This window comes from Cyclobacterium sp. L-R, from assembly GCF_056859355.1.
The window spans coordinates 1-44713 of the sequence record NZ_JBSXOH010000087.1 but is presented as its reverse complement, the minus strand read 5'-3'; the positions used below and the strand labels follow the sequence as shown (position 1 = coordinate 44713).

Sequence of the window (44713 nt, the reverse complement as noted above, 5' to 3'; positions counted from 1 at the left end):
TCGTGTTTTGGTTGGTATTTTGTACCTTCATAGCTATATGTTTAAGACAACATAATTTAACTAAAGTAGGCCGGTTTTCATAAGGAAAATCGGCTTATTTTGTCTCAAGAGGCCATTTTTTCCTTAACTTAATAGCATTGGGCTCTCACTCCGTAAAGACAATAGGACCTCAATAAAGATTTTCAGAAAATTACTTCATAATAATTTTCAACTAATGGAGGTTAACCTGTGCTTATCAATTTTATACAACTTCAAAAAACTCGACACTTATGTTAATCATCATGTAGCGGTTACAATTGCCCTTGCTACAAATAAAACATTAGAAAAAACTAAGGAATTGATGAATTCAGAAGAGTCGATTAATCTGAAAAAAGGGTCAATTATTCGTCAATTAATAAAAAAATGGAATATATCTATAGAGAGAAAAATGGAAAATAATGATATTGAAAAAATAAAACCTAGACGATTTATACTTTTCGAATACATTGGAGCAACAATATTATTAACCTATAAGAACCTTTTTTCTCCTGAACAATATGAAAAAATGCTTAAAAACCTTATTGACAATACCCACAAAATAGACGTTAAATCAGAATATTCGAAAGTATTTGCTAGCATATACTTCGAAATGGGTATTATTGAGGAAAAAAAGCTAAATAACAATACAAATATTGGACCTGAAGATGTTTATGATCTTTATTATATTGCAGTTTTACATTCAGATGAAAAACGCATTCACAATACTTGTAAAATATTTTTTCAAAAACATAAATTATATAGTGGAATAAAAAAAGAAATAAATAAAAGAAGCAAGCATTCTGCTGAAATCCTATCTCTTTACAAATAAAATTGTTAAATATTATAATGCTTAGCCAAGTAATTGGTAATTAAAATGGTAAAAAAAATAAGCAAAAAGATCTGTTAAAAGTTTTCGATCTACCTTAAAAGTATAACAAAGACAATAAGAATATTAGACCTATTCAAATCGTAACAAACCCTATTATCTTTGCTATCAGCATTTATTTTTTTCTACAACCCAAACTCCATTTTTAATGCCACAGCTCCAGCTTTATAATTGGTCTGATTGATGGTTAGGATCATTTGGGTGTCCGTAAGGCTGTTGATCAGGAATTTATCAGGCCCTCCGTTGAGCAACACTTCCGTTTCTGCAGTATTAAAAGCCCATGTGCCGGACTCTTGTACGGAAAGTAAAGCACCTCTTGCTGTATAGCTGTTGGAAGCCGTAAACCTAATCGTGTAGCCATCAGTGGGCTGGTCAGAACCATTGGCAGTAAGTTTAATTAATTTCCAATTTTGGGTTAGTTGTTCTGTCTTGGTTTTTTCCTTTGGAGGTTCTGGCTTTGGCTCTTCATCATCCTTACAGGAAAAAAGGCTAACCAATAATAGTAAACAAGTAAAATACAATAGCTTATTAATCAATTTCATGGCGAAGTAAATTTAATGTTAAAAGGAGATATGGGAGAGCGATAAATAAGTCGCCCTCCGTATTGTTTTAATCTTTGATTATTAGTTTCCGGACTGCAAATAGTCTATAGCCTTGGACCTCTATAAGGTAGACACCTGCATTGAAGTCAGAAATATCTATAAAGCTATTCTGCGTATGCACATAGTCTACAACCACTCTACTCCTTCCATTGAGATCATTGATAGTGAGCTCATAAGTCTCTCCTAACGTAAGCCCTTCGATGGAGAAGCTATTTTTGGCCGGGTTAGGGAACAGTTTCACCAACCCCTTAGCACCTGGTCTTTCTTCTAAATCTGTCAAGGTTTGGGGCTCAGAAATACTACTACAATCATCTACTGTTACCATTACCGAATAAGCTCCGCTGGCTGAAAGGTTGATTTCATCTTGATCAGCTCCTGAAATATCCGATCCGTCCAGCTTCCATTGGAAAGTACTCCCTGTAGGTGCATTTTTTACTTTAAGCACCAATTCAGGAGAAAATTCAGAACCGATGATTTCTATTTCAGGAACAGGTGGAGCAACACAAAAACTATTGGTTTTCTTTTCGGCTGCAGCATAATTGTCATTCCCGCTTTGACTGGCTTCAATAACTACTTTCCCTGCGCCCGTTAGACTAACCGACTTACCACTTATAGTTGCCGGCCCACTGAGCACGGTAAAGCTAGGCTCCAGATTAGCGCTACTGCTTGCAATTAGCTCAAAGGAGGCTGCGCCAAAGGCTTTGTCTTCAATCGCAGTAAAGTCCAAAGTTTGGGATTTTTTCTTTACTGTCTGTGTGCGATTTACATCGGCTGCTGCCTTAAAATTGTCATTCCCCGGCTGACTGGCCGTAATGACTATAGCTCCCGCTCCCTCAATAGTCAGCTTTGTTCCGGAGATTTTTCCGGGACCACTTTTCACTTTTAGGGTTACCGGTAAACCGGAACTTGAAGAGGCAGAAACATTAACCGGAGCATCTCCATATATTTTATCCGGCAAGGTTGCAAAAGTAATGGTCTGCCCTGCCTTTTCTACGGTAATCTCCTTCTCTTCAGAAGTAGCATTGTAATTGTCATTTCCTGCCTGAGTAGCTTTCAAGGTAATTGTTCCGGCACCTGTAATGGTAACTTTACTTCCGCTAATGGTTCCGGGACCACCTACTAACGAAATGGTAACCGGTAGCTTAGAGTCAGACGTGGCGGTTACAGTAAAGGGTGCATCACCATAAGTTTTCTTGGATATGGAGCCAAAAGTGATTTCCTGATTGGCTTTCTCGACTTCAAAAGAATGCTTAATGGCCTCTGCTGCTTCATATTCATTGTCACCGGGCTGTTCAGCTTTTACTGTTACAGTCCCTGCGCCTGTAATGGTCAGCTGCTTTCCTGTAATTGTAGCAGGACCACTAACTACAGTAAATTGAACCGGAAGCTCAGAATCCGCCGATGCCATTAATTCCAATGGAGCATCTCCAAATTGCATATCAGGCAAAGGTGGGAAAGTTAAGCTTTGACTGGCCTTGCCTTTGGTGGTAACCTGAATATCATCGAGGAAGATGCCGTCTTGTGGAGTAAAACCATAGATAGAAAATGATCGTCTCCCATATTGCTGAAATCGAATAACTGTTTTCTCAGAGAGTGTGAGATTCTTATCTTCTGCCAAGGCAGAAATATTTAATTCATTTTCTGACCATTTATTCTCAATAAGAACATACTCATGGATTTTTTCAAATTTCCCTCCTCCATCAGTGCTTAAATACACTCCATCGGCAGATTCCAATTCTTCATCGTTGCTATAAGCCCAAAAAGATAGAACCACATTTTGAGCTTGGTGGAGGTTTAGCTTGAGGTCTGCTGCCTGGGTAGAAAAATTTCCCGAGGAATATTTACCAAGATAGAGTCCATAATCACCTGACATTTTCACTGTCTTTCCTTGAATTTTATCCGCTACACCTATAGCTCCTTCTAACTGAATATTTGATTTATTACCGGAAGGGTCTTCAACAATAATGTCGGTAGAAAGATCAGGGTCTGGGTCAATATATGGGAAACTGGGGTTACTAATGTTCCAACCCAAAGGTAACCTAGAACCAGCCTCAAAACCTTCCTGATAGGGGAAATCTGCAATATAATTTTGATCAGGGACTTTAATTTCCAAGTCGTCAATAAACAACCCGTCACGCTTACTGGTAGAAGAGTTATAAGTAGAATAAACACCATTTTGTTGAAATCTAATCACAAAAGTGGAAGTCAATGACAAACCATAATGCTTGGCCAATCGGTCTATATCTACTGGTGGTAACTTCCCCCAGATATTATTGGCCCAATTGCTCCCGTCAAAATCCATAACTTTAGTAAATTTCTTACCACCATCGTCACTAAAGTATATCCCGTCATTAGGACTAAACTCATCATAATTATTTTTCATCCAAAATGTCAATTCTACATCTGGCGTATTACTAAGGTTCAAGAATAAATCTGCAGCAACGGCTCCCTCTTCACCCCTTACACTTTTACTCAACACTAATCCATTCTCACCTGAATAAAAGGCTTCTATAGCATTGACTTTAGATGTCACTTCAACAATCCCTTCTACCTTCATAGCTGATTTACTATTAATGATGGCAGTTGAAAATTCAGGATCGGGATCAATATAGGGAAATGAAATTTCTCCTTGTCTCCAACCCTGTGGCAAATCAAGACTGCCTTCAAAACTAGTACTATATGGAAAGGTGGATATATATGTTTTTTCAGGAACTTTTACCTCCACTTCGTCGATAAAAAAGCCATCTTTATTACTTGCTAAGCTTTCTGTTGTAAAAAAATTATCATCAGATTGTTGAAAACGAATTACAAATGTGGAAGAAAGCGTGAGACCATATTTGGCTGCCAACCTATCAATATCAATGGGGGGTAATTTTCCCCAAGTATTATCGGACCAATCAGTACCTTCAAAATTCATTACTTTGGTAAAAGTAATACCTGCGTCATCACTAAAAAAAATCCCATCATCAGGATGATTCTCATCATAATAATCCTTTATCCAGAAAGACAATTCCACATCCGGAGTATTACTTAAATCTAAATGTAGATCCGCAGCGGCAACCCCAATTCTTCCTCCTTTGGTCTTACCTAGAGCAAGTCCATTTTCACCAGTAAAAAAAGCCTGCACATCATTAATAGAAGAGGTAACTCTCACTGTATTTTCTAACCGAACCGCAGATTTCCCCTCATCTAGAGCCGTTGAATTATTGGGTTCTGGATTTATATACGGAAAAGCAGGATTGCCTTGCAACCAACCTTCAGGTAACTCAGTACTCCCTTCAAAACCGGTTTTATAAGGAAACTTAGAAATAAAAGTCTTATCGGGAACCCTCACTATAACATCATCAATCAGAAGACCATCTCTACTTTGATAATATTTTGATGCTAAATTTTGATCCCCATATTGCTGAAAACGTATTACAAATGAAGAAGTTAAAGACAAACCATAATGTTTAGCCAAACGATCAATATCTAATGGAGGTAGTTGTCCCCACTCTAAACCAGCCCAATTATCTCCATTAAATTCAAAAACCTTTTCAAAGGTTTCTCCTCCATCATCACTAAAAAAAATCCCATCATAGTTAGAGTTATTATTATAGATTGATTTCATCCAAAAAACCAATTCAACCTCAGTTAGACTACTTAAGTCCAAATGCAAATCAACTGCATTGACACTTTTTTCCCCAGTATAATTTCTACCCATTACCAGACCGTTTTGTCCAGTTCTAAATAGATCTAAATCTTGGACATTGGTCCCTACTTGAACCAATCCTGAAAGCCGTACCAATGACTCCTTTGGACCTAAGCCTGTGGATGTGGACAAATCTGCATTAATATAAGGAAAGGTAGGGTTTACATGTTTCCACCCAACTGGAAGATCAAAGCTACCTTCAAAGCTTGTTTCATAGGGGAAAGTTGAGATATACGTTTGATCTGGTACTTTCACTGTTACATTATCTAAAAAGTACCCATCTCGATTTGTGGAATATTTTGACCCGATTATACCGGAACCGTACTGTTGAAATTTAATAACAAATTCAGCTGACATTTTTAATCCATGCAGCTTTGCTAACCTATCAATATCTATTGGTGGTAATTTACCATATACTCCACTATTCCAATTGCTAAAGTCAAAATCCATAACCTTTTTGTAATTGGCACCACCATTATCACTGATGTATAAACCATCTTGAGGATGGGTTGCGTCATTATTATTGAACAGGTAAAATGAAAGCTCCACCTCATCATGCCCACTTAAATCAAGTTTTAACTCCAGCGTATTGGTTAACAATCCTCCGGATGAAGAATTTTTACCAATGGCAACACCATATGTGCCGTCATAATATATGTTTCTTGCACCATTGGTACTGGCAACCTCCACTACTCCATAATCTGCAGCAGGGGTCGCTACCCATTCATCTTTGAATTTCCCATCTTCAAAATCATCTTCAAATATCACTTGGGAAAAAACACTCGGTATGCCTCCCAGGATATATAGCATCAAACAAATACAGTAAAACTTATTTTCCATAGTGATATAATTTAGGTTCTACTTAAAAATAATTGAGTTATTGTATAACTGTAAATAATTATCGTGAACCTATGGAATAGTTTCGTGAGAGTACCAAAATTCAGCGTGAAGATTGAATTACATTATTTTCAAACACAATTGATCTCCACTTATACACTTAAAATTGTATTTGAAAAAACAACCTAAATTTAAAAAATTAACATTATCTAAAAATTAATCAATTAAAATTTTATATTAACATAAAACCGTGTACGTTAACAGAGGCATTGAAATACTATACTATTGTTTAAAAACCTAAAAACTTAAACCACACATATAAAAAACATATAAACACTTATTTTATTAAAAAAAATTTGATTACATTAAATTGTTAAATATGGATTTTGAATACAAAATACTACTTCTTAGTTACCTTAAATTGTCTTTCAAATAAATATATTTACTACACCATCCATAAGTGTGCGGTTATTTACAATGAATCATAAGTATAAGAATAGATAAAAAAAGCCTAAAAAATACTGGACAATAGATTAATCCCCCATACGACCAAAGCCATATGAAAGTACTAATTGTAGAAGATGATCCATTTATTGCAGAAGACCTTCGGTTTGAAATAAGTACCAGATTCCCTTCTGAGATAACCGATATTATTGGCCCTGCGCTTAATTATGCAGATGCAGTTTCTTTGATTCACTCCTCATCTCCAGATTTAATTATGTTAGATATTTCTTTAGGAGATGATAAAGATGCAGGAATAAGACTAGCCCATTTTATCAATCAACACATTTGTATTCCAATAATTTTTCTATCAGGATTACCCAAACAATTGGGATTTGATCAGGCTAAGTTTTTATGTCCTTTTGACTTTATACACAAACCATTTGATCCTGATATACTGGCAGAAAAAATCGAATTGGCAATTATCTATCAATCGCAAAGAAAAAATCTCAGTAATACAGATTTAAATCCGATACCAGGGGCCCAAAACAAATTAATGGTTACCACTGGATTCAATGAAATTACAGCTATTCCTGTTAGTGATCTAATTCTATTAGAGGCCGATGATAAAATCATAAGAGCCTTTACTACCAAAAACAAACAAAGTATTGATTTTACTTCTCCAGGTCTGAAGAACTTTTATCAAAAAAACCTTTTTATGCTAAAGGATTTTCACCGCCTTAATAGAAAGCATGTTTTCAACTTAAATATGGTGCACAAGATAAAAAACAACCACATCCTACTTCCCAAAATCCCGAATAGTATGGAGAACACCAAGGAAAGTTTTTTTCAATTGCCCATTCCTAAGAATGGTGACAGCAAAAAACTGCTTTATGCAAGATTAGGCTACAAAAATTAGCCATTATCGAATTCTTATTTTCGATACTGAAAACTCCATAAAATAAAACTCCGGGTAACAACTATTTCCCTATTGAAAAAAGCTGTTACCCGGAATTAATTACATCGCTCAAGAGATATTAGTCTTCTTCTGCGTTCATTGCAGCTCCTGCGATAGCGCCGGTTAACTTTCCACCACCACTTGTGACAGCAGAAACATTAAAGAATCCCTGGACCTTAGTAGAAGATTCTTCAGATACCGGATAAATATTGCTGATAACATTTGACAATGGAGTCGCAAATAATTCGGAAAAACCACCCGGTCTATTGGTCTGTAAGATTACGCCTGCCAAAAACTCAAATGCTATAGGATCAATGGAATGAATCTCAAGGTATAAGGAATCGCCCACCACGTAAGGGGGCAATAAAGAATTTTCATTACCCGGATTTTCATCCCATGGATTCACGAAATCCTTACGAATGATCTGATTAAAAAGCACACCATCCATAGTTTGATTGGAAGAAAAACCTGCATCATAGGCGATATTGATTTCAGAAGGCTTGCTTAAGTAAACACCATTTTTCCAGGCCTTGATCCAGTAGGCATCTCCCTGCCCGGGGATATCATTGGCCAAAAACTCTGCAGTAAAATAAGGTTCCTTGAAATTAATGTCTTTCGGATTATAGGTAAACTGCACGGAATCAACCTCAGGTACTTCACCCAAGCCTGCATTGGCAGTATAAGCCTTCCCATCCACTTCTAGAAGTAGTTGATACTGATGACCGACTACCAAAAATTCTTCATCTCCCGGCTCCCAGCCATAATAGGCATCTGTTTCAATAAATGTAATTGTTTCTCCTGAAGAAAGATCTTTGACACTTACACTTGCGCCTTCCACCATCTCAGGTGAGGATTGATCAAAATAAGGCTGCGATATGGTCAGAAAAATTTTCTGAGTTTCATTTTTATCATTTAACCAAGCATCCACAACCATCACCTCTGCCGCAGGATTAAGCGTAGGGTTGATTTCAGTATCACATGCGAAATTAAGACAGGCCAAAAAGAAAACGATTGATTTTTTCATGATATAGGTATTGATTTGTCAGGATTAAAATTTGAAATTATAGGTTACAGAAGGTATTAAAGTACCAATGAGAGACATTTGATGAGCAGAAGTAGCTAATGGTTCGCCCACCTGTGGTCTGGAGGATGACCCTTGAGAAAAATATATACTGAAAGGATTTTTTCTACCATAAAGATTATAAACCGATACTACAAGGTTATCCGTGCCTTTCCTCTGTTTCTTGCCTCTCCATACATTGTCAATGGTTAATGCAATATCTAATCGATGAAAATTAGGAATCCTATAGTTATTTCTATCACTTCCATCGATATAAGGGATTACTTTATCTTGTACAATAATTCGATCTGTTGGAAAAGTGGTTGGCGTACCGGACAAGTAGCTGAAATTTGCCGACAAGGTCACTCGCTTGTTTAGTTCATAAAATCCTGCCAGTTTTAAATTATGGCGTTGGTCATACCTTGTAGGATACCAATTCCCCTCCCTTGTCGATTCATTATCCCCATAATTTATCCCATCTACTTTCAATTCAGTTTTACCCATAGTATAACTGATCCAACCGGTAAACCTGCCTTGATTTTTCTTGGCATATAACTCTAAGCCATACGCCCTTCCCTGACCTGAAAGTAATTGAGAAGCCATAAATTCATTGATAAATAACTCGGCCCCATCGATGTAATCCATTTGGTTTTGGTTCCATTTATAATAGACCTCAGCACTGGTTTCAAACCGGTTGCCAAAAAAGTTTTTGAAAAAACCTAAAGCTCCCTGATTCCCTGTTTGAGGCAATATATTGTTATCGGAAGGTTGCCAAATATCAATAGGTAAGGAAGCAGTAGTATTTGAAATTTGGTGCAAGTATTGACTCATTCGGTTATAACTGGCTTTCAAGGAACTGGATTCATTCAGTGAATACTTGATTGAAAGCCTGGGTTCCAGATTATTGTATTGGGCCACCGAATTCCAGGATCCATTTTCTGTAACCCCTATCAAAGGCCGTTCTATGCCCGGCAAGGTATCTCCATACATATAAGTCTTATCTCCAAAATGATTGAAATAACTGAATCGAAGGCCGTATTGGGCCACTAACTTATCTCCAAATTTTTGCTCACTACTGACATACAAAGCTCCCTCAACTGCTTTCCGATGATCCAAACTGATATTGGACAGCTCTCCATTATTTATAATCGTAGCATCTGCGGGTCGAAATCGATAAGCAATTAACTCTCCTCCAAAGGTAAGTTCATGAGAAGGGTTGGCAAACCAAGTAAATTCAGGCTTGAAATTCCAAGTAGAAATAGCCGCCTGCCAGTCAAACTTGTCGCTTTCATTGGTTCCAAAGCTAAAACCATAATTATAGTCGCTGTAAAAAGCTGAGAAGTTGGAAAACAATTTGCTCCCATAAAGATGATTCCATCGAATTGTAGCCGTTTTATTTCCCCAGTTAAAGCCTTGAGATTCATCAAAATTAAATACATCTCTACCCAAATAGCCGGAGACAAATAGTTTGTTCTTTTTATTTAGTTCAAAATTGGTCTTCGCTGTAAGATCATAAAAGTACATGCCTGCTCCATTGTCCAAAGCGTCTGTAAAGGGTCTTGCCAATACATCTGCATAAGAGCGGCGTCCGGCAAGAATAAATGAGGATTTACCTTTTTTGATTGGCCCCTCTACGGACAGCCTGCTAAATACTGTTCCTATTCCACCGGCTACATCATAATTCTGGTTATTACCCTCTTTCATCCTTATGTCAAGAACTGAGGCTAACCTTCCTCCAAAACGGGTTGGAATCCCTCCTTTATAAAGTTTGACATCCTTGACCGCATCCGGATTAAAAACAGAGAAAAAACCAAACAGATGAGAGGACTGGTAAACGGGGGCTTCATCCAATAAAACTAGATTTTGTCCTACTGTACCTCCACGTACATTGAAACCTGAAGTACCCTCTCCTACGGAACTCACACCCGGCAAGAGCTGTATACTTTTCAAAACATCCACCTCTCCTACAAAGGCCGGCATCTTCTCAATTGTTTTAATATCCATTTTCGCTGTACTCATTTCCACGGATGATACATTTTCGTCCATCCTATCACTTTGAATGACCACTGTTTCCAATTCGGTATCCGACAGCATCAATGATATATCCAATCTAAGGTCCTTGTCTAGCTTTACTTGTTTCTGAGCCTCTCTATAACCCACATAGCTAAAATGCAGGTCATAAACCCCTTCTTCCAAAGTGATAGAGTAAAATCCATATACATTGGATACCGTTCCGCTTTTGATTTGTTCTACCCTTACAGTAGAACCTATAAGCACTTCCCCATTGGTCTTGTCTGTGAGATAACCGCTTATGGTAAAGGAGTTGCTTTGAGCAAATCCGGGGAGTAAGGAAAGGAAGAATAAACCTCCTAATACAAATGATTTCATTTTAAATGAGTTAAAGGTTGATACGAAAACTACTATTGAATAAAATTGATGATTCAAAAGTAGCAGGCAGGGGGCTAGAGATCGTTCCGGTTTATAATTGTGAACCTCTTTGGTAAGAAAAAAAATACTTCGAATAAGTGGGAACCTTCTTATTTGCGGCTGTTAAGCCCGAAATATGCAATAGACCTTCTATTCCGTGCTGTAATCGACTCAAAATCGGCCACTTCGTTGCTTTTATCAATTTTACCATAGCGGTGCTCTGCTAGAACCTCCAAACAGTCTGATTTTCTAGCGATTGCAACACTCTTTGAGAAAGTTAAGGACAGGCATAACAAATCCTATTGCATAATCCGGGATTATTGAAAGCACTTCTATACCGCACAAAAAAAGCTTCAAGTTTTTACCTGAAGCTTAAAGTGCAAAGTAGTCAATTAGCCGAATGCTTATAAATCATTAAACTAAACCTGTTTTAGGAATGCTTCTATATTGTCACCTGTTAAAAGGTGGGCATGGTCAGTGATTTTTTGAATGGGCCAATTCCACCATTTTATATCAAGTAGGCTGTTTATATTGCTGTCCGAAAACCTTTTCCGAATTAATTTGGCAGGATTTCCTCCAACAATAGCATAGGGGGAAACGTCAGCCGTTACCACCGAATGACTAGCAATAATGGCTCCATCACCGATTTTTACCCCAGGCATAACCGTTACGTTATGACCTAACCAAACGTCGTTACCAACAATGGTATCTCCTTTATATGGGTAGCTTTTTCCTTTCATTGCTTTTTCCCAGCCATGACCAAAAATTGCAAAGGGATAGGCTGAAATAGAAGTACTGAGGTGATTCCCTCCATTCATGATAAATGAAACCCCGGATGCGATCATACAAAATTTACCGATTATTAATTTGTCCCCAATAAAATCGAAATGATACTTGACATTTTTTTCAAAATTGTAAACATCCTCTAAATCATCATAATAGGTGTAATCCCCTACCTCTATATTAGGGTTGGTGATGATATTCTTTAAGAAACACAGTTTGTTATGATTCAATAAAGGAAAGGATTCATTTTTATCCGGACCTGGTAATGGATTCGTTCTCATAATTTTATAGTTAGATAAATTTTTATGAACAAATGTGAGCCATTACATCTACTGTTGCGTTCCGAATTATAATGTAATACCTATTGCTTCCCAGCTTGTTATTATTCCGCTTTGGCTTTTTTTAACCATACACTTGGAGTAACTCCTTCTTTTGTTTTGAAGAAAGAATTAAAAACTGTCTTGGAATTAAAACCACTATCATAGGCCAGTGCCAGTAGGGTTAGGTGGTTAAATCGAGGATTAACCGCAATCTTTTTGAAATAATTTAATCGGTAATTGTTCACATATTCATTGAAATTGGCTTGAAGTTTATCATTAATTAAATAGGACAATTTGTTGGGATGAAGTTCCAGTTTACTACCAAGAGCGTTTAAGTTTAGTTGGGGGTCTAAGAAAGGTTTCTCCTTGTCAAAATACCTAATTAACTTTTCCTTCATCAAATCCGCTTCTTTTTCATCCAATATTTGGGATGGCTTCTCCTTGGCAAACCACTCTTCATTTCCAGTCAAGCTAAAGTTGGCCTGATGCAAGCTCTCAAATCCTTCAATTTCTTTCAAGCTTTGCAAAAAGGGTTCGTATCTATAATTCATTAATTGGGCTCTACGCAACTCAATTCCACTTTTTAACAACTTAAAGGCTGCTTCCGGGCAATTGCCGTTGGCCAGAATAAATAATTTATAGGGCATTATTTCCCCTTTCTCATTTTCCAAGCTTTCCCATTGATCCAAAAATTCTTTAGGAATCTGTGCTATTTTCTTATTGACAATTGCAAAAAGCAGGTTGATCGATTCTTTTTCCTCAAATTTTTCAGCCAATTCTTTAACCTCTTCCTCTTTGCCCAGTAGAACAAGTACATTCACCTTTAACCTTAAGGCATGGTCAAATTGAGGGTTGATCCGCAAGGCTTTTTCAATATAATGCAAAGCAATATCATAAGCTTGCTTTAAATAAAAAACATTGGCCATGGTAAAGTGATGATTCGGAGACAATGGATCCACTTCTAAGGCTTTCTTCACAAATAATTCGGCTTGATCAAAATAGCCCAAGGCAATAAGCAGTTCTGCCATGGCCTCTAATGCATCCGTATGTTTGGGATTCATGGCCAGGGTTTGATTAATGTACTCATACCCCCCCTTATAATCCCATTCCTTCCACAAGGTTCGTCCTACAAATGACATGGGGTATTCGGGGAGTTCAGTATCCAATTCCTTGGCAATAATAAAATTGTCTATGGCTTTGCCCATTGCTTCTTCGACAGGCATAAAGCCCCAAATGGCCAATAAACCATAACATTGCAAATTCCCATAATAAGCCTTGGCAAATTCAGGGTCTTTTGCAATGGCTGCATCGTATTGCTCGATGGCTTGTTTAAAAGAGTCGGGGGTCCATTGAAGTTGGTGATAACGCCCTTTTAAATAGTGTTCATAGGCAGAAACACTACGTGTTGAAGCTTGAATCAAATGATCCTTGATCACCAAATGCCCAAAATTCTCTCGTATTTGGTCCGCAATTAGCAGGCTGATTTCATCCTGCAAAGCAAAAATATCCTGCATTTGCCGGTCAAAATTTTTGGACCAATAATGGACTCCATTTTTAGCATTGATCAACTGTGCGGTAATACGAACGCGATCTGATACCTTTCTGACACTTCCTTCTAGAATATTGGCTACACCAAGTTGTTGGCCAATTTCTCTTACATCCAGATTCTTTCCTTTAAATGCAAAAGAAGATGTTCTGGCGATCACTTTAAGTCCTTCTACCTTTGTTAGTGCATTGATTATTTCTTCTGTAATACCATCACTAAAATACTCATTTTCTTGATCGTTGCTCATGTTAACAAATGGCAACACTACAATAGATTTGTCTTCTATGATTGTTCTTTCAGGAATTTCAGCCATAGCTTAATAGCTTTACAAAAAGATTATTTTACAAACAATATTTTTTCTAAAGCTAAATATGCATAATAAATTTTTATAATAAAAAATGTTTTTCAATGCTTTACCATAAAAATTTGGCACTAAAAAATTCATTTAAAGGCTCATTACAGCATTTTTACACGTGGATAAAGAAATGAACGGTGATAGCAAAGCTAATCAACTAGTATAAAAGTTTTGGCAAACCGATCCTATTGAAATTAAAGGTTGTATGCTCTTTAAACTTTAATACCTCTGAGGATTGGCTTTTGTTCTCTGGATCCCAATTGGCCTGAGTAATTAGCAAATCTGACAGGAAAAGGATGGCTATAAAAATGCCGACAAGAATTATCTTAAACTTTTTCATTGGACTATTGGATTAATAATTAATACCCCAAAAATGAAAAAGTAAAATAGTCCTTTCGTTCGGTGCTATAATTCCGAACCTTATTTTCCGGAAGGTATCCGATATATTTTCAATTTACCACAGGGTTCAACCCAAAACATGCAATAGACAATCTATTACGTACTGAAATCGACATTAAACACCCAATCGTTGCTGTTTTCAATTTCACCATGGCGACGCTATGCTAAAATCTCCACGACCGATTTTCTTGCGATTGCCACACTTCCCGTAAACAGGGGACAGGCTTCACCCCTGACCATGTCAGGGCGGAGAAATCCTGTTACATAATCCTGGTTCGAAAAAAAAATTGCAAATTTTACCTTTTTGAAAGATAAACTCCAGCCTTTTGTTACGAAAAAAGGTATGAAACGAATGTCCCATACCTTTACAATTCCGGATTTCACAGGATTTACTTAAAATTCTTTACATGGAGAAATTGATCCGAATTTTACCTGTTTCTTTTAGCACGATGCTCCAAATAGGCGTCCAAATAATGCTTGTTTAATTCATCACTATCTCCATATTTCTTTCTAACCTCTTCTAGTTTTTCATGCATCATTCTTTGAACTTCAGCATATGAAGGGTCATCATACACACTCTGCATTTCCATAGGATCTTTTTCCAAATCATACAATTCCCATTCATCAATATCATAGTAAAAGTGAATAAGTTTATAACGTTTTGTAGACACTCCATAATGCCTTTTAACCTGATGTTCAGCAGGGTACTCATAATAAGTATAATAAACAGCGTCTCTAAACTCCTCAGTTTTACCTGAAACCACATCTCTAAATGACTCTCCTTGAATTTCTTCAGGAATGTCCACCCCTGCATAATCTAAAAAGGTAGGAGCAAAATCAAGATTTTGGACCAATTGATCAAAACTACTTCCTGCTTTTATCTCCTTAGGATATTTCATTAACAAAGGTGTTCTAAAAGATTCCTCGTACATAAACCTTTTGTCAAACCATCCGTGCTCTCCCAAGTAGAATCCTTGATCAGAAGTATATACCACAATGGTATTCTCATCCAATCCTGTTTCCTTTAGATAGTCCAACAATTCACCGACTCCATCGTCAACCGACTTAATTGTCCTCAGGTAATCCTTGATGTAGCGGTTAAATTTCCACAAAGCCAATTCCTTACCGCTTAGATTCGCCTCACGCATGGCCTTATTTTTAGGTTCATAAGCTGCCAGCCAGTCTTCCAATTGTTCAGGATTCAATCGCTTCAACTGATTTACCAACCAAGTGGTATCTCCATTGGTTGGGTCAAATTGAAATTTGAAATCATGTCCCCAACGTGCATGTCCATCAATCTCCATCTCCTGCGTTTTAGCAGCAGTTCCTCTTCCTTCATAATCATCAAAGAAATTCGCAGGAGGGTCAAAGGTCACATCGTCATATAAAGTCAAATATTTCTGAGCAGGTTTCCAATTCCTATGAGGTGCTTTTTGGTGATATAGCAAAAGAAAAGGCTCGTCTTCCTTTCTGTCATTTTTCAACCAGTTCAATGCAGCATCTGTGATAATGTCTGTGCAATATCCCTCTATCTGTTTCTTTTCTCCATTAATTAAGAAATCTGGATTGTAATAATGTCCCTGACCAGGAAGAACCATGGAAAAGTCAAACCCTTGTGGAAGACCATCCATATGTATTTTTCCAATCATGGCTGTTTGGTAACCATTGGCTTGAAGTAACTTAGGAAAATTATCCTGATCCCAATCAAATGGCTGGATATTATCAACCTTGCCATTGATAAAACTATGCTTTCCAGTCAACATTACGGCCCTACTGGGTGCGCAAATTGAATTGGTAACGGTAGCACGATGAAAAATAGCCCCTTCATTGGCTATTCGATCAATATTTGGGGTTTCATTAAGCCCATGACCGTAAGCACTTATCGCCTGATAAGCATGATCATCACTCATAATGAAGATAATATTAGGCCGGGTTTTCTCCTTTATTTCTTCGGGTTTACAACTAATGACACCTGCGCCAAAGGCAAGGTAGAGACTAAACAATAGTAATCTTTTCATATTTTTTTATTAATCAGGCGACTTTAAAAGAAAATTAAGCCGTAAGTTAAATATTTAAATTCAAATTTTTACATATCATTATAAATTCTACCTTCATTAAATCAGAGATCAAATTGAAAATCCCAGTTGCATAATAAACTATATCTCATTTCTTTTCAATGCTTTAACAGCATGATCTACAGCCCTTGCGGTAAAAGCCATAAAAGTAAGGCTAGGGTTTTGAGTCCCTGTAGAAGTCATGGAAGATCCATCAGTTACATAAACATTTGGACAAGCATGTAGTTGATGGTGTTTTCCCAACAAGGAAGTAGAAGGATCTTTACCCATTCTTACACCTCCCATTTCATGAATATCTAAACCGGGTGCTTGCCCACTATCTCTTTGCCGGATATCCTTACAGCCTGCCTTTTCTAACATTTCTGCCCCTTGGTCCAAAAAGTCCTTTAGAGATTTTTCATCGTTTTCGTCGTATCCAACATCCACCCTTAATATAGGCATACCCCATTTATCTTTAACCTCATCATCCAGGTATACCCTGTTTTCTAACTTTGGTATGGTCTCCCCTTGCATCATCATGTACACACCCCAAGCACCAGCTTCTGAGTTGGCTTCTTTAAAACCAGGTCCAAAATCTGTATTTCTCGCATTACCCCATCCACCTCTACCAGCAGAATAAAAGGTCATGTACCCTCTAAGAAAATCCATTTCCTGTTTTTTCACATTTCTAAAATTGGGCATCATGATGGCTGTAGGCCTACGTCCATAATAGTAGTCTTCAAGAAACCCATCCATTCTGGCTGACAATGATCCTCGGTAGTTGTGAAAAGCAATATGAGTCCCTAGCAATCCATTGTCATTGCCTAAGCCCTCAGGAAATCGACTTGATTTAGAGTTGAGCAGTATAAGGTTTGAGTTTAGTGTAGAAGCATTTACAAAAATCACTTTGGCAAAATACTCGGTGGTTTCTAAGGTTTCCGAATCTACCACTTGCACACCTGTTGCTTTACCCTTAGCATCGTCATAGATCAAAGAATGCACCACTGAATGAGGCCTTATTGTAAGATTTCCAGTAGCTTCTGCAGCTGGCAAAGTAGAAGAATTTGAGCTAAAATAGGCCCCAAAAGGACAACCTCTCTGGCACATACTTCTCGCCATGCATTGCCCTCTTCCTTGCGCCTTATGATGCGCAGCAGGTTTGGTAAGATGGGCACACCTTCCAATCACGAAATTTCTATCAGGATAGGCTGCGTTTACTCTTTGTTGAATAGTTTTTTCAACCTTGTTCATTTCCCATGCTGGTAAAAACTCACCATCAGGTAAAGTTTCCAAGCCATCTTTATTTCCACTGACGCCAATAAAGCGTTCCACATAACTGTACCATGGGGCTATATCCTCATAGCGAATTGGCCAATCTACAGCGAAGCCATCCCTTCCCGGCCCCTCAAAATCATACTTGCTCCATCTTTGTACCTGTCTGGCCCAAAGTAGGGATTTACCTCCTACTTGGTACCCCCGAATCCAATCAAATGGCTTATCTTGAATATATGGATGCTCTTTGTCTTTGACAAAAAAATGATCCGCATCATCTTTGAATGCATAACACCTAGAGACAATGGGGTTTTCCTTTTTTACTTCTAGTGGCATTTGTCCACGCAAAGGGAATTCCCAGGGGGGAGTATGCATGGTAGGGTAATCCACCTTGTGCTTTACATCTTTTCCCCTTTCTAATACCAGTGTTTTTAATCCTTTCTCACACAATTCCTTTGCGGCCCATCCTCCGCTAATCCCGGAGCCGATTACAATGGCATCAAATGTATTCTTATTCATTTATTTTTTATTTACTCGTACCGAAGTGATTCTATAGGATCAAGTTTACTGGCTTTATAGGCAGGCAAAAGCCCGGAAAACAATCCTACCAAAATACAGACTACAAATGAAAAAATAATCCAAACCCAAGGAATCAAAAATCCGCCTGGACCCACTGTATTGCCCACAATATTCCCTATACCAATCCCCATTATCACTCCGAGTATCCCGCCTAAAACACAAATAACAATGGCTTCAATTAAAAATTGCTGTCGTATCCGAAGTGGGGTAGCTCCCATTGCTTTTCTAATCCCAATTTCTCTTGTTCTTTCTGTAACAGATACCAACATTATGTTCATCAATCCAATCGAGGCTCCAAGTAAGGTGATAAAGCCTATTCCAAAACCACCAATCCTAAGATACCCTGCAATCTCTTCAAGACTTTCTCCGAGGGTTTGGGATTTTACAACTTCAAAAGAATCCTCCATGCCTACCCCATCTTCCCGAATAGCCCGCATAATACCTGTTGCCTGACCCATTTCGTATTGCAACCTTAAAGGGTCTTGCCCTGCTATAGTAATGGTATACCTGAAACTCCCTCTCTTATCGAGGTTTCTGGCATTAAGTATAGGAATAATAATCGCGCGGTCAGCACCAGAATCTCCACCAACACCACCTTGTTTTTCCATAATCCCAACAATAGTATATCGCTTACCATAGAAAGAAATGTATTGATTCAGAGGGTTTTCCTTATCATCAAATAGAGTTTTTTGAATCTCGGTTCCTATGACACAAACATTGTTTCCATACTCTATTTCCACATTGCTGAAACTTCTCCCTTTATCTATGGCCACCCCTTTAATTAAAAAATAATTCTCATCTCCTCCTATAATTCGACTATTGGGATTGGTTTTTTTGGATTCTTTTTTGACTTCTGCTGAACCCGACACGAAGGTAGTCACTGTTGAAACGCCTCTCTGATTGTATTTCTCTTGAAATTCAGAAGCCTCTCTAAAGGTAATATTAGGGTAATTCTTTTGAGCAATTCCTGAAGAAGTAGCCCTACCACCTGAAAATCCTTTACTCCTAACATCAAAATTATTGGCACCAAACCCAGATAAACTTTCTTCGATTTGAGCCTTCATTGCGTCTATTGCTGTAAGCATACCTACCAAAGAGGTGATGCCAATGGCTATAATCAAGCCGGTTAAAATGGTCCTGAGAAGATTTGATTTTACCGATCTAAAGGCTTCTCTAATATTTTCGAGCAGATTCATAAATTGTCCGTAAGTGGCCAATAATTAATTTTATTCACGTCTTTATCGTTAATATTAACTATAAATACCCTTCATAAAAAGAAATCTAAGGTTTTTTAATTGTTTTTAACCCGGATTTTGTAATAGGATTCGTGATGGGTGTTGCAATCGCAAGAAAATCAGGCTGTTTGGAAATTTTAGCATAGCACCGCTATGGTGAAATTGAAAACAGCAACGATTGGGTGTTTTGAAGCGATTTCAGCACGTAATAGATTGTCTATTGCATATTTCGGGTTTAACCCGGATAATGCAATAGTGTTTGCCTACGTCACCGCGAAGTGATTCTTTCAAGTGATAAAAGAGCTATTAGCTAATATTGATTTTATCAGGCTTACAGCAATGGCTAGCAATGTTAACCATGTATTGGATTGGGTATTAACTTATTCCCGTTGAGTATTAATGCATTCGGTCTCCCCTGATCTCTAGTTCTTTCAAAACCTCCTTTTCGTGCGCCAACCACTCTTGCCAACGTAATTCAACCTTTTCAGGGTCCTGGTACTTTTTTGCAAGTTGGATAAAGTTAACATAATGACCTGCTTCAGAAATCATAAGCTCATGGTAAAAATCACAGAGCTCCTTGTCATCAAGGTTTTTCCACAGCAGTTTAAAACGTTCACAAGACCTGGCTTCTATTAGGGCATTCATCAATAACAGCTCGGAAAGCTGGTCTTTTCTGCTACCCCCTTTCCTCACGAATGACTGAAGTTGAATAACATAATTGTCTTTTCTTGGAAAACCAAACTTATAGCCTCGTTTTCTTATTTGCCCCATTACAGCCTCAAAGTGCGCCCACTCTTCTGCCACCACTGGTGTGAGCACATCTACCATTTGATCAAATTCAGGAAACTTAATTATCAGAGAAATGCATGAGGAAGCTGCCTTTTGTTCGCAATAAGCATGGTCGACTAATATGGATTCAAGGCTTATACTTGCAATGTCCACCCACCTTGGGTCAGTAGGTAATTCCAAACGCAACATTTTGTTTTTTGTCGATTCCTGCCAGCTCATTTTATATTTTTAATCAAAGAAGTACCAACTTATCCCTAAATCCAACATGCCTTTTAACCCTGTGTAATCTGGTGTAATAAAATAACCATCATTGGGCATTTGTCCAGAGTTCAAATGGTTGTACCTAAACAATACCCTTGTTCTATTGATTCGAAAGTTTAGAAAAGCATCCACAACAGGATAGGCATAAACATTGAAATTATTTTGCAAATAGAATTGCTGAGTCGCAGGCATATAGGCCGGAGCATAATTGTCACTTCTATACCTGCCTTCTATACCCAATTGCACGTAGACATGATCATCAAACATCGGCCCGTCAAAGAAAAATCGGGTATTTATAAAAAGTTCAGGTATTCTAAATTTATCTGCAGCACCGCCTGTAATCAATGTATAGTAAGCTTCAGATTGCCAGTGGAATTTACCTGCAAAAACCAAATGAGACTCCAATCCAGGAATCACCATAAAAGCTTCGGATGAAATCTGCTCTGGAACCATTTCTTCATTGTAAAAAATGTAATTGTTAACCCTATTGATGGTCAGGTTAGGCCTTATCTTATAATTCTTAAAGTCTCCTTTGATTGTCCCTTTAATTTGGTCTACCCCAGTACTAGAAAAATCATTCTTCCACATATAATGGTTGCCACTATATTGCTGCTGCATCATATTGGGCTTGTAGAGTGCTTTGGTATAACTAACATCCAAAAAGGGCGAAATAAACAAGCCCTTTATCCTGTAACCATCCGGAATAAGGTATTCTCCCTCTGCTTCAAAGATCCAATTTTCGTTAATCTCTCCTCTTAAAGCTCCTCCCAAAGACAATTCGGTAAAGGAATTGTTTGAAGTGAAAAACCGACTCGCCATTCGTCCAGTTCTAAATTTTAAAAAGGCATTGTAATAGACAGGCCCAAAATCACCTTTAAACCCTACCTCGTTTTTCCATTCGGAAAAATGATTGTGGTTGTTGGTAGTGTCCTCTTTGCTAAAAGCATTGTCTTCATTGATTGAATTAAACCTGTTGGTATTAAAATAAGTAGAATCTGAAGTCCCTAAGTTTGAAAAGAAGGTAACAGCTTGCTTGGATTTATCAAATACATGATATGCTTGCCAGCCCTTTAAAATCTCGTATTCGTGGTAAAGGTGGTAATTCTGCCTCAAATCCACAGCTTTGGAGTTACTCAGCCAAACCTTTGCGTCCTCATAAGTGAAATACAAAGAAGTAGTATCCACACTCGGAGGTATAATTCCTCCTTGTTCATTCACATTGTGCTTCATTCTGGTGATGGTGCCTAGCAAGAAATATTTACCATTGTCAGACTTGTAATTCGAATGTATCTCGTAGGAATCATTCACCACATTATTATCATCTCGAGTAGTGGGGTTAAGGGTTTTTCTGGCCCTAATTGTATGGTAGCCAATTCCTACATTCCAGTTCGGAGTGATATTCCTGGCAAAGCCTATGTCCAACTTATTCCTATTCCCCCCGCCGAAAAAAGCTTCAATTTTAGTGTAGGGTGATTTCGTATTGTAATACCTTATGCTGTCAGGAGAATTGTGATAAAGGTCATAAGCATGAAAACCAGATGTTCTACCGATTTGATTAGGAACATCGTAAAAAACGGGTCTTGCAGCTGTCCCTAGATTTCCAAGGTCCTGGTATTTGTACCAAGTATTAGCTACCGCTTCGTAATTGTGAAAACCGGTAAGAGAAGTATCCAACTCCATTTGCTTAAACCGGTTATTCCTAACAAAGTGCTCGTAATAGTAAAGGGATGTTTTGGGACCATATACCATTTTGGTAGAATCATCGAGCAACCCCTTTTTCATGGCAGTGTTCCCTCTTTCCTCCTCTGTAGGTCGACTAGCATTACCACCCTGTCTCTGTTGCTGCTGCGCCAAGGAAGGAGCTATAAAGGCAACGGTTATTGCTAAAAGCGCAAAGAAAGTTCTCAGATTAAATTTCACTGTTAGCATTTTTATTAATAATCATGCTTTTAATTCTTTTTAAAAGCTGTTCTTCTTCCTTTTGCTCCATATCTATCTCCACTGGCAATACAAATACAGGGATATTACAAACCAATTCCAATAATTTATTATCCTTCAATTTTACAGCATCTTTTTCTGTAGTCAAAATACTTACATTTTTAGTCGCATATTTTTTATATACTTCACTAATGCGCAGCATATCTTTTGCCTTGTAAGAATGGTGATCAGGAAAAGCAATGGTTTCCATGACGATCTTTTGCTTACCTTCTAAATGTAAACGTATAGGTCCAGGATCTACTATACCAGTTACCAAAATAAATTTATCACCCGGTTCAGAAAATTCCAGATTCAAAGGATAAGGAGAACCATATTTAAGACCAGCAAAGTAAATGGGTTTCTCCCTTACCAGATAATCTGAGATTTGTTTTCTGAACCTATTTTTCTCATTTAAGTCTAAGTTATCGGGGCATTTGGTAACCACGATTAGGTCGGCTCTATTCACATTGCGTCTTCCTTCTCGTAGCCTCCCTACAGGCAGAAGATAATCAGTGAAAAATGGTCTTTTGTAGGTCGTTAATAAAATATTGAGATCAGCCAACAGGTACCTGTGTTGAAAAGCATCATCCAGTATAATCGACTCCACTTCAGGATTTTCTGCAATAATCATGGGAATGGCAAGTATTCTTTCCTCACCTACCGCTACAGTCACCTTTTCTTTAAACTTTGAATAAACCTGAAAAGGCTCATCCCCAATTTCACTCGGTGTACTTTGCTCATTTGCCAATTTGTAGCCACTGGTTTTTCTTCCATACCCTCTACTTAAAATCGCCAGGTTAAATGAAGAAGAAAGATGATTTATCAAAAACTCCACGAAAGGCGTCTTTCCTGTGCCACCCACTGCCAAATTCCCAACCACAATAGTGGGCACCTCGAAAGGCTGACTTTTCTTAAGCCCTGCCTCAAACATCCTGTTTCTCAACGAAGTGATCCCATCATAGATTAGAGCAAGGGGAAATAGTAAAAAATCAACAAAACCCATTGGTGTTTTTTTTGTAGTTTTGGGAGTAAAACGAAAGCAAATATATGGTTTATTTGATTAAGGATATCATATCTTATCTGGAAAACCTGGCACCAACTGCCTATCAGGAAAGTTATGACAACGCAGGATTAATTGTGGGCGACCCGATGACCGAAGTAAAAGGCATCATTTGTTCCCTTGATGTAACAGAAGATGTTGTAAAGGAAGCCAAAGAAAAGAATTGTAACCTTATCGTTGCCCACCACCCCATTGTATTTAGGGGACTCAAGAGTTTAACTGGTAAAAATTATATAGAGCGTACGGTGATAAACGCTATCAAAAACGACATTGCCATCTACGCCATCCACACCAACCTAGACGCTGTCAGCCAGGGAGTCAATCGCAAAATCGCTGAAAAAATCGGCTTGCTTAACCCAAAAATACTGGCTCCTAAAAAGGGGATAATATCAAAGCTCAGCACATTTATTCCAAAGATGAACGTTGACAAAGTGTTAGAAGACTTGTTTGCCGCTGGTGCTGGAGAAATTGGCAATTACTCCAATTGCAGTTTTAAATCTGAAGGAACTGGGAGTTTTTTACCTCAGGATGGAGCGGAGCCAACACTTGGAAAAAAAGGTGAATTATCAACAGTAGAGGAAACCAAGGTTGAGTTAATTTTCCCAAGTCATCTGGAAAACAAAATCATCAATACATTAAAAACTTCACATCCATACGAAGAAGTCGCCTATTATATTCAGGTACTAGAAAATAAAAATCAGGATGTAGGTTCAGGCATGATAGGTACTCTTCCAGATCCCTTGTCAGGCAAAGATTTCCTACTCCATTTAAAGGCTTCAATGGATTTAAAGGTGCTGAAACACACTCATATTTCTGACAAAAAAGTTAGTAAAATAGCTATTTGCGGGGGTGCAGGGATTTTCCTACTGAATAATGCGAAGAGGTCTGGGGCAGATGTTTTTATCACAGCAGACATCAAATACCATGAATTCTTTGATGCTGAAAAGGATATACTATTGGCCGACATAGGGCACTATGAAAGTGAAATTTACACAAAAGAACTTTTAAAAGATATATTGTCACGAAAATTTAGTAATATTGCAACCTATTTGACAAATGTAATTACAAATCCTATAAGTTACCTATAGTACATGGAAAGTCCAGTCGCACAAAAATTAGAAGCAATTCTCAACTTACAAAATATCGATTCCCGTCTTGATGCAATATTTAAGGTAAGGGGGGCTCTTCCTGAGGAAGTTCAGGATTTGGAAGATGAGATAATAGGATACGAAACCCGATTAAGCAAATTTAATGCTGATATATCCTCCATGGAGGACGAAATTAAAAAGTACAAAGATGCCATAAAAGATTCCGAAAAGCTGATCAAAAAATACCAGGATCAGCAAATGAATGTAAGGAATAACAGGGAGTATGATGCAATTACTAAAGAATTAGAATTGCAGGATCTGGAAATCCAAGTATCGAAAAAGAAAATTACCGAAACGCAGGTAAGAATTGAAAGTAAGCAAAAGGACATTGAAGACCTTAATGAAATCTTGAAGGACAGACAAAAAGATCTGGACCAAAAGAAAGGTGAACTTGATACCATTGTCTCTGAAAGTGAAAACGAAGAGAAAAAGCTTAAGAATGACATGGAAAAAGCTGCTAAAAAAGTAGATGACCGGTTGATCAAATCTTACGACAAAATCAGAAAGAATGCTAAAAATGGTTTAGCAGTAGTTTTGGTTAAGCGTGGAGCATGTGGTGGTTGCTTTAATATCGTTCCCCCACAAAGACAAGCTGAGATCAGGGAAAGGAAAAAAATTATAGTTTGTGAACATTGCGGTAGAATTCTTGCCGGTGTTGAAGACGAAATCGTCGAAGAACCAGCACCAAAGAGAAAAAGAAGCAGCAAATCATAAATCTAAAAAATCCGGAAATTAAATTTCCGGATTTTTTTTTTACTGAATCCGATTGCCTTATTGATTCGTATATTATAAATGTATATATTACGATTCTATGAAAAAGGTAATTTTGGTTCTAACCGCATGTATCCTTACAGTTCTTTCTTTTGCAAAAGAGAGAACTGACAAGACCTTTTTGATAATTTTTGACAAGGATGAGCTTGCCTATCACCAAGCAAATCCCAGCATCATGGAGCTGAATTTTTCAAGCACCTTCCATACCAAACTTTATTCGGGCAACTCTGAAACTGCATTACTGGTAACTGTACCATTTGCAGATTGGACTGTTTGTGAAATGGGCAAAGCCATTGTGAAAGTATCTGTAAGCAAAGAATTGGCACTTGAAGAGGTTGCCTTTAGAATTATAGACCTGGATGTTAGTAGAAAAAATTTTAAATCACTACTCTCAGACTCTTCAGGTCAAAACAACCAAGGGAAAAATTCTACCAATTAATTTTATTCAATACCCTCCTTCATTATGCTTGGAGACGGATGATAGCTATCCAAATAAATCCCTCCATCTTCTTTTTCTTCCAAGACATAACAACATAAGTTTTCATGTCTAAATACATCCATATACCTTAAATCATAGCCCAACACAACCGTCATAAGTATTCTTATGGCTCTGCCATGCATACAAACGAGAATGTTCTCGCCCCCTTTCCCAAGGATATACTGAAAAGCACGCTTTAATCTTTTTGCTACCTCTATAGGGGATTCACCCCCATCTATCTTATGGCCTAACTCACCAGAAGACCACCTGCCAAGCATATCCAGATAATACTGGTTTTCTTTATGGTCCATTGGTAAACCTTCATAGTTCCCCCAAGAAATTTCATTCAAGTCCACCAATTGCTCTTGTGGAATTTCCGGTTTTAAAAACTTAGCTATTGACTGCTTGGTCCTGATCAGTCCTGAATAGTAAATATGGTCGAATGGAATGCCTTTGAAATCCTCATAGAAAGCCGCTGCCTGTAATCTTCCCGTGGAATTAATAGGTGCATCAATACCACTTCCCTGCACTACCCCCTTGAGGTTATAGTCAGTTTGTCCATGCCTTACAACATATATTTTTTTAGTCCTCAAGATTTCCTTAATTTTGGTTCAAGGTTCAAAGAAAAAAATTTTATCCCATATAACATGGTATTTAAGAAAAAACCCGATCTGGAATTTATAAATAGTCTAGGGGAGGACAATATGTCAGGTTTTTTAGAAATCAAATTCACAGATGTAGGAGATGATTTTGTAGTAGCAGAAATGCCCGTCAACAATAAAACCAAACAGCCCATGGGATTGTTACATGGTGGAGCCAATGTAGTTTTGGCTGAAACCTTAGGTTCTATTGCTGCAATGTTGACACTGGATACGGAAAAACAAACCCCTGTGGGCTTGGAAATAAATGCCAATCACCTTCGGTCTGTGACGGAGGGCAAAGTTATTGGTAAAGCTTCACCTATTCATATTGGTAGAAAAACCCAGGTTTGGGAAATCAGAATTACAGATGATAAAGGAAAACTTTCATGCATCAGTCGATTAACTGTGGCTATTTTACAAAAGTAACACTATGGAAGCCACCAACACACAGTTAAAAGCCTCCAAAGAGCTTGTTATTTCTTCCCTTTTTGTCAATGCTTTTAGAAGTAATGCTTCTATAGCCATTTGGCGCAAGCCTGGTTCATCCAAGGTAGAAAGCATCACCGATAAAGACCCAGACGGCTACGATGGCCCACTTAAGGATCTAGATCTTCTCCCTCCGGGATTCATGATCCATCCCTTTAATAACAGCCAACAACATCCACCGCTTTACATAAAAGCCAGCAGCTACTATTCTTTCCACCTTAACAATGAGGCAGCTGAAGAATCCGAAAACACAGAAATACCAGAGGTAGGTGATGTCAAGGAGGAAGAACTTGCCGCTGAAATCAGAGAATTCATCTTGAAATCCCAGAAGAAATCTACTGCTTCTTCCTCAACCACAACCAAATCCAGCTTTATCGCAACTGTTACTAAAGCGATTGAAGCAATTAATTCGGGGGATTTGTACAAAGTAGTTCCTGCAAAAATAAAACACATTGAATTACCCGAAGATTTCGACCTTGCCTCCGTATTTTTAAAATTATGTGAAATTTATCCCAAGGCATTTATCAATTGTTTCTATAGTGAAAAAACAGGCCTTTGGATTGGTGCGAGTCCAGAAACTTTGATTAAAACAAAAGGAGACGAATTCTATACTATGGCCTTGGCTGGTACCCAAAAAGCAAAAGGAGAAGATCCTCTTAAGAATGCAGCATGGACCCAAAAAGAAATTGAAGAACAGGCCTTGGTAAGCCGTTATATTGTCGACTGCTTCAAGAAGATCCGGCTTAGGGAATACAGCGAGATCGGACCTAAAACTACGGTGGCTGGAGGCTTATTGCACCTCAAGTCTGAATTCTTGGTGGACATGAAAAACACAAACTTCCCCCAACTAGGAAGTGTAATGCTAGCCCTGCTCCACCCTACTTCTGCTGTATGTGGTATGCCAAAGGAAAAAGCGATGGAATTTCTACAAAGACATGAAGCTTTTGACAGAGAATATTTCTCAGGTTTTATCGGTCCTGTTAACATGAATGAGGAAACCGTGCTCTTTGTAAACCTCCGTTGCGCAAAATTAAACAATAAAAAAACCTTGCTATTTGCTGGTGCAGGGATTACAGAAGACTCAGTACCGGAAAAAGAATGGGAAGAGACAGAAATGAAATGTAATATTATAGGCCAGTTCATTCAAACCCAATAGTAATTTTGATACTTCCCCAGCTTACTTACCTAGCCTCTATATGTGCCAATAGCGGCATCACTGAAGCCATACTTTCGCCAGGTTCACGAAGTGCACCTATTTCGCTGGCATTTATCCGACATCCCGACATCCATTGTAGGATAATTCCTGATGAAAGGTCAGCAGCATTTATAGCAATGGGAATTGCCCAGCAACGCAATAAACCTGTAGTGTTAATTTGCACAAGTGGTTCTGCGGCTTTGAACTATGGGCCAGCAATAGCCGAAGCCTATTACCAGCAAATTCCTCTACTGGTTTTAACTGCCGACAGGCCCCCGGAATGGATAGAACAATGGGATGGACAAACCATTCGCCAAGACAATCTATACAGTGCTTTTATCAAATCCAGCTATGTCTTCCCTGACGAGGTTTTACATCCTGACAAACTTTGGCATGCTAAAAGAATAACCAAAGAAGCTATTAACCTTACCCATGAGGCACCTATGGGACCGGTACATATCAACATCCCGTTGAGGGAGCCTTTCTACCCTAACCAAGAAGAACAGTATCCTTTCGAAATCACAGACCTTGAACCTGACCTAGATCAGCACCAGACCAGTACTTCATTAAAGGAAGAAAGTGTAATTCAAGTTATAACAGAATTAAAAAAGTACAGAAAAATACTTATCCTGGTTGGACAACAAAGGCCTGACAAACAAATTAGGACCTTATTAAAAACAATAGCTGAAAATCACCAAGCAGTGGTTGTCACAGATGTGATCAGTAACATGTCTCAGGAATGTACAATCGAGCATCATGATTTCTTTTTAGGCAAGCCTAGTAATGAAATGGCTCCGGACTTAATGATAAGCTTCGGTAAATCCATTATCTCTAAAGCTTTAAAACTCTTTTTAAGGAAAAGCGATACAGCCCACTGGCATATCCAAGCACAGGGTCAAGTACCAGATACTTTTCAACATTTGAACCAAATTATCAGGTTGCATCCCGCTACCTTTTTAGATTTCTTTCAAAAAGAGACAAAAGCAGTGGATTCAGTTTTTGAAAACGAATGGCTAAAGAAAAACAAGTCCATTAAAAATATTTTACCCAAAACGCTTGAAAAAGCACCTTTTGGTGAGTTGAAGGCGCTTGATAATCTTTTAAAATCACTGCCCAACTATGGGAAAATCCACATTGCCAACAGTATGGCCATAAGGAATGTGAACTTTTTAGGCTTAAGTGGAGATGACCTTGAAATAATTTGCAATAGGGGTACCAGTGGAATTGATGGATCAAACAGTACTGCAGTTGGTTGTACTTTCACTACGAAGGAACCTGTTGTGTTATTAACCGGAGACATGGCCTTCTTTTATGACAGGAATGCATTTTGGCATCAATACAACTTACCCAATTTAAGAATTATCCTGTTCAATAATCATGGGGGAGGCATATTTAGAATGATAGATGGCCCTGCAGCATTACCAGAAATGGCTGAATATTTTGAAACTCATCAGAAATTAGATGGGTCTAATTTGGCAAGGGAATTTGGGTTCCAATATCATTTAGCACAAAACATGGAAGAACTTCAGACCGCGCTAAGCGATTTTTTCCATACCTCAATAAATGCAAAACTTCTTGAAATTAAAACGGATAGCGAAACAAATACAAAAGCCCTAAAAATGATAAAGGAAGCTTTGAGTGGCGACTGAATCAGACCGTCAAGATTTCCTAAAAAACGCATCGACTCCCCGTAAATTGCTTAGCAGGTACTGAACCCAGAGAAACTTTAAGCTAGAATCAAAGCAGTATAGCTAAAATTTCGTTAAATTTAAAGCGAAAATATAATTTTGGATTAAACATTGATTTGTTTTTTCTAACTTTAACGCACTGATAATAAACCTATAATTCATGCGACAGGAATTGACAGATAAAGAAAATGCCCCACTAGATAATATTGAGGATTGGGAGGCTGATTTGAAAGTAAGGTACCCAAAGCCCAAGTCTGAAGAGGCCAAAAGCAAAGCGGATTACCGTAATTACCACGACTCTGAACGAGTAGCAACGGTCAAGGAATTTTATCGCTTAAACCACCAATACCAGACCGTTGATTTTGTCACAAAAAAACAAGATGAGTTTCTCAAATTTGATAAAAAGGAAATGCCTTTTTGGGATGCTATCGATTACCTTAATACACTCGTAGATGATTCTGACCCTGACACCAATCTCGATCAGCTTCAACACTTGCTACAAACCTCTGAAGCAATAAGAGCGGATGGACACCCAGATTGGTTTGTTCTTACTGGTTTTATACATGATTTGGGCAAAGTATTGTGCCTATTTGATGAACCACAATGGGGAGTAGTTGGTGACACCTTTCCTGTAGGCTGTAAGCATTCTGATAAGGTTGTATACCCAGAGTATTTCGAGGCAAACCCTGATAGCAAAGACCAGAGGTACAATACCAAATATGGGATCTATGAGAAAAACACTGGATTGGACAATGTGATGATGTCATGGGGTCATGATGAATACCTATATCATATAGTCAAAGACCACCTGCCAGAACCAGCTTTATACATGGTTCGCTACCACTCCTTTTATGCCCAGCATAGGGAAAATGCCTATGATCACCTAATGAGTGATCATGATAGGGAAATGTTTAAGTGGGTAGACAAGTTTAATCCTTATGACCTGTACTCAAAGGTACCCGTTCCACCAGACGCCAAGGCCCTAAGACCTTATTATGAAGACTTGGTTGCTAAATACCTTCCAGCGACCTTGAAATTTTAATTGCCTTTTACAATAGACCCAAACCTTGATTGCTGCCCAACTTAAGCTGGGCAGCAATCTAATTATATATTATGCTCACAGCCATTACCTTCGTAGGATTTACATTATTTGTTGCAATTTTTTCTTGGTATAAATTACGAAAGGATGACATCAGCTCCAGAGACGGGTATTTTCTTGGAGGCAGATCTTTAACAGGTGGAGTAATTGCAGGATCGATGATCCTTACCAATATTTCAACTGAACATCTTATAGGTTTAAATGGCTCTGCCTATAAAAATGGGATGATCATTATCGCCTGGGAGGTTACCAGTGCTATTGCATTGGTCATTGCTGCGCTTTACTTCCTACCCATTTACCTAAAAATGGGATTGACGACCATACCGCAATACCTGGAACAGAGATATGACAGTACCACAAAAACAATTGTGGCCTTATTATTAATGATTTCATTTGTCGTCACCTTGCTTCCTATTGTACTTTATACAGGTGCAATTAATTTGGAAAGTATTTTTAATGTCTCAGAAGTATTAAATGTCAGCAGGTCAGAAGGGATTTGGATTACGGTAGTCACAATAGGTGTAATAGGATCCATTTACGCCATTTTCGGAGGTTTAAAAGCAGTAGCGCTATCCGACTCTATCAATGCCATAGGCTTACTGATTGGAGGCTTAATGGTACCAATTCTCGCACTTTGGGATATTGGAGATGGCAATGTATTGGAGGGTATCCAAAAAGTGTATGAGTATGCACCGGAGAAATTCAATGTAATAGGCAAAGCAGATTCAGTATTGCCATTTAGCACGATCTTCACAGGGTTGATGATCAACCAATTGTATTTTTGGGGTATGAACCAGACGATCATTCAAAGGGCTTTTGGTGCCAAGAATATGGCTGAAGCCCAAAAAGGTTTGCTATATACAGGAGTGATAAAGATTTTCATACCCTTGATTATCGTACTACCAGGTATTATCGCTTATTATTATTACAGTGATCAGTATTATGACAATCAAGATTTTATTTATCCGGTTTTGTTAACCAGAATAATGCCCCTAGGCTTATTAGGCTTTTTTGCAGCTGTGGTGCTTGGGGCAATTTTAAGTACATTCAATAGTGTTTTGAATTCTGCTGCTACCATTTTCAGTCTTGACATATATAAAAAGTTATTGGACAAAAAATCCAATGACAAAAAACTGGTGCGTGTAGGTCGTTTGAGCTCTCTGGTTTTGGCTGTATTTGCAATTATGATTGCTCCTCTTGTTGGAAACGCTCCAGAAGGATTGTACCAATTGATGCAACAATTAAATGGCATCTTTTTTATCCCAATCGCATCCATTCTAATTGCCGGATTTTTCATTCCTAAGATCACCGCAAATGGAGCTAAAGTAGGTTTGATCACTGGATTGTCCTTTTATCTCTTAACTACCTTTATTTTTGAATCCGGCATTCACTTTATCCATATTTGGGCCATAGAGTTTGTGATTAACATATTGGTTATGCTTGCTGTCAGTCATTATTTTCCAGGAAAGCCAAATACCTTTGTCAAAAGGCCTCCTGTTTTGGAAATGAAGCCTTGGCGATACGCGAAACCAGTTTCCCTTGGATTATGCATTATTACGATTTTGATTTATATATGGCTGGGAAGCTAATCCCAAACCGGGAGCAAGAGTAGGGCGATTACTATCCCTACCCTTGCTCCTTCTTATATGAACCCAGCTTTAATTTTATCAAAGCCAATAGGTCTTTATACTTTTTCCTGTATACACCTTCTTGACCAATGCTTAACTTTTTTTCTTATCAAAACTGAAAGAATTAACAAGCATTTTCTACCTACAGAAAGGTCCGGAAACTCCCCTAAAAAAAATCGAAAAACATTTATTTCCAAAACAAATTTGCCCTTAATTTAGCTGAGGAGAAAGTAAGAAAAACCATTAAAATTGACGATTTAATTGTATCAAGGTAGTATTTGCTTTTGTAAGCGGTCAGCCATTCTAAAATTTTTTCTCTATTTTTGTGCTGTGAAAATTGGGAAATACAACATAGGGGCGTTTTTAAACAGGATTGTTTTAACCAATTTACTGGCTGTCTTTTTAATTAGTCTTTCTGTTGCAGAAGGAGAAAAAGCCATGTACAATTTCCCTTCACCAGAATTCGAAATTGGAATGCTGGATTATGATTATTTAGATTTCCCCACTTCTCTTACTAGAACTTTTTCAAATTATTCACCACAAAAAAACGCTTTATTACCCACTTTTTATTTGAGGGAAAATTGTTTCAAAACCCTTATAATAACAACCATAAATATCCCCAAAAGAATCTGCACATCGGTTTCTCTTGAGCAACTTAGACGAATCATCAGTTTGGTGATTTGTAATAATGCACCTTGAGAAGAAGCCAAACTTTACGGTATAATTAATTTATCGTAACAATTGTCAGAAGAACATCCCTTAATAATCCAGTAAGATCTCCTATAGAGTTTCTCATAGAAATCTTTACTCGAAAACTATACTATCACTTTATTGAAATTTTAACTTTATTCAAAAGAAATGTTGAACAAAAACCAATGGTTCAGGTCTTCCTTTTTGGAATACCGAACAGTCATCACGATGCTTTATTTGGCTGGTATTGTTTTTACTACCGTGTCTTGTAGTGAGGGTAATGGAAAAAACAAAAAGAATGCGGAAATCCTGGAAGTACCAGTCTTTACCCTTTCGCCAAAAAGTATTGAAGTTCCACAAACTTATGTTTGCGACCTCCAGGCCATTCAATTTGTTGAAGTAAGGTCTAAAGTGGAAGGTTTTGTTGAAAAAATATACGTTGATGAGGGACAAAGTGTAAAAAAGGGCCAACCATTGTTTCAATTGTCATCTGCTGAATACAATGAATTAGTAAATTCTGCAAAAGCCAAGCTAATGCAGGCAAAAGCGGAAGAGAAATCAGCCACTTTAGAGGTTGAAAGACTCAAAGTTCTTGTAGATAAAAAGATCTATTCTCAGTCAGAGTTAGAGTTGGCACAATCAAAAAAAGACATGGCCCAGTCATCCATTTTGGAGGCTGAATCAATGTTAAAAAATGCACAGGTTGGCCTATCCTATACCACTGTAAAAGCTCCTTTTGATGGAATTGTAGATAGAATTCCTTACAAAACTGGAAGTTTGGTGAAAAGTGGTGATTTACTAACCAATATTACTGACATCAGTGAAATTTTCGCTTATTACAGGATTACTGAAAATGAATACCTGGAATTTATGAGGGGTGAATTAGACAAAGGTTCAGACAATGAGCAAATGAACCAGCAAGTCAAAGAAACCCTACAAAAAGAGCAAGAAGAAATCTCTCTTATCATGTCAGATGGTGTGGTTTATCCTTATAAAGGGAAATTAGAAACCATGGAAGCGGATTTTGAACAAGGAACGGGTTCTATTGCACTAAGGGTAAGATTCCCAAATCCTGATCAATTGATCAAGCATGGTGCTAGTGGTAAAGTTCAGATGAAAAGCATGTTGCATGATGTGTTTTTAATTCCTCAAAAGTCAACATTCGAAATTCAGGAATACAATTACGTATACCTGGTCGATAGTGAAAACAAAGTAAACGTACGTAGTTTCAGACCTATGGGAAGACATGGGCTATTTTATATAGCACAGGATTTCAAACCCAATGATAAAGTTGTTTTAGAAGGTATTCAGTTATTAAAAGATGATGTTACCGTAAAAACAAACCCAGTTGGGGAAGATGAAATTTACAAATCCTTGGACCTAAACCTTTAAAGGTTAAAAATACTTACGCATGTTTGATTTATTTATAAAAAGGCCTATCCTTTCGACGGTGATCTCGATTTTGATCACCTTGCTTGGACTATTAGCGCTGTTCGGATTACCCGTAACACAATTCCCGGAAATTGTGCCCCCTTCTGTTACTGTAACTTCCCAATACCGTGGAGCGAATGCGGAAGTTATTACCAAAGCAGTTACCACGCCCTTGGAAAGAGCCATCAATGGTGTACCAGGAATGACCTATATGTCCTCTGTAAACACCAATGACGGTGTATCTGTCATTACTGTTTTCTTCAATGTAGGAACAGATCCAGACCAAGCCGCTGTAAACGTTCAAAACCGAGTAGCAACCGTAGTTGATGAACTTCCTGAGGAGGTTATTCGAGCAGGTGTAATGACAGAAAAGGAAGTCAACTCCATGTTGCTTTACCTTAACCTTATCACCTCCGACACCTCACAAGACGAGAAATTTGTATACAATTTTGCTGATATAAACATCCTTTCTGAATTAAAAAGGATTGATGGAGTAGGTAGAGCTGAAATTATGGGAAATAGGGATTATGCCATGCGAATATGGTTAAATCCTGACAGAATGGTGGCTTACAACCTAACTCCCCAAGACATCAGTGCAGCTATACAAAGTCAAAACGTAGAGGCCGCACCAGGGAAATCAGGGATTAGCTCAGACAGAGACCCGCAAGCACTTCAGTATGTATTGAAATACACTGGTAAATTCAACCAAAAAGAGGATTATGAAAATATCACCCTTAAAGCACTTCCTGACGGTTCGTTATTGAAAATTCGAGATGTTGCTGAGGTAGAATTTGATTCAGAAGATTACAATATGGTATCCATGACGGATGGTCAGCCTTCTGCCTCCATCATGATCAAACAAAGACCAGGCTCCAATGCTAGAGAGGTAATCCAGAATATTAAGGATAAAATGGCTGAATTGCAGGTATCGTCATTTCCTCCAGGCATGTCCTATAATATCTCCTATGATGTATCTCGATTCCTAGATGCTTCAATATCCGAGGTGGTAAAAACATTAATTGAGGCCTTTTTATTGGTATCCTTTGTCGTTTTCATCTTCCTTCAGGATTGGAGATCTACACTTATTCCTGCCATAGCCGTACCAGTTTCACTGGTTGGAACATTCTTTTTCATGAGTTTATTTGGCTTTTCGATCAATATGCTCACCCTGTTTGCGATGGTATTGGCTATAGGTATTGTGGTGGATAATGCCATTGTGGTGGTGGAAGCCGTTCACGTGAAAATGCATGATGAAGGCCTAAATGCCCAAGATGCAACCTTTGCTGCTATGAAGGAGATTGGAGGCGCTATTATCGCTATTACCTTGGTAATGTCGGCTGTATTCGTTCCTGTTAGTTTTCTATCAGGTCCGGTAGGTATATTCTACAGGCAGTTTTCACTTACACTAGCCATCGCTATTGTGATTTCAGGTATTAACGCCCTTACATTATCTCCAGCCTTGTGTAGTATACTCTTGAAGCCAGTTCATCATGAAGGCAAAAAGAATATATTGAGCAGGTTTTTCGTCAAATTCAACGAAAAATATGACGGTTTCTCAGGTAAATATGCCAAGTTAATTGGTAAAACGGCTGGGCGTAAGTCATTAACCTTTGGTGTTTTAATCTTGTTTTTTGCTCTCACTTATGGTATGACATTCATACTTCCTTCAGGGTTTATTCCAAATGAGGATCAAGGCATGATTTACGTAAATGTGACCACACCTCCAGGTTCTACTATGGACAGAACCCAGCAAATAATGGACGATGTACAGGCTTCAATTCTTCCTTTTGACGAAGTGGAGACCATATCGACCCTTGCTGGTTACAGTCTACTTACCGAAACTGCCGGTGCCTCCTATGGTATGGGCATGATCAACCTTGTTGGGTGGGATGACCGTGAAGAGAATGTAAATGACCTTATCGTCAAATACCAGGAAAGGACAGCTCATATTACTGGAGCATCCATTCAGTTTTTTGCACCACCTCCAGTTCCGGGATTTGGTAATGCATCAGGTTTTGAATTGCAGATGCAAGACAGAACCGGCGGGGATTTGGCATTTACTGCCTCCACAGTAGAGGATTTCCTTAACGAAGTAAGGGCACGGCCTGAGATTCAGGAGGTATTTACCAACTTTGATCCATCCTTCCCTCAGTATATTCTAAGAGTAGACCACGACAAAGCTGCAAAACTAGGTGTGGATATTCGAGAGTCCATGGAAACGCTTCAAAGTTTTATCGGTAGTTATTACAGTTCCAATTTCATCCAGTTTGGCCAAATGTATAAGGTAATGCTTCAAGCTTCTCCGGAATTTAGAACTAATCCGGAATCCTTGCTGAAAATGTACACCAAAAACAACACTGGTGAGATGGTCCCTTATTCCAACTTTGTAAACTTGGAAAGGATTTATGGACCAGAACAACTAACGCGTTATAACATGTTTATCTCTGCCATGATCAATGGGGATGCCGCTCCAGGTTATTCAAGTGGAGATGCCATTAAAGCAGTGGAAGAAACAGCCATCGCAACACTACCTAGAGGTTTTAACATTGACTGGTCTGGAATTACAAGGGAACAAATAGCATCTGGAAATCAAGCGGTTTACATCTTCCTGATCTGTTTGGTATTCGTTTACTTGTTGCTAGCTGCACAGTATGAAAGTTACCTCCTACCCCTTCCGGTAATATTGTCATTGCCTGCAGGTATATTTGGTTCCTTTCTCCTATTGCAACTTACAGGATTAGAAAACAATATATATGCTCAAGTATCTCTAGTAATGCTTATAGGCTTGCTCGGTAAAAATGCCATCTTGATCATTGAGATTGCCGTTCAATCCAGAGAAAAAGGTATGGGAATTCTTGAATCAGGAGTTCATGCTGCTGTAGAAAGATTACGTCCAATTTTAATGACCTCCTTTGCCTTCATTAGTGGTCTTATACCACTTGCCTTGGCCAGTGGAGCTGGAGCGATTGGTAACCGAACCATTGGTACGGCAGCAGCAGGAGGTATGTTCATTGGTACTTTTGTAGGGATTATATTGATCCCAGGTTTGTATGTGGCTTTTGAATCACTTTCGGCTTATCTTAATAAGAAGCCTGATAAAGCCCCTGTTACCGAAAAGGTGATCAATTCTACTGATCTTAAAACATCCTAAGGAAGAAGTGATGGCAGGAAAAATCCTCCTGCTATCACTTTTAAAACTGAACAAAATCATGAGCAAAAATTCATACCAATATATCGTTTTTATCGTCTTGGTGATAAGCAGCATTTCAGCTTGCAAGGTTCAAAAACCCTCCTTAGAGGATATAAAAGCACCGCCAACGAGTTATCAAGGTACCCAACTAAATGGGGACAGCACAAATTTGGCTATGGCAAAATGGCAAGCCTTTTTTGACGATGAGCATTTAAATAATCTAATTCAAAAGGGATTAGATAACAACCAGGATGTAGCGAAAACTTTAGCGAATATCAGGATTGCAAGAGCAGCATTAACTCGAGCAAAAATGGGCCAATTACCTGAGTTAAATTTGACAGCAGGAGCAAGTGTCAGAAAGTTTGGGGATTACACCATGGATGGAGTTGGAAATGATGACACCAACATCTCTCCTAGTGTACCTGAGGACAAAAAAATCCCTACCCCTTATAAGGATTTTATGGTAGGTGCAGAGTTCAATTGGGAGCTTGACATCTGGGGTAAATTAAATATGCGCAAAAAACAAGCTTTATCTGAATACATGTCTTCTGTAGAAATGGGTAACCTGGCGCGTACATGGCTAATTGCTGAAATAGCCAAAAACTATTACAACATTATAGGGCTGGATGAAGAAATCGAAACTTTATTGTCCAATATTGCTTTCCAGGAACAAGCTTTTGAACTTGGTAAAAGCCTGAAAAATGCTGGTAAAGAAAGTCAATTGTCCATTGATCAATTTGAAGCATTGATGTTGAATTCTAAGGGCATACTAGTAAGAAAAAGAAGGGAGTTAAAACAAGCAGAATTAAACCTTTCTTACCTTATTGGTACTTACCCTGAAAATATTCAAAGGGAATCATTGTCAGAGGTCAATGTATTGCCTCAAGCATTGGAGATAGGGCTACCATCTACCCTTCTAATCATGCGCCCAGATATAAGGGCGGCTGAGCAAACTTTGCAGGCAAATAACCTAGAGGTAGGTATTGCTCGAACGGCATTTTTCCCGACATTCAACCTTTATGGAATGGCCGGATACAATGCTTTTGAGTTTAGTAAACTGTTCTTAAATCCGGCATCTACAATATACCAACTTGGCGGAGGCTTGGTAGCTCCAGTATTCAATAGAAGCAGGATCAAAGCTGCCTATGAAACGGCCAAAGCCCGACAGAAGGTAGCTTTGTATGATTATGAACAAACTGTTTTGGGTGGATACTTGGAAGTTTTGGGACTGGTGAATGAGTACCAAACCTTGAAAGAGGAACTTTCATTAAAAACCGATGAGGTACTGGTCCAAAGAAGATCTGTAGATAATGCCAACACCATGTTTAAAGTAGGTTATGCAGATTATTTGGATGTGATCAATAGCCAATCCAATTCACTTGCCTCTGAGCTTGATTATATTGAATTGAAAATTCAGCAATTACAAAGTATTGTGAGCCTATACAGAGCCTTAGGTGGTGGATGGGAATAAAATGTTCCATTCTTCATACATAGAATAACCCATCTATAAAAATCCCAATGGCAAGAATAGCCATTGGGATTTTTTTTTGTAATCTGATACTACTTCAATTAAACCCGAAATATGCAATAAACAATCTATTACGTGCTGAAATCACTTCAAAATCAGCCACTTCGTTGTTGTTTTCAATTTCACCATAGCGGTGCTATGCTAAAATATCCAAACAGCCTGATTTTCTTGCGATTGCAACACTTATCACGAATCCTATTACTTAATCCGGGTTAAAAATAAAAGGTCAATAAAGATTTCCTCCTCGTTATAGCATCACAGAGTAAGAGAAATATCCAAAATGTTTAACTCTTTGGAATTACCTATATTTCTTAAAACTGTTCCTATTAAGCAATTACATAATCGATGTCATTATCTAAAGGGAACACTGTTTAAAGCTGATTTTTTTAATGAAAATTATGGCGTAATTTCGACCTTCATTCTAGATGTCCCAAGTACCTACCGAACCAAATACCATTATAAAATTAAGTTTATGGAAGTTGAATTATTTCAGAAAAAGCATTTTGATCAAATCAATTATTCAGACAGCCGAATGCCTGGTGAAGCTTACGAAAAATGTAAATTCACAAGCTGCAACTTTACCAATAGCGACTTAAGTAGAATAGAATTTATTGACTGCCAATTTTTCGAATGCAACTTTTCGCTTACCAAAATTGATGATGCCGCTTTTAAGAATACTGGATTTAACCAATGTAAAATCATGGGCATCGATTTCGGGAAATGTGATGACTTTCTATTTATAGCCTCTTTTTTAGGTTGTAACCTGGACTATTCCATTTTTCATGGTAAAAACTTAAAAAAATTTAAATTCGATCATTGTTCTTTAAAGGATGTTGATTTTTCAAATGCAGATCTGACGCTAGCAATTTTTGATAGTTGTGATTTACTGGCGGCCTCTTTCTTTGATACTATCTTGGAAAAGGCCGATTTCAGAACATCTTATAATTACAGCCTTGACCCTGAAAATAACAACATCAAAAAAGCAAAATTCTCTGTAACTGGACTTCCTGGGCTATTGTCTAAATACAATTTGGATGTAGAATATTAATAGCAAAAACCTTCCAGCATTTTTCTAGAAACAATGGGTTTTACAAGTTTGCTTTCGGCATAATTTTAGTGCAGTATTTAAAATACTATTTTATATCTTATTATTTAAGAACTTCAATGTCGAATAAAAAAGTAAACCTGTTGCCCTATGTCTTTTCATTTTTATTCCTGGGGACACTTTTCAGTTTGTATTTTCTTAATTCATCAGTACAGCAGTTCTTTAATGAAGCCTGGGAGGTTCTTAGTAGCAATGATGAACAAAAGATTTCAGATTGGGTAAGCCAGTTTGACGTTTGGGGGCCACTGATAATAGTCGGTGCCATGGTTCTCCAAATGTTTATGTTTATCATACCCTCATTTCTTTTAATGGTCGTCACCATTATAGCTTATGGTCCATGGTTAGGTTCCGGAATCATATTGGTAGCTATTTTCACGGCCTCAAGCATCGGTTATGGTGTTGGAGTGAACTTTGGAACGCCCGTCATACAACGTATACTTGGTGAAAAGACTGAGAAAAAAATAACTGGATTCTTAGAAGATTATGGTTTCTGGGCAATCATTGTAACAAGAGTATCCCCCTTTTTATCCAATGATGCAATCAGTATCATTGCAGGTATGCTTCGTATGGGATACTGGAGATTTATTGCCTCCACTATGCTAGGGATTTTACCATTGACGGTCATCATAGCTATTCTGGGTGAGAACAACGAGAGAATGAAAAGTGGGCTAATTTGGGTAGGCGCAATAAGCTTAGTAGGTTTTATCGCCTATGTGTGGTGGGATAGAAAGAGGAGTAAGAAAAGCAGAACAAACGATCAATGATAGTACTCAATAACTCAAAACAGGCAATTCACAACTTAAAGCACAGAAACCACATTCCAATAAAAGGAAATTAACAATTGGCTTCTAATTCGCATAGAATTTCTATGAAGGCATAAAAAAAACCCTACACAGTAAACTATGCAGGGTTTTTGACTTAATTCCTATATCCTTTTTAGGGAAATTAGGCTTAATTGTTATCTACCCATTCACCGTTAAGCATAACTTTATTGATTGAATACATAACTTTTATGTCTTCCAAAGGGTTGCCATCTACCAAAATCAAATCCGCCAATTTACCTTCTTCTATACTTCCCAACCTATCCTGAGTACGAAAATATTCTGCATTGATAATCGTACTGCTAGAGATAACTTCTAAAGGGCTTAGACCAGCGGCAACCAACAATTCCATCTCTCTTTGATAAGCAAAGCCAGATTTTACATATTTACCGGTATTGTGAGAACCAGTAACTATTTTCACCCCTGCCTTATGTGCCATGCCAACAAAATCATGCATGTTTTTAAATCCTTTTGCTTCATAGTCTTTCACTCCATCATCACCAAATTGCTTTTCAAATGTGGCAAGAGTCGGTGACAATACTACATTGTTATTCGCAGCCAAAGCAAGCACCTCTTTCACTCGGTCAGAAGACAAATCTATTTTTGACCACAACTGATACCTTCCGGCCCTCCGATTATTGCTGTCTTCCTGAACTGAATTCCTGAATTCTTCTGCATCTTTTGGATCAGCTATAGAAGTACCAAAAGAAGTGACATGTTCAATTCCTTTTAAACCTGCTAAAATTGCATCGTCAGCATCTACCAATTCCAAGTGGGCCACTACAGGTATCTTATGAAAATCAGCTGTTTTAACCACTGTTTCTATGTACTTTAAAGGAAGTCTAAAATAAATTTTTATCCCGGATGCTCCATTCTCAACATACTCCCCAATTTGGGACCTGATATGATCTGCATCTTTCACTAAAGTGGCCTGTTGAACATATACTCCCGGGTAACCATCAAGGTGTGCACCGGTCACATAAACTCTGGGCATTTGGGTAGTAGAAAAATGCTGTGCCTGATAAAACCTGATGGGATGGCCGGGATCTCTCATGGTAGTTACACCATTTTTTAAAAGTGTACTTAAAGACTTATTGTTATTGGCACTATGAAAATGTGAATCTACTAGGCCCGGAAGTAGACTCATTCCTTTACCATCTGTAACTTCTGCACCAGCAGGTATTTTTATTTGGCTCTTAGGTCCTACTTCAATGATCCTATTCCCCTTGATCACAACCGTGGAATTCTCCATAGCAGGCCCACCTAGTCCATCAATCAGGCGAACACCCACAATTGCGCTTACCTTATCATTGGAAGGACCATTAGGTGGATTTATCTCCAATAAGGAAGGGTTGGCCTCATTTTGAGAAAAAACCTTACCTGTGAAGAGCATGAGACCGAGGCAAATCAACATTACCAGAGATCTAGAATCTTTAATTACAGTCATTTTGTATGTTATTTTGTGATATTTATCTATTAACCTTTTCTATTGGATTATAAAAATTTTGGCTAAAAGCCAAATAGTTTACGTTACCAAAATCTTTCAAGAAACTTAAGCATAAACAACAATCCAAACTTGATTATTGAAAAACCCCTTCCTAAAATACCATTAGCTTCTAAAGCTAAGTTGTTATTTTTATTTATTGAAATTTTAGTATAGGAATTAAAGCACATTAATTTATTATTTCACTTTGATCCAATTATTTTGGGTGACATTTGAAGTAGCCAAAGAGTCGATTTCGTAAAGCGTGGCAGTAGCATTTTCACCGGAGTACATTCCATTCATAAAATGGCAATCTGCTACTTGTGCTTGAATTCTAACAAGGGATTGACCATTTCCTATAATGTTCATGGCATGGATAGTATTAATTTTTCCTGGCAGAGATTCCTCACCATATCCCCTACCTCCAATGAGGATGGCATCATGACGACCCTCGTTGGCTTTAAAAACCACTCCATTGATATAAACATGGTGAATTCCGGCCTGATCACTAGCCCTAATAGCAATGGCGCGATACCTGTTTTCACAGGAAATATTGGTGATCACTACCTGTTCTATATCATCTTCTGGTCCATACCACCTACTGGCTGTGACCATACTGTCGGTAATGTCCCCACTTTTTTTGTCTCTGTCTGGGGCTGTGTCAAGGTTAGAAAGGGCAATAAAATCATCTCCCGTCATGCCAGAAATATTGTTTATTCTGAAATTCTTACAGCCTTGCCGTAAGTTTATCCCATCCTTATTGGCCACCATCATTTTATGTCCATTGACAGTGACAAATTCCTCATTGAAAATGGTTAGGTCAGATAGTTCGGCACCTATAGTGCGCTCAAAACTTATGGTCCAGCCATGGGTGTTTTCAAACCTTATATTTTTAATAGTAAAGTTTTTTACATAGCCGATTAACATCATTATGTTTCTCCAGTCGCCTTTTTGTTTCATCTCAGGGTTACCCGCATCTGTGCCATAGCTAACTCTCCAATTTCCTTTATCCTGCTCTTCCTTTGGATTCAGTGTCAGTATTCTTGCTCCGTCTCCAGTAGACCTAGGATTGCTTGCCCCCTTCAAAATGGCTTTCCCTATCCCATATATATTTATATTTTCATTCCATTCAGGGTTAGTTATTCCTAATCCCACGTTATCGGATCTAAACATATTGTCTCTGCTGGAATTTGATAGTTGAAGGGTACAATTGTCTAAAATTAGCGTGAGATTGCTTGGTAATAAAATGGCACTATCGATCATCCAGACATTGGTACCATTGTTATTGATCTTAGGTATACGAACTAAATTCGAAGTGTTTTTGGCTTTTTGAATGGCCTGTAAAATCCGCTCTGTATCTGTTCCATCGAAGTCATTGGGGTTGACTGATGCCTGCCCAGTCATTGCAAAGACATTAGCAGGTTTTATTAATATTAAGTTTACGAAAAAGACACTTATTACAAACGCAATTAAATACTTGGGCATAAGGAGTTTAAATCTATATGGATTAATCTTCACAACTGTTTATTTAGGCAATTGTAAAAATAACTAAAACATGAATTTATCGAATAATTGTAAGTAAATTCAATATTATAACCATTTTAAACTCGAATTATGTAATAGGATTCGTGATAGCCTGTCCCGTGTTTACGGGAAGTGTTGCAATCGCAAGAAAATCAGGCTGTTTGGAGATTTTAGCATAGCACCGCTATGGTGAAATTGAAAACAGCAACGAAGTGGCTGATTTTGAAGCGATTTCAGCACGTAATAGATTGTCTATT

General features: G+C 38.0%; 31 protein-coding genes. 15 read left to right on the top strand and 16 right to left on the bottom strand.

All coding sequences use genetic code 11. The features are described 5' to 3' along the window. Window positions 1-214 precede the first annotated feature (214 nt). Window positions 215-847, top strand: coding sequence for a hypothetical protein (locus AC13EX_RS17525; protein ID WP_482893706.1), 633 nt, complete (start codon window positions 215-217; stop codon window positions 845-847). 182 nt (window positions 848-1029) lie between these two features. Here the strand turns inward: AC13EX_RS17525 and AC13EX_RS17520 are convergent, their stop codons facing one another. Next, window positions 1030-1446, bottom strand: a complete 417-nt coding sequence (locus tag AC13EX_RS17520) for a hypothetical protein (RefSeq protein ID WP_482893705.1) — start codon at window positions 1444-1446, stop codon at window positions 1030-1032. 67 nt (window positions 1447-1513) lie between these two features. Further along, the gene (locus tag AC13EX_RS17515) at window positions 1514-6037 is read right to left on the bottom strand and encodes a T9SS type A sorting domain-containing protein (RefSeq protein WP_482893704.1); all 4524 of its coding nucleotides are present in this window, start codon (window positions 6035-6037) and stop codon (window positions 1514-1516) included. A 556-nt stretch (window positions 6038-6593) separates the two neighbouring features. Between AC13EX_RS17515 and AC13EX_RS17510 the strand changes: the two genes are divergently transcribed. Then, window positions 6594-7394 (top strand): LytR/AlgR family response regulator transcription factor, encoded by an 801-nt coding sequence (locus AC13EX_RS17510; RefSeq protein ID WP_482893703.1) that lies wholly within the window; start codon window positions 6594-6596, stop codon window positions 7392-7394. A 118-nt stretch (window positions 7395-7512) separates the two neighbouring features. On the opposite strand, the gene AC13EX_RS17505 is transcribed toward AC13EX_RS17510, so the two are convergent. The 11 genes from AC13EX_RS17505 to lpxK form a co-directional block, all read right to left on the bottom strand. Beyond that, window positions 7513-8457: a DUF4249 family protein gene (locus tag AC13EX_RS17505; protein WP_482893702.1), complete on the bottom strand. Its 945-nt coding sequence runs from the start codon at window positions 8455-8457 to the stop codon at window positions 7513-7515. 24 nt (window positions 8458-8481) lie between these two features. Continuing rightward, window positions 8482-10881, bottom strand: a complete 2400-nt coding sequence (locus tag AC13EX_RS17500) for a TonB-dependent receptor (protein ID WP_482893701.1) — start codon at window positions 10879-10881, stop codon at window positions 8482-8484. A 458-nt stretch (window positions 10882-11339) separates the two neighbouring features. After that, on the bottom strand, window positions 11340-11984 hold the full coding sequence (locus AC13EX_RS17495) for a CatB-related O-acetyltransferase (RefSeq protein ID WP_482893700.1): 645 nt from the start codon (window positions 11982-11984) through the stop codon (window positions 11340-11342). Between the two features lie 101 nt (window positions 11985-12085). Beyond that, entirely contained in the window at window positions 12086-13882 is a 1797-nt protein-coding gene (locus AC13EX_RS17490; protein ID WP_482893699.1) for a tetratricopeptide repeat protein, read from the bottom strand. 199 nt (window positions 13883-14081) lie between these two features. Next, a complete protein-coding gene (locus tag AC13EX_RS17485; protein ID WP_482893698.1) occupies window positions 14082-14264 on the bottom strand; it encodes a hypothetical protein in 183 nt (60 codons plus the stop codon). A 487-nt stretch (window positions 14265-14751) separates the two neighbouring features. Then, entirely contained in the window at window positions 14752-16341 is a 1590-nt protein-coding gene (locus AC13EX_RS17480) for a sulfatase family protein (RefSeq protein WP_482893697.1), read from the bottom strand. A 138-nt stretch (window positions 16342-16479) separates the two neighbouring features. Beyond that, window positions 16480-18168 carry a GMC oxidoreductase gene (locus tag AC13EX_RS17475; protein WP_482893696.1) on the bottom strand — a complete coding sequence of 563 codons (1689 nt, stop codon included), beginning with the start codon at window positions 18166-18168 and terminating at the stop codon, window positions 16480-16482. Between the two features lie 11 nt (window positions 18169-18179). After that, window positions 18180-19424 carry an ABC transporter permease gene (locus AC13EX_RS17470; RefSeq protein WP_482893695.1) on the bottom strand — a complete coding sequence of 415 codons (1245 nt, stop codon included), beginning with the start codon at window positions 19422-19424 and terminating at the stop codon, window positions 18180-18182. 435 nt (window positions 19425-19859) lie between these two features. Then, entirely contained in the window at window positions 19860-20471 is a 612-nt protein-coding gene (locus AC13EX_RS17465) for a MiaE family protein (RefSeq protein WP_205749771.1), read from the bottom strand. A gap of 9 nt (window positions 20472-20480) precedes the next feature. Continuing rightward, on the bottom strand, window positions 20481-22442 hold the full coding sequence (locus tag AC13EX_RS17460) for a putative porin (RefSeq protein WP_482893694.1): 1962 nt from the start codon (window positions 22440-22442) through the stop codon (window positions 20481-20483). Continuing rightward, window positions 22423-23493: a tetraacyldisaccharide 4'-kinase gene (gene lpxK / locus AC13EX_RS17455; RefSeq protein WP_482893693.1), complete on the bottom strand. Its 1071-nt coding sequence runs from the start codon at window positions 23491-23493 to the stop codon at window positions 22423-22425. Before lpxK ends, AC13EX_RS17460 begins: the two co-directional genes overlap by 20 nt. A 44-nt stretch (window positions 23494-23537) precedes the next feature. On the opposite strand from lpxK, the gene AC13EX_RS17450 reads away from it, so the two are divergent. The 3 genes from AC13EX_RS17450 to AC13EX_RS17440 all read left to right on the top strand — a co-directional run bounded on the left by AC13EX_RS17450 (window position 23538) and on the right by AC13EX_RS17440 (window position 25908). Beyond that, window positions 23538-24638, top strand: coding sequence for a Nif3-like dinuclear metal center hexameric protein (locus AC13EX_RS17450; RefSeq protein ID WP_482893692.1), 1101 nt, complete (start codon window positions 23538-23540; stop codon window positions 24636-24638). A gap of 3 nt (window positions 24639-24641) precedes the next feature. After that, the gene (locus AC13EX_RS17445) at window positions 24642-25412 is read left to right on the top strand and encodes a zinc ribbon domain-containing protein (protein ID WP_048642707.1); all 771 of its coding nucleotides are present in this window, start codon (window positions 24642-24644) and stop codon (window positions 25410-25412) included. Between the two features lie 97 nt (window positions 25413-25509). After that, a complete protein-coding gene (locus tag AC13EX_RS17440) occupies window positions 25510-25908 on the top strand; it encodes a hypothetical protein (RefSeq protein WP_048642706.1) in 399 nt (132 codons plus the stop codon). A gap of 2 nt (window positions 25909-25910) precedes the next feature. Here AC13EX_RS17440 and AC13EX_RS17435 read toward each other — a convergent pair whose 3' ends face one another. Continuing rightward, window positions 25911-26540 (bottom strand): histidine phosphatase family protein, encoded by a 630-nt coding sequence (locus AC13EX_RS17435; RefSeq protein ID WP_482893691.1) that lies wholly within the window; start codon window positions 26538-26540, stop codon window positions 25911-25913. 54 nt (window positions 26541-26594) lie between these two features. Here AC13EX_RS17435 and AC13EX_RS17430 point away from each other — a divergent pair, with 54 nt between their 5' ends. The 10 genes from AC13EX_RS17430 (at window position 26595) to AC13EX_RS17385 (ending at window position 41392) form a co-directional block, all read left to right on the top strand. Beyond that, the gene (locus AC13EX_RS17430) at window positions 26595-27014 is read left to right on the top strand and encodes a hotdog fold thioesterase (RefSeq protein WP_482893690.1); all 420 of its coding nucleotides are present in this window, start codon (window positions 26595-26597) and stop codon (window positions 27012-27014) included. 4 nt (window positions 27015-27018) lie between these two features. Next, on the top strand, window positions 27019-28230 hold the full coding sequence (locus AC13EX_RS17425) for a chorismate-binding protein (RefSeq protein ID WP_482893689.1): 1212 nt from the start codon (window positions 27019-27021) through the stop codon (window positions 28228-28230). A gap of 5 nt (window positions 28231-28235) precedes the next feature. Beyond that, the gene (gene menD / locus AC13EX_RS17420; protein ID WP_482893688.1) at window positions 28236-29918 is read left to right on the top strand and encodes a 2-succinyl-5-enolpyruvyl-6-hydroxy-3-cyclohexene-1-carboxylic-acid synthase; all 1683 of its coding nucleotides are present in this window, start codon (window positions 28236-28238) and stop codon (window positions 29916-29918) included. Window positions 29919-30117: 199 nt separating this feature from the next. Continuing rightward, window positions 30118-30999, top strand: coding sequence for an inositol oxygenase family protein (locus AC13EX_RS17415; protein WP_048642702.1), 882 nt, complete (start codon window positions 30118-30120; stop codon window positions 30997-30999). Window positions 31000-31070: 71 nt separating this feature from the next. Continuing rightward, window positions 31071-32645, top strand: a complete 1575-nt coding sequence (locus AC13EX_RS17410) for a solute:sodium symporter family transporter (RefSeq protein ID WP_482893687.1) — start codon at window positions 31071-31073, stop codon at window positions 32643-32645. 897 nt (window positions 32646-33542) lie between these two features. Further along, window positions 33543-34766 carry an efflux RND transporter periplasmic adaptor subunit gene (locus AC13EX_RS17405; RefSeq protein WP_482893686.1) on the top strand — a complete coding sequence of 408 codons (1224 nt, stop codon included), beginning with the start codon at window positions 33543-33545 and terminating at the stop codon, window positions 34764-34766. A gap of 19 nt (window positions 34767-34785) precedes the next feature. Continuing rightward, a complete protein-coding gene (locus tag AC13EX_RS17400) occupies window positions 34786-37956 on the top strand; it encodes an efflux RND transporter permease subunit (RefSeq protein ID WP_482893685.1) in 3171 nt (1056 codons plus the stop codon). Window positions 37957-38014: 58 nt separating this feature from the next. Then, window positions 38015-39466: a TolC family protein gene (locus AC13EX_RS17395; RefSeq protein WP_482893684.1), complete on the top strand. Its 1452-nt coding sequence runs from the start codon at window positions 38015-38017 to the stop codon at window positions 39464-39466. Window positions 39467-39995: 529 nt separating this feature from the next. Beyond that, window positions 39996-40571, top strand: coding sequence for a pentapeptide repeat-containing protein (locus AC13EX_RS17390; RefSeq protein ID WP_482893683.1), 576 nt, complete (start codon window positions 39996-39998; stop codon window positions 40569-40571). Between the two features lie 116 nt (window positions 40572-40687). Next, the gene (locus AC13EX_RS17385) at window positions 40688-41392 is read left to right on the top strand and encodes a TVP38/TMEM64 family protein (RefSeq protein WP_482893682.1); all 705 of its coding nucleotides are present in this window, start codon (window positions 40688-40690) and stop codon (window positions 41390-41392) included. Between the two features lie 187 nt (window positions 41393-41579). Here the strand turns inward: AC13EX_RS17385 and AC13EX_RS17380 are convergent, their stop codons facing one another. Continuing rightward, window positions 41580-42896: an amidohydrolase family protein gene (locus AC13EX_RS17380; protein ID WP_482893681.1), complete on the bottom strand. Its 1317-nt coding sequence runs from the start codon at window positions 42894-42896 to the stop codon at window positions 41580-41582. Between the two features lie 234 nt (window positions 42897-43130). Further along, window positions 43131-44417: a glycosyl hydrolase family 28 protein gene (locus AC13EX_RS17375; RefSeq protein ID WP_482893680.1), complete on the bottom strand. Its 1287-nt coding sequence runs from the start codon at window positions 44415-44417 to the stop codon at window positions 43131-43133. Between the last annotated feature and the right edge of the window lie 296 nt (window positions 44418-44713).

Excerpts from the sequence above, each read along its gene's own strand:
- AC13EX_RS17525 (WP_482893706.1), top strand. The coding sequence starts at position 215 with ATGGAGGTTAACCTGTGCTTATCAATTTTATACAACTTCAAAAAACTC.
- AC13EX_RS17520 (WP_482893705.1), bottom strand. The coding sequence starts at position 1,446 with ATGAAATTGATTAATAAGCTATTGTATTTTACTTGTTTACTATTATTG.
- AC13EX_RS17515 (WP_482893704.1), bottom strand. The coding sequence starts at position 6,037 with ATGGAAAATAAGTTTTACTGTATTTGTTTGATGCTATATATCCTGGGA.
- AC13EX_RS17510 (WP_482893703.1), top strand. The coding sequence starts at position 6,594 with ATGAAAGTACTAATTGTAGAAGATGATCCATTTATTGCAGAAGACCTT.
- AC13EX_RS17505 (WP_482893702.1), bottom strand. The coding sequence starts at position 8,457 with ATGAAAAAATCAATCGTTTTCTTTTTGGCCTGTCTTAATTTCGCATGT.
- AC13EX_RS17500 (WP_482893701.1), bottom strand. The coding sequence starts at position 10,881 with ATGAAATCATTTGTATTAGGAGGTTTATTCTTCCTTTCCTTACTCCCC.
- AC13EX_RS17495 (WP_482893700.1), bottom strand. The coding sequence starts at position 11,984 with ATGAGAACGAATCCATTACCAGGTCCGGATAAAAATGAATCCTTTCCT.
- AC13EX_RS17490 (WP_482893699.1), bottom strand. The coding sequence starts at position 13,882 with ATGGCTGAAATTCCTGAAAGAACAATCATAGAAGACAAATCTATTGTA.
- AC13EX_RS17485 (WP_482893698.1), bottom strand. The coding sequence starts at position 14,264 with ATGAAAAAGTTTAAGATAATTCTTGTCGGCATTTTTATAGCCATCCTT.
- AC13EX_RS17480 (WP_482893697.1), bottom strand. The coding sequence starts at position 16,341 with ATGAAAAGATTACTATTGTTTAGTCTCTACCTTGCCTTTGGCGCAGGT.
- AC13EX_RS17475 (WP_482893696.1), bottom strand. The coding sequence starts at position 18,168 with ATGAATAAGAATACATTTGATGCCATTGTAATCGGCTCCGGGATTAGC.
- AC13EX_RS17470 (WP_482893695.1), bottom strand. The coding sequence starts at position 19,424 with ATGAATCTGCTCGAAAATATTAGAGAAGCCTTTAGATCGGTAAAATCA.
- AC13EX_RS17465 (WP_205749771.1), bottom strand. The coding sequence starts at position 20,471 with ATGAGCTGGCAGGAATCGACAAAAAACAAAATGTTGCGTTTGGAATTA.
- AC13EX_RS17460 (WP_482893694.1), bottom strand. The coding sequence starts at position 22,442 with ATGCTAACAGTGAAATTTAATCTGAGAACTTTCTTTGCGCTTTTAGCA.
- lpxK (WP_482893693.1), bottom strand. The coding sequence starts at position 23,493 with ATGGGTTTTGTTGATTTTTTACTATTTCCCCTTGCTCTAATCTATGAT.
- AC13EX_RS17450 (WP_482893692.1), top strand. The coding sequence starts at position 23,538 with ATGGTTTATTTGATTAAGGATATCATATCTTATCTGGAAAACCTGGCA.
- AC13EX_RS17445 (WP_048642707.1), top strand. The coding sequence starts at position 24,642 with ATGGAAAGTCCAGTCGCACAAAAATTAGAAGCAATTCTCAACTTACAA.
- AC13EX_RS17440 (WP_048642706.1), top strand. The coding sequence starts at position 25,510 with ATGAAAAAGGTAATTTTGGTTCTAACCGCATGTATCCTTACAGTTCTT.
- AC13EX_RS17430 (WP_482893690.1), top strand. The coding sequence starts at position 26,595 with ATGGTATTTAAGAAAAAACCCGATCTGGAATTTATAAATAGTCTAGGG.
- AC13EX_RS17425 (WP_482893689.1), top strand. The coding sequence starts at position 27,019 with ATGGAAGCCACCAACACACAGTTAAAAGCCTCCAAAGAGCTTGTTATT.
- AC13EX_RS17415 (WP_048642702.1), top strand. The coding sequence starts at position 30,118 with ATGCGACAGGAATTGACAGATAAAGAAAATGCCCCACTAGATAATATT.
- AC13EX_RS17410 (WP_482893687.1), top strand. The coding sequence starts at position 31,071 with ATGCTCACAGCCATTACCTTCGTAGGATTTACATTATTTGTTGCAATT.
- AC13EX_RS17405 (WP_482893686.1), top strand. The coding sequence starts at position 33,543 with ATGTTGAACAAAAACCAATGGTTCAGGTCTTCCTTTTTGGAATACCGA.
- AC13EX_RS17400 (WP_482893685.1), top strand. The coding sequence starts at position 34,786 with ATGTTTGATTTATTTATAAAAAGGCCTATCCTTTCGACGGTGATCTCG.
- AC13EX_RS17395 (WP_482893684.1), top strand. The coding sequence starts at position 38,015 with ATGAGCAAAAATTCATACCAATATATCGTTTTTATCGTCTTGGTGATA.
- AC13EX_RS17390 (WP_482893683.1), top strand. The coding sequence starts at position 39,996 with ATGGAAGTTGAATTATTTCAGAAAAAGCATTTTGATCAAATCAATTAT.
- AC13EX_RS17385 (WP_482893682.1), top strand. The coding sequence starts at position 40,688 with ATGTCGAATAAAAAAGTAAACCTGTTGCCCTATGTCTTTTCATTTTTA.
- AC13EX_RS17380 (WP_482893681.1), bottom strand. The coding sequence starts at position 42,896 with ATGACTGTAATTAAAGATTCTAGATCTCTGGTAATGTTGATTTGCCTC.
- AC13EX_RS17375 (WP_482893680.1), bottom strand. The coding sequence starts at position 44,417 with ATGCCCAAGTATTTAATTGCGTTTGTAATAAGTGTCTTTTTCGTAAAC.